Here is a 57,671-nt window from a genome sequence, read left to right on the forward strand (position 1 = left end):
CACAATAACATTGGGATTTACGATAAAGATCCCTACAAACGCTATCCCAATAACAGCACCTAACATGGCAATCCAGGCTCGTTTTGCAGCTGTTACTAAAACAACAACAATTAACACTATCATGAGCACATATCCTGCTTGTTCTTTAACCCAATTGAATACTTCTTCCAAACCCATTTGACTCACCCCATTGTCTTTTTCTTATTTACGCTTTTTTCTTCATCCACTTTTAAATCAGCAGCAGTCTCTATTTTACTGCTTGCCCTTTATGTTCATCCATTCCACTTACCACATATTTACCATTTTTCTGTACAGCTGTAAGTTGGTAATTTGTATCAAAAGCAATACTTGAATCGGGATCTATAAAAGTAACCTCCGTATAAATCACAAATTCTTTATTTTCACTGGCTTTAAATATTTCTGCACTCTCAACTTTCTCAAATATCATGGTTTTATTTAAGCCTTGAATGACATCATCTTCAGCTAAAAGATAGTTTAATTGATCCTGGGGATCTTCCGCATAACTACGGAAAAAGGTTGTCAAAAATCCTCTAACTTCTGTAATATCTTTTTCTTCAGCGCGTTTTAGTTTTGGATAAGTTACCTTATCTAGTGTTGTTCCTTCTTGTACATAAGTGAATTTTGGCAATTCATAAATACCAAACGAATGTCCATCATAAGCAACCGGAACTACGAAATATTTAACTCCTGCTTTTTCGTTCTTTACCGTTACACCATCTTCCTCAAATTGATAAAGCTTAAAGTTTACTTTCAATGTAATAGTAGAAATATTATTTCCTTTATCTTCCGTACCTTTTACTACTGCATCAACAAATTGGGAATTCCACGATAATTTGTCAATTCCAAGGCCTGCATGTTCATTTAAATTATTCCCCAAGTATTTAACCAATGCTTCTTGACGTTGTTTGATACCCTCTGTAGAATTCACCCATGTAAAATAATCTTGGGAGAAATCCTTTGCAAATTGTACAGCTTCTTGCGACATGGCCTTATTGGTTTTAATTTCGATTTTCTGATCAGCATTTACTTCATCAGAATTACCAAACACATTTACAAAAACAACGAGCAGCATAAACCCAAATAATGTCCAAAACGTGATTACTCCTACCATCCTTGCAACAAACCCTTTAGGTCTAATAGATCTGTTTTTTACCTTTTTCTTTTTGGTTTGTTGCTCGATTTTCTGATGGCCATCGTGTTGTTCCGTAGAAAAAAGTTTCTTCTTACTAAACATCCTATCGCTTCCCCCTTTCTTCTCTTATCCAATACGACTAGTACCAATCATCATAGCAACAGCAACGATAATCGCAATTGTAGCAATGGTTCCATATTTAACTTTTGATGATTCATAAAGTTCTGCTATGATTGCCTTAAATTCATTCCACAATGGCATTAATTGAGGAAATTGTTCCAACAAAACACTACCGAGTATTACAATAAGAAAAGTCATTAATACAACATATATCAATGTCTTAAACACTTTTTTAACTCCTTTCATCACGCATTGATAGATAAGCTTCCAGTTTTTCCTCCGTTAATAATTGTAAATGGCTTTTTATAATCTTTAGGAGATGGCTCTTTTGCGATTTCTGCTTTACATACCACTTCTAAAACCATTCCACGGTCTTCATTCCTGGACATTCGCCATTCCAATCGTATAATTTTTCGAATAAAAATTTTCTGAGGCTTGTTATCTTCGGCCCTGATGAAATAACCTACCTCTCCAATGTATGGAAATATATTTTTTCCTACAGGGACTTCATATTTAGCTATGATCAATCCATCATCTTGGATGTCCTCCCAATGAATTTGTTCCAAATGGATTATTTTTTCTCCCTCAATTTCTTTAGTCTCTTTTTCCACTTCACTTTTAAAAAATCTTTCGTTGTACTTTTGAAATTTTTCAAGCAAGGTCTGTTTTACTTTACGACTGAGACCCATTCTTTTGGACATATCTCTTCACACTCCATCTATCCAAATATGAATAATATGTGATTCTATTAATCGTATTCCAGATTACTCTCTTTCAAATCATCCTTTTCTTCCTCTTGCATTTAAGAATCTTCCTCAGCTTTCCCTAATATCTGCATGCTTTTAAGTAGCTCCAAGATTTCTTCCAATTTTTCATTAGTCTTTTTAATACTTTGCGTTTCATTTTGACGAGTATGGATGCCATCAATAATTAAATCTTTGATAATATGTGATTGATCAGCTACTGGATATTTTTTAAGATATTCTTTTATAAGAGTATCTTGTTTATTAAGTCGAATAGAGTAAACATCTTTTATATACATAATCACCAACCTTTATCAGAAATCTTCTCTACTTTGTTTTCACTTTCATTAAATTTAAAAGGATAGATCTAATCTCTTCGAATTGTTGATATTATGCATATGAATCTTTTTCTCTTAAAACAATTTACAAATAAATGTACAAAAAAATAGAAAGCCAAAAATGACACCCTTATTTCCTCTCTAATCTCTCACTTTAAAAGTTTGAAAATAGATATAGAAATGGTCATTCTGACTTTCTATTGGATTTCTATAAATAAACAAGCCAAATAATGATAATAAACATATTAGACCTGAATTACATTAAATAAACGCACTGATATTATAAAGGTCAAATCTGTTTAGGCCTCTTTATTACTATACGATCTCTAATTTCTAATTAATATATTCTTCACTCTCTTGTCCTAAGTTTTATCTTAAAAAAAGGTTTTAATCAAATTCACAAAAAAGTTTATCTCTTAGCATTAATATTATATATAAACCCAAGAGCATGGTAGATCTTAAAGCTACCATATATGCACTACTATTTTTCATTAAAATGTATACAATATTATTTTATATAATACTATACGACATTCTATTGAAAATATCAATAATTTTTGAAATTTTATAAAACATCGGTATAAAGCCTTTTTTAGACGATTTATATATATAAAAATACAAAAGGTAAGGTCATAAAATGAGTTAAAAAATTGTTATTGGTTGTAAACATTGTGAAGAAAACCTTACCAAAAAAATATGGCGGCAATACAACACAACAAAGAACTTCTACACCAGTTCCCCATTTACACTGCTTACAAGACGAAAATGCACAGATTTTCCGAGCAACAAAAATGGAGAATTAAAAGAAAAACATAAATGATAACGCTTTTCCTGGGAACAGTACCGCTCTCAATGACTTTGCTCTTCCTATATTTCCATGTAAAAATATTCCTATAAGCTATAGAAAGTAGGCTATTCAAATGAAAGCATTCCGTAACTTTTTTACAAAACTAATGGAGGATCGAAAATCTTTAATCAATTTTGGGATTCTTGTTTCTAAAAAGAAATGAAAACCTACGTACCATTGCGTAGTGTTGACTTCTGCTCACTTCAAGGCATCAACCCTCTCAACTTTACAAGGGATTTCGGAGCTCATTCCCTTCAACCATTAGCTAACTGTCTACACTTAAAGATAGCAGTTACTTGCTCCCCTCCAAGACTCGCTACGAGTGAATGACTAATTCTTTCTCGAGGTAATCCCACCCGTTATATGTTACGACCTTGCTCAGCCCTATAAACCGTCCCCCCTTCTAAAAAAACCAGCTTCTGTGTACATAATTTAGACAGCTTTGGTAAACATAGGTAATAATGCCTAACTTACAAAAACATGTATGAAATGAGGTGGAGTGAATGAATTATCGCCGTTTATGGATTACGTTAAGTTTAGTTATCATTATTTCGTTTGCTATTTTAGGATATTACGGCGGTCGTATTTATCAAGTTATGCCTCCTATTCCTGAACTGGTCGTTACAGAGGATGGAACTATCCTCTTTACAGGTCAGGATATAAAGGACGGTCAAAATGTCTGGCAGTCTATTGGAGGTCAAGAGGTTGGAAGTATATGGGGCCATGGAGCATACGTGGCACCTGACTGGAATGCAGATTGGCTCCATCGGGAATCATTGTATATTTTGAATAAATGGGGTAATGCAGAGTTTGGAAATGACTTTGAAGACCTTAACGTAGAACAGCAGGCACAACTCAAAGCACGTTTAAAACAAGAAATTCGAACAAATACATTTGATAAAAAAACAAAAACCCTTGTCATTTCAAATGACCGTGCTGAGGCCTTTCAACATTTGAATAATTATTATACCGGGTTATTTATGGATAACCCAAAATTTTCAGAGCTTCGAGATCATTATGCCATCCCGAAAAATACGGTTAAGGATTCTGAACGGATGAGCGCTATGAATACCTTTTTCTTTTGGAGTACATGGGCAACAGCAACAAACCGTCCAGGTAGCGATATAACCTATACCAATAACTGGCCGAATGAAGACTTAATTGACAATAAACCAACCGGAGAAATGGTGGTTTGGTCCGTTGTCAGCTTTGTGATGCTTCTGTCAGGTGTCGGTGCTTTAGCTTGGTATTTTGCTGCTCAGCGGCATAAAGAGCCGCATATTGAGGAAGTGTATCCGGAAAAAGATCCATTACTGGCTCTTTCACCTACGCCTTCTATGAAAGCTACGCTAAAATATTTCTGGGTTGTCGCCGCTTTATTTGTCGTCCAAATAGCACTTGGCGTCCTTTCTGCCCATTATGCAGTGGAAGGCTCTGGTTTATATGGTATTCCGATTCAAGAATGGATTCCTTATTCAGTGGTTCGAACATGGCACACACAATTAGGTATTTTATGGATTGCAACCGCTTGGCTGGCAACCGGTTTGTTTATGGCTCCTGCGGTTTCTGGACACGAACCAAAGTATCAACGTGCTTTAGTGAACTTCCTATTTGTTTGTCTTTTAATTATTGTAGTTGGCTCCATGGCAGGACAATGGATGGGTGTGTTTCAAAAATTCGATTATGCAACAAACTTTTGGTTCGGACATCAAGGCTATGAATATGTTGATTTAGGTCGTTTCTGGCAGATTTTCTTAACAGTCGGTTTGTTCCTTTGGTTATACTTAATGGGACGAGCTCTATTACCTGCTTTTAAAAAGTCTAAAAAGGATCGTCACCTCTTAATTATGTTTATCATTGCAACAACAGCCATACCATTATTCTATATTCCTGGTTTATTGTGGGGGCAACAAACTCATTTATCAATGGCTGAATATTGGCGCTGGTGGGTTGTGCACCTATGGGTAGAAGGATTTTTTGAAGTATTTGCTACAGTTGTTATGGCCTTTCTTTTTACCAGAATGGGACTTTTACGTACATCTACCGCAACGGCTTCCGTATTATTTTCAACTATCATTTTCTTATTTGGAGGTATTATTGGAACGTTCCATCACTTATACTTCAGCGGGACACCAATGGGAGTTATGGCATTTGGAGCTGTGTTTAGCGCGTTAGAAGTTGTGCCGCTTGTCTTAATTGGATTTGAAGCGTATGAAAATCTTACTCATAGCCGGGTTAAGCCCTGGGTCAAATCCTATAAGTGGCCTATATATTGTTTCGTAGCAGTTGCATTTTGGAATTTAGTGGGAGCCGGGCTCTTCGGGTTTTTTATCAACCCTCCCATTGCACTTTACTATATGCAAGGACTCAATACTACACCTGTACATGGACATACTGCCCTTTTTGGTGTTTATGGAGTACTCGGAATCGGACTTATGCTGTTCTGTTTAAAAGGTTTGACCGGCCAAAAAGTTTGGAAAACCAAAATACTCAGCTTTGCTTTTTGGTGTATTAATATCGGACTTGCTTTAATGATATTATTAAGTCTCCTTCCAGTTGGACTCCTACAAACATGGGCAAGCGTTGAGCATGGTATGTGGTATGCTCGGTCTGCTGAATTTCTGCAGCAGGATACAGTTCAAACCTTTATATGGCTTAGAATGATAGGAGATACAATTTTCGGAATCGGTGCTCTGGCACTTGGCTGGTTTATGTTAGGATTAAAAACAGGCTGGTCCATTAAGGATGAAGCAAATGAGATAAATCAAACAATCGAAAAAAATTAACATTTCATTAAAACGAACAATCATAAAAGTGATTGTTCGTTTTTTATGGACTACATATAAACATAAAACCCTATTTTATAGCAGCCCCCATCCTTTCCATTGTAGAATCAGCTCTTGATATCGCTGATACTTTAACAGATATTTACAGCTTAACTCTTTTCCTGACTTATTTAATCCTTCTATTCCTCAAATTGCATAAATATTAAAAAAATTCGCTGATAGTTCTTGTAATTTTTTTCTATCCTCAAAATCAATATATCCTTAACTCATTAAGTATACGGTGAATATCCTCCAGAAACTCCAAATCCTAACGCTCGCCCGTCTTATTAATCAGTGTGTAATTAACACAATGAACTAACTACACATATTCTTAAAACAACTAAACGAACACCTCTTATGTTTTTATAAATCTAAATAATCCATCCTCCCATATAACTAAATAAAAAGATACAAAACATCAGAATAAGACAGAACACAACCTAAGGAGAATATAGATATGTATTGGCAGACTGGCTTATTAATTTTCAACTAGTCATTCGATATGGTGGGGACGCTCCAGCCCGGTACAATAAATCTACTTCATGAAGTAGTAATTCCGCTTCTAAGAATGGAATCTCTAGTGTACGAAAAGATTCATTTAGCTCTGGTAACAGCTCGTCAAATGTTAATTGTGCTTGTTTAATCTGGTTCTTACGTAAAAGTAGCAACCTTTTAAATAGCATGGATCGACTAGCAACTTTCGTCACGGCTGCTCTCCCTCGACCAACAGTTCGTTTTATTATTTTATTGGAACGTTTTAAAACCTCTTTAAGCGTTGATACAGCCATTCCGAACTTTTCAGCAAGCATACTTAGAGAACCCTCTAAATAGGAATTTTCTTGGTTTGTATGCGCTGACAAATAGACAAGGATATCTTCTTCTCGTTCCTCATAATGAGAGCGTATTCTTTCTGTACGTGGTTTTTTAAATTTATACCAACCTTCTCTTCCTGAAAATTGAGCTTGTCCATCAGTCCAAATTTCTAATAATCCTTCAACATAAGAACGCTTTACTCCCTTATATTTACCGGAATAAGCACTTTTCAATGTTCTCTCAAACTCACTTTTACACAACGGATTAGCTAAATTACTATTGAATTGATCTAACTCATCATAAGCTTCTTCAATAGAGCGTCCACTTGCATAATTAGCAAGAGCCAATGTCATTAACGCATTATTTCGACTAGCACTATGATGACCTCTATCAATGTCTGTAGCACAAATAAGCGCACGATACCAATTTGATGACGTATGTTCGATCACTGCACTATCCTTATTGTAAACAACACGTAGAAAGGTTCTATTTTCTTGTTCTTCATAGTTCTTAGACCAAGACAGAAGCTCCCTAGTATTAGCCGGTTCATCATAAAAATCTAAAACATTATCCTCTCTTGGAATCCGGTAAAACCCGAATGGTGCACAATTTGTATCTACTGGGAGATATGTAGATAGCGCTTTACGAACGTTATCAGATAAACGTTCTGCAACTCTTAGAGACTTATAATCTTGATTTTTATGTATATAAAAAGGTATATCCAGGACAAAGAAAAACTGAAATCCTCTAGGAGTTTCCAACAATAAATTTGGACGAGGCAATCCCAATTCTTCGCAACCCAAATAAAGGCCATAAAGGTCGATTTCTTTTGTGTCAATATCAAATCCAATCACGTTAATCTGCTTTAAATTATCGCGCGTATGTCCTTTTATGATTCTTTTTTGAAAGTTATAGTATGTACCACCTCGAAAAGTATTTGGAGTCCAATGGGATAAAGATTGTCTCTTGTCATGAAGCGTTTCATAGGAGGTAACTACATACCCCTTCCCTTCAACAAGATCATCCTTAGAAGGTGTAACAAATACCACGCCCTTGCGGTATTGATTCTGTTTTTCTTTTGCTTCATATGCTATGAATCTTTCATGTGAGATACGAGATCCCTTTTTCTTGTATAAAAGTAAACTATTATGTGTCATAAACTGCATTATTTCAACTGCCGATACGACATTACGTGTTACATTTTGAACAACTGTCATTATCTAGTTCACCTTCTTTCGTAATAAAACTTCCTTTTTCGACCAATATTCATTAAAGGAAATTATATCGAACTCGATTTTTGCAAATTGATGCTCTTTAAGAGAAAATGCACCAAAAAAAAAAGACCCTTGAGGGCAAGTGCCTCAAGGGTTTGAAAGAAATTATAAAATTTTTTTATTGCACGGTTTAGACGGGAAAATGCACCAAAAAACATAAAAATGCACCAATTTTTCCGTGCTTGTTGATTTTAACCAAACACTCAAAAAGGTTGATTTCACTACACCTCTACGTATTATTTCTACTTTTTTTGAAACACGGTTTGGACGAGATGATTCGGGTAAACGGTGCATTTTTAACAAACTGTTTGGACGAAATGGTATAAAAATATGGTGCATTTTTAACGTTTATTTATTAACCCCCCTTTAAAATGTCGATATACCGGGATTATTCTGACATACGGTTCGGACGAGATTATTATCATAGTCATTTTAAATGATAACAGTAATGGTGCATTTCAGAGGAATTTGGTGCACGGTTTGGACGAATTGATTCAAATTTGGTGCATTTTTATATGAATTATTTTAAATATCATATCAAGCCGTTGATATTCTACGTTTTATTCTGTTACATGATTATATTTACAGCAATCACCTAACATTTTATTCTATGCATACTGGTCGTAAAGTTGGATAGTGGTGCATTTCTAAGAAATTTGGTACACAAGTTGGACGAAAATGTGCAGATTTGGTGCATTTTTTATATTAATTATTTTAAATTCATATCAAAACGTTGATATTTCACGTTTTGATTCTGTCACATGATTATATTTACATCGATCACTTAACATTTCTTTTTCCATACACACTGGGAATAAAGTTGGATAGTGGTGCATTTCTAAGAAATTTGGTACACAAGTTGGACGAAAATGTGCAGATTTGGTGCACTTTTTATATTAATTATTTTAAATTCATATCAAAACGTTGATATTTCACGTTTGATTCTGTCCAAGATTATATTTACAGCCATTTCGAGCGACTAACATTTCCTTTTCCCTATACATAATGGGAATAAAATTGTATAGTGGTGCATTTTAGAGGATTTGGTATACGAGCAGGACGAAACTGTGTAAATTTGTGGTGCATTTTCATTCTTAATAGATTACTATAAACTTATATAAGTTTATGTGCGTACTTTTTCTAGAGGAGTGATATAATGAGTGATTTAAAAACTAGAACAAGAATAGGAAATACATTAGATTCCAAATTACTAGAAAAGTTAAAAGAGCTTTCTACTATTACTCGTATACCTATGTCTCGCTTATTAGATGAAGCAGTAGAAGATTTAATTCAAAAACATAATACTATTACCCCTTCTAGCCATTAAGAAGAGCATAGTCAATAGTTAGAGGAGGGCTCTTTTTGATTATGACCAATTATTCGGAAATTAAAGATCAGTTAATTTTACCGTATCAACTAATAAAAATTTCTATATTTGAAGAAACAAAATATCTTTTTGAAGATCGGCCAAATATTTTAGAAAAATGGTACAAGGAAGCCTATCAAATGACTGAGGATGAAGTAAGAAATCAATATCCTCCTGTCGGTATGAGTCCGAGTTTTAAAGCTTTATATCTTTTTCTTACCGAAGGCTTATATTTTCAAAAGCATATTACAAAAAGCATGATTAAGGAAGCTGTTTTGAAACACTCGGACACCATTTACGCTACCGTATCGAGTTTTTTATATAGTGAATTCCTTGAAGATGTCACTCTCAGTTTGAACGAAAAAACGATTGACCATACCATGGAACAGGATTATCTATATACCAGTATGGATAATGACTACCATATGATACGGAATATTGTAGCTAAAAAGAAAGAATTTAAAGAAAGGGGTGCGGGGCAATTGGCTGCTGATCTAATTGATAACAAAGGCAACTTTAGAGGAATGGCCGAACTCCGCCCCACTCAAACAACGCAGATTGCATTGAAGGAAGATCAAGAAGATCTTTGGATGAGGTTGGTAGATTCAGCTTATAATTCTTTGGATGAATGGACAGCTGATTTATTTGATTTGATTACCTATCTATGGCTAGTAACACCTAAAAACAACGAAGGATATATTGAATTTCATAGTAATGATGCTTTGCGATTAAGGCAAATACAGGACTCTGAGAAAAATGCAAAAGAGTTGGTAATTAGAGAACGGGATCGTTTTAATATCATGAAAAGGGTTGTAGCTTTATCAAGCATGTGGGTGTCATTGAGTGAAGGGAAAGTTATCACTCAAGAGGATAAACAATATGATTTCCAAGATTTTAAGCGAATGTTTGATATTGGAGCTATACGTGTGGCCTATGACAAGAATACAGGTGAAGCACAAGGGGTCTATGCGTTACAAATTAAACCCACAGCCCTACTCACTCCTTTAATTAGTGCCTCAAGTCAAATGATTGGGTTATTACATCTTAAAGTTTTTCAATATAGCCATCAGACACAAAAAGAGCATAAACGGCTGCTACGATACATTGATCGACAATGGAAAATGCGAATTCGACTAAAATCAAAATTGACTCAACCGTTTAAAATATCAACTTTATTAAAAGAAATGGATATACCTGTACGATATAACTGGAGTGACAAAAAGGATAAATTAGAAAATGTATTGGATGACTTTAAAGCTGATGGAGTCATTAAGGATTGGGAGTATAAGGAGTCTTTTGATGAATCTATAGTTGGAAAAAAAGGCTGGTATAAGAGTTGGATCAACTGTAGTATTATTATTTTTCCAACGGATAATTTGGTTGAAGGGTACAAAAGGAATGTGGAGCTATCCTCTCAAGCCACGCTTGATCAAAGCATCTTAGAAAAGATGCACCAAATAATGCCAGAAAGTACCTTTTTGGGAACTAAAGAAAAAAGTAACAATTTAAAGGTAGCTATGATTGAATCAGCTGCAACAATAGAAGCTGATGTGATTGAAAAAACACACAAAAAAAGCATCCTTGAAAAAGATAAAACTACAAAAGTTGTAAAAGTTGAACAACAAATTTTTGACTTTGATGTAAAAGAAGTTAAATTATCGCCTGAGGCCATGGATGAAATGATTAATTATTTAAATATGAGTATTCGTAAGGCAGCTGAAGAAATTGGGATTGCCCATACTACTCTTTCTCGATACCTAAGGAAGGAAAATAAGCGTCAAAACAATAAAAATGATGAAAAAATGCTTAATTGGTTAAAAGGAAAAGCTCTAATTAACACATAAGGATCCCTTCCCTGCTAAACTATATTACACTTATTAGGTTTAGAAGAATCCATAGTGTTTTTCTAACTTTTCCGATATTAAACGATTGTAGCGGGGATAATTTGGGCTTTCTTATTCTCGCTGCTAACATATAATTCAGACATAAGAAATCAAACCCAGTTTGCATATTACTTTCTTTTATGGCTGAAGCCAACTGAAATTCATCCCCCCTACTGCAATAGCAAACCAAATATTTTCTACAACTAACACGCTAATCCTTTCACCAAAATATTGAAGCAGCTTATTGAAAACTGGAGATCTAGAAAGACAAATATAGTTAAATACAATTTCAATGAACATATTCCAAAACTAAAGAAATCTCCAAACAAATGTTTTTTATCATTTAATTTCCTACTGATTAGCCAGCTGATAATAATCCTGTCCTGTTACTACTTTTATCATTTTGAATCATGTTGAATGATGAAAGATGAATCTCAATCGATTGCGTTGAATATCGTTTGAGGTGCAGTAACGCTTGATATAATAGTGTTTTTGTTTTTGTGGTGAACTACTCCCCCTACTCAACACCCTTACGGATCGTTTGAAGTGGGGATTTCTTGTGAACACCAGAATATCCTTCCGTTTTTAACAATAGGTAAGAATTTTGATTGATTGTCATCTTTCCCCTGCTTCACACCTAAAGTGTGACTTTCACCGGATTAGGAGTCCATCTTATTCTTTTAGATTAAATCAACCTAATTTTAAACTGTATGAAATTGGTTTACCTTCATTAAGCGGAATCATCTCCATTCGAACGCTATTTATCGTTCGGAATACTTTCGGAATGGTATTTAACTCAATGCTCAACTAATCATGTTTATAAAGAGGAACTGTTCGGAACATATTCGGAAACTCTTCCTAACATAACATTTTGAATTCTTTTTGTTTCTGTTAAATACAAGAAGTTTTCTACTAGCTTTTTTAATCGTTGCTCTGAATTTATAAGATTTTAATGACTGATATTGTCTAAGCCTTTAACACTTCCTTCTTAATCACCCTTATGAGAAATGTTCCTTCTTAAACCTCACTCAGTTTAATCAAACATGACTATTTGCAAATAAAGTTCGTTTACTCCCGTTAAAAAAAATCATTTGCGTTATGGATTCAATTTCGTAATTGAATGTTGGAATCATCTCAAAAGTTCCGTTACGACTTTGATTTTATTTGAACGAACTTCAACGATAAATGAAAATTCACCTTTGGATATTCCTCATTAGTTTATGATAACTTAATGTAGTGACCTTAAATGGTGACCAAACCAGATATTTTTAAATCCTAATAAGCTATTTAACCTTCTAAAATACTTTTATATAAACTAATTTCAAATGGTGACCATTCATGGTTACCATTTGAAATTAGTTTATATATTACAGCAATTAAATATTAAAATTTATTGCAAAAACTAATTACAACTAAACTATAATAGTTAATTAATATGATTTCCAAAGGAATTGTATAGTTTAATTAGAAAAAACACAAAAAATAAGCCATTAATAAATAATGGTTAACTAATATGGTAACCATTATTAAAACTTATATTATAAAGGTTTATGTATATTTTACATTTAAAGTATGAATAAAATAATTGAAATACTTACCAAAATAGCTTACCATTATTGGTAAGCTAACCTAAGAAAAGGAGGGTGTGATGTGAGTTTAGATATAATCCAAGAATATAAGAATGTCCTTTTCCCAAAGGATATAGTAAGCATGTTTGCCGATATCGTAGAACAGGATAAAGTCATGCTAAACGTGTTTTCCTATATAACACAAAAAAGCCAAGGTGAAGGTAAAGATTTTAATGGAGTAACAGTTAATGATATTTCTAAGGAAGTTAAGATTGAACGCCCGGTTAAAATTGTAAAAGGGAAACAAGTTCATTTTGAAAACCAAGTAACATACATACATAGACAGGCAGCTGGAAGAATAGTAGATAAATTATTGACAATGTCATTACTTTCGTGCAAACCCCTTACACCCTATAAATATTATTTTATTACTAAACGAGGCATACAAATAATGCACGAAATTATTGAAAGACAAGGAAAATTAGGAGATGAAAAAAATGGCTAAAAGTTTTATCAAAAATAAACCAGCTATTGATATGACAGTTGTTGGATTTGGCCAGGCCGGTTCTAGAATTGCTGATAATTTCGCTGCTTATAAAGATGAAGCAGGAAATGGTGTTTATAACTGTTTAGCGTTAAATAGTAATGATGGAGATTTAAAAGGATTAAAATATATTCCTGTAGACAATCGTGTGTCATTAAATTTAGGCGGATTAGGAAAAAATCCGCAAAAAGCCATAAAAATTCTTGAAGAAAACGAAGAAGTTAATGATAAGTTAAAAAACTTTATCCAAAAAGAGGTTCGTCTTGTAGATGATTTAGTATTATTTTGTGCAGGATTAGGTGGAGGAACTGGTACATCAACTATAATTAAGGCTATTGAAGAGTTTTATGAGTTCAATACCAAGCCTTTGATTAGTGAGGAATTAAAAAAACTCCAAACAGAAATAGCTCCTGAAGAATTCAAAAAAAATTTAAAAACTAAGTATTTAAAAATGGCTGTTCTTAAAGCAAGAGAAAGAAGTGCAAAAATCGGCATAATCGTGACCCTTCCTCTAAGGGCTGATGGTCCTGACGTATTACGTCAAGTCAATGACTTCACTCAACGCATATGGAAATTAGCAAATGATCCAACTAAGGGAGTTGGTTTTGTGATATTTGCCGATAACCAATATTTCTATGATCAATTTAAGCAACTCCCTTCTCATAAGCGGGCCGAAACTGAAAATTATAGAGACTATGCTAACAAAGAAATAAGTGATCTGTTCCACGAATTAAATACTGCAACTACTGGCGGTGGTACAGAGGTAACATTTGACTCTCAAGATTTTAGAAGGATCATATTAGAACAACAAGGTTCATTGGTTATCAATAGACTCTCAAAACCTATGAACGAAATTCAAAATGGTTCAGATGTTAAAAATATGTTCTTAGAATCGATCAAAGGCAGCCTATTACACGAACCTATTGATCTTGCAAACTCTAATAACGGCGAAGTCGAATTAGCTGAAATCTATCATGTTGGATTATTGGCTATATTGGATAAAAAGAATAATTTAGGAAGTTCTTTTATTGATGATGCTAGAGTAGAAATTGCTGAAAACCCCTCCTTCTTTATGAAAGGCTCAATATTTACTGGGTATCTAGAAGGTTTTAACGATTTTTCAACTACTGTATATACATTTTTCAAAACAAAAGGCTTACCTAACAGATTATCTAAGGGATTAGTTAAAGAATATGAGGAATACCAAGAAAGACATAAAACCATTAAGACCAAAGAAACTACTATTGGTACTATAAATGTTGATGAAAATGAAATGGACTTTGATCTTGATTTAGACGGAATTGATTTAAGTGAATTCGGTTTAGATTCTGAAACAGATAATAAGAATCAAGATAATGCAGAAGATGACTTTGATATTAATCTTGATGATCTCGATTTAAGCAAACTAAAGTTTTAAAATAAAAACCCCTAATTTTAGGGGTTTTTATTTTGAGCTCTGATATAAGTGGACATTAATTTATCAAATCCACTATAGAAAGTTCATTCGTTTTCAATCATGTTCGCAGAACAACATTAAAATAACTTATAGCACTGGTATATCAAGCGTTATCAACCCTCAAACGATTCACAGCGCTTTCGTGTACAATCCCCCATTTATCATTCAACATGATTCAGAATGACGAAAGTTCATTAAAACACTTTCATGAACGAAACTATTTTAACACAAAAAACAAAAACACTATAATATCAAGCGTTACACCGTATCAAACGTTGTCCAACGCTATCGTGTAAGATTGATTATTTATCATTCAACATGATTCAGAATGATAAATAATGGAAAATATTGATTTTCAATTAAACAAACATTAATGATTGTTCAGTTATGAAATTGATTTAATCAGTTACGTTAATGATTTATACAGCTGCATATCGTTTGGGTACCATTAGCGGAAACGTTACGAATCGTTCGAAAGGTAATAACGCCTGATATATTAAGCTTTCTCTATTGATTTGCATATTTTTTCAGTGTAAGATTTAAAAAGAGACTGCGGAATTTCACAATAAATTATAGTAGGAGGTGCTGATTTTGGAAGAATTAAATATGAAAGAAATCCTAATAAACGAATTTGAAAATGATCCAATATACAGATTGGCTCTTCTAAATAAACTAGAGGATAGCATCTTTACTGAATCAATTTTAGCATTACATAAAGATACAACTTATAGTACGGTTGAAACCGGTAAAATTATAGATCGTTCAGATTCAACAATCCGAAATCATTTCCGTTCAGAACTAGTGGATTATATCGCTCCTGAAAAGTTCGGCAAATTCTATAGACTTAATTATAAGAGTATTTTTAAGTTACATTTAGTCTTCCTTTTAATAGACCAGGCAGGAAAAACTACTATAGATATTCTTTCTGAATTAGGTATAGAGCCTGGAGTAACGGTTTCAAGTAATTTTAAAAGACTGCCTCCTCGTAACGAAAGAAATGATCTTCAAAGTGAAAATGACGGTCAAGATTATTTTCTAATCGAAACAAAAGTACAGGAGTTTGAACAAAAGCTTGATTTACAAAGGATTATGATAAATATCTTAAAATATGAAAAAGAAATATCTGATTTAGAACGTAAAATCACTCATAATCATTCAAAAATCAATGAAATTCTTATTCTTTCAAGACTGAAGTATGAAAAAGAAATATCTGAAATAGAACAAAAAATCACTCATAATCATTCAAAAATCAATGAAATTCTAATGCGTTCACTAATGGAGTATGAAAAGGAAATATCTGAATTAGAGCAAGAAATAACTAATAATCAGTCTAAAATCAGTGAAGCTCAAGACCAATCAAGAATGAAATTCCTAGAAGAAAAACAATCCTTGCTGATAACTAATTCTTTAAAAAACTCTTTTAAGAAATCTTCATTCTTAGGGTTCTTAAAAAAGAGTGAAGTTGATGTTCATCAACTTGCAAATGATATTAATTCTAATTTAAGAGTAAAATATGATAATGAAGCTCAAGAAAACATAAAAGAATTTAAGTCTATTATTAAAGATTTACAAGGTAAAAAAGTAACGATTGAAGGTAAATTAAAACCAATAAAAAATCAATTACATTCTTTTTCATTATATAGCGATCTATCAGATGAATTTGATGTTAAGGTTCAAGATGAAATTAAAGAGTATATAACTAATATTAAAGAATTAAAAAAAGAGAAAGAAACCATTGAAAGCAAATTGGACGCAATAATAAATCAATTTTATTCTTCATCAATAAACATCGATCTAATCGATGTACTTGATATTAATTTCAAAAAAAATATTAAAGAATTTATAATGAGTATTGAAGAATTAGAAAATAAGAAACAGATTCTTGAAAGCAGCCGGGAAAAAGAAAATAAAAAATTGAACTTATCTCAACTATCTGATAGAAAAATAGAAGTGCTTAGTATTCTAGAAGATTAATGATTGAAAGGGAGTACCCAATATGTTAATCTTCTAGAATTAGAAAACAGAAGCATTATTAAGTAATATAATGGTACTTTAACATCTAGCTATAACTGCAGTTGTATTACTATAATTGAACGGTTGTAAAACCAGTTTATACAACAGTATAGACTGGTTTTACATTTACTTTTATTAATTCCGTTTGTGTAATTTTAAAAACAAGTAACACAATTTAAAGTTAGGGCAGCTTCAGTAAAATTCAAAAATTAAAGAAAAACTGCTAGTAAACATTACCATTATCACGAGCCACTTATGCCATCTTTTTAAGCCACATCTTACGCTGACGTTTGTAAAAATAGAATGTTGTTCTCCTTCTCCAAGAATCGAGCCAGCGTAGTTTCCGTATTCGAAAAACATACCGCCATAAGCAGGATTTTTAAGCGCCAAATACAAAATACTATCCATCAGAAAAAAACTAACAGCAGCAAGTCAATAAAGTATATATCACACTCAACTCCTTGAGAACGAGTATAATCGTAAAATTTGAGAACCTCATGAATAGCTTTCCAAATAAATCTGTCAAAAAAAAGAGTGGTTAATCAATAATGCCCAAGTTATATAGAGGGGAGAGCTACAACAAGAGGTACAAAAGTGTAAAAATCACAATTATGTCACATTAAGGGATGTTTTTGAAAGACGAAAGACATTGCAAGTCACTATATTAGCAAGAGAATTGCGAATGTCTTCATATTAGGTATTCCGCTTTTTCCGAGTTCTATTTACCGATATAAAAATCTATTCTTTTATGGAAGATGGTTTTTACCCATTGAATTTAGGAAAGAACAATTACAAATTATCTCCACGACCAGAAGAACCTTTAATGTGATCTCCACGATCTCTTTTTTGAACAATCATACTTTACACCCCTAAATAAAGAATTCATTTATTACTTAAAGTTTGTCCAAACTAGGAGGGAATATACTTGATAACTGATCGAGATTCAAGAATACCTATAACGATTTATTTAAAACCTTCAACGGTAGAACAACTGAAAAAAATCAGTCATTATCTTGCAGTTAGAGAACAACAGGAAGTTCCTCTTGAAAGAATAATTAGAGCTGCCATTGCTGACTATATGGATATAATGGCGCCACTTTCTGACGCTGATACTACTGCTCTTAAAAGCATACTTTTTGAGCCTAATAATGAAAAACCTTATGCCATTAAAAATCGATTCAAAGAAATCATGAAGCAAAAAGGAATTAAGGCTGTTCAAATCCATCGAGATACTGGCATCAGTGAAAGTAATTTATCACAGTTACTAAATAATAAAAATTTAAATATGACCCTAGACTCTTTTCTTCGCATTTGGTTAGCGTTAGATTGTCCGCCGATTGCAGACTGTTTATATAGAGAAAATCTTGAAAAATAATAAGTGACTTATTTCTATCCCTAACACTAGAGATAGGATATTTTTTTGTGCTTTCTTCCATTCAAACAAAGATTTTCTTTTTTTTGAATGGAATAAGACAAGCCAATCCATTCATAAGTTTAGTCAAACGTAATAAAAGGGGGAAATTCAATGGTAGGTTTTGTCGTGATTCAAACAGTTTGCTTCATAACTGCTACTAGTGTATTAGGTTATACCCTTATCAAAAGGGGGGTAACCCATGTTTCGAAAACAAGAAACCTTCACCATTACTGAATTTTTACACCGGACTGAACACAAAGAACAAAAAAGATTAGTGAATAATATAGATTTTTTTCTCCAGTCCCTTCTGAAAGAGGTGAAGACAGCAAAACCCAAACAAAAAAAGAAATACAAAACACTTCTTCTGAAAACTTTATCCGTATCGTTATCGGTTCTCGTATATTCTACACCAGTATTCGCACAAACAGAGCAACCGACCATTCTTCCAGAAGTAGACTCTCTACTGAAAACTATTCAACTAATATGCCTAGGACTAGTCGCAGCTGTAGCGACAATTTGCCTCATGTTAGCAGGCGGGTTGAGGATAGTAGGTATGGGAGAAAAAGCGAAAGCGTGGTCCAAAGAGATAATAAAGGGATTGATCCAAGTAATATCAGCACCAGTTTTAATATGGCTAATAATCACGGTGGCAAAAGGACTACTCAGCCCGCTGCCAGGGTATCAAAATTTCTAGAACATATCCATTTGAATCAGGGGAAGCTTCTTCCATTAGCTGTCCTAATAATTCCTAGTGCCTTTTTAACAGGATGTTCCATGGAAGCATCAGCATCTACTCTTTCAGCTATATCTGATACCTTACAACATGCCGGAAATTGGTTCGAAGCACTAAATGCTGCAGCAAAAGAAGATGTTCTAAATCCTAAGAGTCAAATGAAAGAATTTATGATATGGCTTTACAAGATAATCAGCATGATGATCTATACTCCAATATTCCTTTTTGATAATGAGTTTTTTCGCGATATGATTCGTATTTTTTCCGGTCTATCTATTGCAGTAGTATCTGTTGCAAGTATGTTGGAAGGATTTAAAAAGGTATTAGGGTGGAGTTGTACTCCGTTAAGACAGATTGTTATTCGGCTGCCAATCTTAATAGCTGTTTGCGGATTTGCTCCATTTGGTTTTGTCAAAGCAATCGAAGTAATGAATGGGATTACAAATTTTCTTATTGGAGTGGGCACTAAATATCTCAGCAGCCCAACGTACACTACTAATGGGGAATTTAGTCTTATAAATGATGCATTTGAAGTAATAGGATTTTTCTTATTTATTTTGCTCTATATCGCTCTGCTCATTCCTATGTTGCTGAATCATGGGAGAAGATGGTTTAATATGATCGCTTTAGGAATCTTAACTCCCTTTGCCATGCTAGGATACATCTTTGATTCATTTAAAAATCTACATCATAGTTGGTGGAATTCTTTAAAAGGGCTGTTTTTAGTTCAAATAGTTTATTCGATATATGTTACAATCCTTTCCTTATTGATGTTTGCTGTTCCGTTCCCCACTTCAATAGAAGGCTTCTTTGCAAAATTATTGGTGATTTTGGGTGGACTCTATATGATGGCAATTCCACCTGCATCAATTAAGAAATACTTTGACCATGGACCAACCCCAAAACAATCCTATGCAGTAGTCGCCCAAAAACTGGGGAAACTTGTGTTAAGAAGGGTGTAAACGATGGAAACGATTCTATTGATTAATACAGGTTTTATTATGTTAAACACTGTCACGTTGATTTGGATTTATCTGAAAAATATTACTGCAGATTGAGGCTGGTAATAATGAACATCATTAAGAAGATGGCTGAAATCGGTCCGTTTCGAAAGCCTACCTTTATGTATAGTTATCCATCTTATTTGTCCAGAGAAGATGCTACAAGATGGTTAAAAAAGCTCTTAGATGGATCTGTAGCTGGATTAGAAGTTTTTCTCAATGAAAAGGAAGTAAAAATCCAACTAGTGAATACGATTCCTTCTTTTAGTTCAGCACATGAACAGAAAGAACCATTATTATTAACTGATTCTCCGTTATCCCAAATAACAGATATAGAAAGTTTCGAGTTTTATTTAAAAAAGCCTTCTATCTATTCAATCACTCAAGATAATATGGGAAGTTGGTTAAACTCGGTTGAGTCTATCAATGGAGAAGCTTGGATTCAAGTGTTATTTCAAAAAGAGAGAAATGCTAAATGGAAAGGCCTTTTAAGGCAACAATACGACGATTATTTGAAGGGAATTTCTTATCCAAGTATGCTTGCTCCTGTGCGCTCTTTACAGCTCAAAATAGCCGAAATAAGTCATAACATTACTATTACTATTCCTACTATCCCTTCTTTTGAAGAACGTAAGAATCAGACCGTATACCGCTTTTTAATAAGGGGGTACGTAAGAGGGGAAGAAATAGATAGAAAAATTTTTATTGAGGACTTATTAGAAAGTTTAAATAGACAATGTAAAGAAAATGAGTGGGGAGTTAGCTGTAAAAAAGAGGTAAATAAAGAGCGAATAGAAAAGTGGAGCTCATTAAAAGCACCTTATTTAAGGCATATTCATCCGTTTATTGTTGAAAGTGAGCTAGTTTCTCTATTGCCATGCACATCAAAAATCAAAACAACTCAAGTCATCCAACAAGACAAAAGGGTTACTAACAAAGCGAATATTATACCGATATTTCAATTTCTACCTTTCAATACATTACAACAAGAGCCTCTATTACTGGATCATTTCGAACAAGAGTTAAATGGCTCCTTAGAAAAGCTAGGAGTAATTAAAGAAGAAGGATTAAAAATCATTGGATTCGAACAAGGACCCACATTAATTCGATTAAATATCATGCTGCCAAAAGGGATTCGATTGTCCGATCTTCAAAAAGCGATAATCGATTGGCAAACAGAATTAGGTATTACTGATTTATTAGTGTTACAAGGGAAAGAGAAAGGATCAGGTACGCTTACCCTCCCTCGCAAAAACCGACAAGCGGTATATCTACGGAATTTAGTTGATACAAAGGAATTTAAGGACTTTTCCAAAGATAAAGTTCTGCCATTCGTCGTAGGAGCAACCGAAACGGGAGAACCATATTATGACGATATAACGAGAGTAAAACATTTACTTGTGGCCGGTACAACTGGTTCTGGGAAGAGTATTTGGCTCTTGCAATTTATTTTAACATTATTGATATGGGTTCCACCCGAACAGCTGATGATGTATTTAATAGATCCTAAACGAGTAGAATTCCCAGGGTTTTCGAAATTTAAAAACGTTAAAGTATATACCGAAGTAGAAGAAGCGAAGCAGTTATTAGTAAAACTAATTGATCTAATGGAAAAACGATATGAACTATTTGGGAAGGAGGGAGTTCGAAATATAGCCCAATACAATCGAAAAGTAAAAGATGCTCCTATTCCTTATGTGATAGCAGTTATAGACGAATTTAGCGATTTTTTGATGCAGGATAAGGAAAATGGAACTGTCGAAGATTCCATTATCCGTTTAGCACAAAAAGCACGAGCATGCGGAATTCATTTAATTATAACTACACAACGTCCTAGTGTAGATGTAGTAACAGGCTTAATTAAAGCGAATTTGCCAAGTAGAGTCGTATTTAAATGCAGTGGTCGTAATGATTACAGTACTGTATTAGATCAAAAGCCTTCATTTAATTTATTAGGAAATGGGGATGGTGCTTGTCTTTTAGAGGGAAAAGTTTTAACAAGATTTCAAGGACCTTTAATAGCAGGCACCGAAGAAGAGATGGATTCCATTATCGAGACTTATGGAAAAAGTCAATCGGGTTCAGCTCCACTATTGTTAGATATTCATTCACAATCAAATGAAGTGAATACGTCAGTTCCTCTTGATGAATTAAAACGATATATTGCCTTTACAGGAGAAACAAGAATTACTCACCTTCGTAAACACATGAAAATGAGAATGAATGATGTCAAAGATTTAATGCAGGTATTGGTCGAGGAAGGATGGTTAGAGGCGCCAAAGAATAGGAACTCTGGCTACAAACTAATAATAAGCGACCAAGAGAGAGAATCCTTTTTATCTGCAAATTCGAAGGAGGATGAAAAATGAACTATCAAAGCTTAGAGAGAGTAAAATCGTTGATTGGTGAAGAAAATTATTCTCTATTGCTAAAAAATGGTTTTTTTCCAATAGAGATTGATGCTTTTAAAAAATTGGTAGTCTCTAAATACAAAAATAATCATAACCAATCTTCTAAATGTAATGATTTTATTCACTAAAGACATAGGCTTATAAGGGGTTCAGGTTAATGAAACGACTTTCTCCCGAAGTGAAAAAACGTTATTCTTTTAGAAAGTACTTGAAAAGAATAACGTTTTTTCAGAATTCTTCGATTTCTGAAAAATACCATCTCTTCTCACAAGAATTGTAACAATTTCAATCTCCCAACTCCCTCAAAAAAATTGCTAAACAAGTTGGTTCTGTGTAGCGATTTAGTAAATATCAGACAGAAAAACTCATCGCTCTTTGCGCTTTGCTTAGTCAAAAAGTCGCGAATACATCACTCATGCAACAATGCAGTCGATTAGAGGCATCGACGTGTGTACTAATGAACCCATAGGGACTGAATCAACACTCTTAGATGCACAGGCTGTCGCCTTCCTTCTAAAAGTCTTTATTTCCCCCTAAAAAACAAAACTTGTGCGACACCATCACAATCACTATCTTCACATATGATTTCTGTTTTTGAATGTATTCAGGTTTTGGATGCAACGGCATTTCAACTGCCAGGACTTAACAAGTGATTTTCAAGGTTCTGATAAGAGTAGTAATACAAGTGGTGTGAAGGTTAAACCTGAATAGACTTACTGGGTGTTCAATTTCTCAACGTACGGGTTGGTCCAGAAAAAATAATAATATAAAATACGGTACTGCCTGCCTTGAAACCGTTGCAAAAGGAATTTGTCTTTACGTGATCTCGGCTATTTCGATTTACGTGATTTACAAACTAACCATCATTAATCGAGTAAATTATGGCTATATTATTACTAAACTGGTATATAAGCTAAGATATTTACATTAGAATTAAATTTTGATAAAATTAAATATTAAAAGTATATCAAACTAGGTGCCCTTTCTAATACAAGGGTTAATAGGAAATCGGGTGAAAATCCCGAGCGGTCCCGCCACTGTAATTGAGGAGTTCTCTATCATTTATGTCACTCAACTTTCTAATTGGGGAAGACGATAGAGCGCAATGATTCAAAAGCCAGGAGACCTGCCTAGTTTGTAACACCACAACAGCCTTCGCGGAAAGGAGCGGTGTACGAAGATAAGCGACAATTGTTATCTACCATTTTATTGTCAATTAAACACGTACCCATAAATCCTCGATCTTTAAAGGTTGAGGATTATTTTGTTTTGCTTTGTTTATAAATGGAGGAATTCGTACATGGAATCTATATCACTTATTTTATTTGTTTTTGTGTTAGGACTTAGACATGGATTAGATGCTGATCATCTTGCTTTTATTGATGGACAAACCCGTTATAACTGGCGAATGGGCAGTCCATTCGCACGTTGGGTTGGTACATTATTTTCATTTGGTCACGGAGGAATGGTAGCTGTTATAGCTTGTATTTTAGGAATGGTAATGACAAATTTTTCACTCCCGGCTTATTTTGATAATATTGCATCATGGGTATCTATCATATCTTTATTTCTTATTGGTACGTTAAATACTTATAATTTGTTACGCACTAAAAATAACAACAAAGAGTTTCAACTTAGCGGATTAAAAGGAAAGTTAATTCCAAAGGTTGCTAAAGGGACAACAAACCCCTTTCTAATTATTTTAGTAGGTTCACTGTTTGCTTTAGCTGCTGAGACTGTAAGTCAAACGGCTGTCTGGTCTTTGGCAGCAGGAAATTCAGATAAATATACACCCTTATTGTTGGGACTTGTATTTATGTTAGGTATAATGATTACAGATACAATTGACTCATTGATTGTTTATAAAATGGTAAATGAGTCAAGTAAAATCGGCCAATCTGCATCAAGAATAATGGGTTGGGTGATTGTTGTCTTAGCATACGGAATTTCCTTTTATCTCGTATTTACCTTCTTTAACCCTTGGGCCGAACTCAATTTCGAAATCGTGGGAATCATTCTTTTTATTTTCTTAGTCGCCACTTTTATATTTGTGAGTGCTCGATCTAAGAGAAAAAACGTTGAAATATTAAAAAAAATAATTTAAAAGGCTCTGACATTTTCATATACCTCCCCGTAAGGTAGACAGGTTAAAAAATAAAACTTGTCTATCTTAGGGGATTTTTTGTGTCTAGGAGTTCATTTACCAAAGTTGAAAGAATAGATATTTTAAAATTTCTTAATGAAGATTTTTATTCAATCAATCATCTTGCATCTATGTATAACGTTGATTGGGCAACTATTAGGTCTTGGAAATATAAGTATGAAACTCATGTTGTAGTTGGACTTGAAGAAGTAAAATCGTGAAGATCCTATTCTAAAGAATTAAAAATAGTTGCTGTACATGATTACTATTGATTCTTCTCGAGGAAGTGGATTAGTGAGTATACTAGTCATAAAGATATAAAGGATACGTCGAAGGGAAGGACGAGCTTTGTGACACAAGGAAGAAAATCACTTGGGAAGAACGAATTCAAATCATACTTGATGGCTTGGAGAACGGAAAAGATTAGCAGAATATAGCTATGATTTATGAAGTCTTTTATCAAAACGATTAAACGGCCTTAGCCCTATGGAACATAGAGTTAAAGCCGCTTAGGTCATTTTCATTATTTCCACTGTCTACTTGACAGGGGGCAGTTCGTTCAACTTTGAGCGTTAAATTTATATCTCCTATTTCAAATTCTAATTAAAATACAAGTAAATACCTACTTTTTATAACTAACTAAACTGCATATCTGTAATACAAGTGTTGTCACCTTCAAACGTAGATATCTCTGACTTAACTGTTTTTTCACCCTGCTTTATCGTTACACTATAAGTTTTATCCCGTGGTAGCCACAAATCAATAAATCCGTTAGATTGAGATTTCACAGTTTTGTCTAGAATCTCGTTACCCTCTTTGTCTTCAATGTAAACATCAAACTCTTTGTCCGCCATTTCACCTTGACAACCTGTCAAGTTATGGAATTGTCAAGGATGAGTTTCGTTAATGTACGGAGCGATAGAAACAAAAAATTCTTCTTTAGATATGTCATACACTTCTTGACTCTCATCGCTATTTGTAACAAGTAGTTCATTTGATGTAATTGAAGCTAATTGATCTGTTATCTTGCCCGTACTGAAATCACTGATTAATTCCTTAATATTGGTCGTTTCCTTTTTTGTCACAGTCTTTTCATCGTTCGACCCGCAAGCTGCCAATAGTGATACGACTATTAATAAAATAACCGTTAATAGAGTTCTTTTCATATAATATTCACCTCTTTATCTCTTAAATATATTTAATTTTCTTTGTTAATTGCTATTTCCCTTTGGATACTTATTTAATCACACCTTGGTAATTCGAATTTGCAATATTCACTATCATACAAAATAAGTATGGAGAATTATTGCAGATAATAAATTCATTTCATTTTTATATGAAATACTTTTGTGAAAGATAATAGATGACAAGTTTAATTTAACTAGTAATATACTTAATAGATTGATCTACTTCATTCTAACTTTTGCATAGTTAAAAAATGTGTTTTATGGACAAAATCTGCATATTTTTTAGATATACTCTTAATGTTCAAAAAGGGAGGAAACAAAAAATTTTATTCACCTTACTTGCTTCTCTATTGCTATTATTGGGCGCAAGTGCAAATAAAAATGATGATATTTAACTTGTAAATGAGCATGACAACAAATTATTTCAAAGAAATTATAGGAGTAATTGATAAGCAGGCTTAAAAGAGGAGAAAGAATTGACTCATATCTTGCAATTCTTACGGCAGTCTCCTTTTACAACTTTATTGAGAAACAATCGAAGGAGCTGTCAGATGAAGAGACTATGAAACAATTCATCATTAGGATAGATTTTAGTTAAGCAAGGGATTTACAGATTAGAATAAGCCTTGCCAAAAAGCACACAAGCAGAAACTTTATTAGAAAAGAAAAATAGAAGGGGAATGCCAAATGACTGTGAAAATCTATGGGCTTGATTGTGGATCTACAAAGAAAGCAAGACAGTGGTTGAATAAGAATGGGATCCCTTTTGTAGCACGGAATATTTTAAAAGAACCACTGACGGTAAGTGAACTTCAAGGTATTCTGCGTTTGACAGTAGACGGTACAGAAGGAATTATAGCTACAAGATCAAAAACGTTTAAAGATCTAAACTTGGATATGGATGAACTTTCCTTACAAGAATTACTTAAGTTAGTACATCAGCACCCAAGATTACTTAGAAGCCCCATTATTGTGGATGAAAGGAGGCTTCAAGCAGGTTTTCATGAGGGTGAGATTCGTCAGTTTCTACCAAGGAAAACCCGTAAAACTCAGTGGTTAAAATTGCAGATGAATAACATGTATTGGGTTGAAAGCTAGTCGATTGATAAATTGTTATCGGCTTACAAGTGAACTACAGCTGGATAATACTCAGGCTATCAAGTATGTAAAGGTGTATTATAAAAGAAGTTAGGCCATCAAACAAGCCAGTCAAAATTGAATCTAATCTTTTAAGAATCTGTTTCCAGGTCAGCACTGAAAAAACGTCAAAAATACTCTATGCCAATTGTAGATCAATTCCTTAAGTAGGTTGAAAAATCACCTTTCTTCAGAAAATATGCCCTTGCGAAAGTAGCGGAATATACGTTGAACAGAGCCGATGGATTAAAGGCATTCTTGTGTGATGGCCGCATTGAAATAGATAATAATCCTGCAGAAAACGCTATCTGCCCCAACACATAGGAAGGAAAAACTGGCTATTTTCCGGCTGCGAAGCCGGTGCAAAGGCAAATGACATTTGTTTGAACATTGCAGAAACTGCCAAAAGCAATGGCATTGATTTCGCCGAATACATGAAGAAACTTATGCCGGATATACCAAATCTCAATATCTATCCAAAATCCTGCCACTCTAGATCAATACATGCCTTGGTCCAAAAAAATCCAAGCAGAATGTTGCAGAAAGTAACAAAAGCTGTGTTTTCAACTAAAGAACGCGATATACGGCTATTTGTGATACAAATTCACTCTCTTAACCCATATTAATTTAGATTATTTACTTTGTTAAAAGTTCTTCTCAATTTGAAGGAAATCAAATAAAGGAAAAGTCTATGTAATCCACGTATTCTGAGATAAGCGCTGCTAAATCATTGATAAATCTGTTACCTTCCGTTTTATTTAATAACCTTTGAATAATATAAACGGCAGCAAATATATTGCATATGTGCATTACCATCACTATATCCCAAAACAACTTGGTGGATTGATAAATTTAATAATTTACGCATTCTCCAAATAGACGTACACCGATTAATCCATCTACAGGACAAAAATACGATTGACTTACTCATAATAAAACTTGATATTACTTCAACAATGGTTCAAAAGATTAATTAATCCGTGAAAAAATTCAGATAGGAATCAAATAAACTTAATTCTATGATTAACATGGAACTTAAATCTAGTACATAAAGTTAGATGGAATGCGGGATGATGGAGACTATCACGTTCAGTGCGTAGTATTGAAAAGCTGGAGATCACTTCAAATGCTTATTTATCTATTACTAAATTGCAGAATAACAAAACACAAAATGATCAAACCTTTTATGAAAATTCCGGTTATAATCAGAACTTTAGAATTCATTTTGATTTTTTTCAAAATGGATTTTTTAATTATAGGGGTTTACTGAGTATCTTTGATGAAACTTTTTATACAGCAACAGTTTGTCCGGTTTTTCTTATATCTTTATCCTTTTTCCTTAAAAGTTTGTTCATAAATTATTCATTTATCACTGATATCATGGAATTAAGATTTCAATATTATATTTTTTACAACTTAATATAGGAGGAAATAAACATGACGGAGTTTAATGACCTATTACCTAATCCAAGTGAGGAAATAAAAAGAGAACAAAAAACAAAAAAATCTAAGTTTAAAGGTTTAATAAATACCGTTACTGGGGGAGTAATTGGATCACTACTCACTTTAACAGTTGTTTCTTATATTGATTTTTTCCCTATTAGTAATGAAAATAGCGGAATGCAGGTTACGGAAAATTCGGGAAATAGCAAGGTATCAGGAGATGAAATAACCGTGCAAAAAACAGTTGCAAACAACTCGAGTCCAGACTCAATGTTGATTGCAGATATGGTGGAGAAAGCTTCAAAATCAATAGTAGGGATAGTAAGCATGCAAACACAGACCTACGATCAAAGGAATTTTAATCAAAATGCAAACAGTTCTGAAAAGGTTGAAAGGGGTTCTGGGACCGGAGTTGTATTTAAGATTGATGATAAAGATGCCTATATTGTAACGAATAATCATGTAATTGAAGGAGCTCAAGAAATTGAGGTAACGGTTCATGGAGGAGAGAAAACGACAGCAGAATTAATTGGTTCAGATTCTTTGACCGATTTAGCTGTTATTAAAATTGATGCAAAATATGCTACAGACACTTTGAAATTTGGAGATTCGAGTACATTGAGGGCAGGAGACACAGTGCTCGCAATTGGAAATCCACTCGGACTAGATTTATCCAACACTGTTACACAAGGAATTGTAAGTGCGGTTAACCGTACTATAGAGGTCGCAACATCTGCAGGTAATTGGGGTCTTAATGTCATTCAAACAGACGCTGCCATCAATCCTGGAAATAGCGGTGGTGCTTTAGTAAATACATCTGGTCAAGTAATGGGAATTAATAGTTTAAAAATTTCAGAGGATGGTGTTGAGGGTTTAGGTTTTGCTATTCCAAGTAACGACCTTGTTCCAATCATTAATGAGATTATGGAAAAAGGGGAAGTGGAAAGACCTTATATTGGAGTTGGATTAGCAGATATGAATCAAATACCGGAAATGTATTTACAAGATCTCCCCAATGATGTAGAGGGTGGAATAATTGTAACAAATGTAGATTCTAATTCAGCAGCAGCAAAAGCAGGGCTTCAAGTACAAGACGTAATTATATCTATAAATGATACTAAAGTAAAAGGTTCCGATGAATTAAGGAAGTATTTATATACAGAACTTGAAGTGGGAGATAAGGCGAGTTTTAAAGTGTACCGTGGTAGTGAATTAATGACGATTGAACTAACATTAACAAGCAGTAGTTCAAATTAGTAAATGTAGATTTCGAAACACTTCTCACGGATAGCTTTTCTTTCTTTGAACTTCTCACCCCTTAACGACCTTACGGTCTGTTTGAAGGGGGAGATTATACTATCAAGATTCCAACCTCCAATTTTGATGAAATTGGTGAATTGGCTCGAGACTTTAATGAAATGGTGCAAAAACTGAATGATTCAAATGAAAAAATTAAAAGTCTAGAGAATAGACGTCTTCAATTTATGGCAGATGTATCTCATGAACTTCGTACACCATTAACAACCATAAATGATGTTATTCAAGGGATACTGAATAACATCATCCCTTGAAGATACTTCAACAAGAATATCTAATTGATCTTTTATTATTTCTAGTACTACTTCCACAAGTCCAATTTCAGTTTACGTTAATTTAACTTGATTGGAACGGATTTTTTCATAATCCAGGTTTTCATTCACAAGTCGGATTAAGTGGTTAGTTTCTTTACTAACTCCAACCCATTTTCATTTAATTTTCAAAATACAGATGCAACAAATAATATTTAGAATCTACTTTAGAACAGCTAAAATAATGAAATATATTATTCCTCTTTTACTAAAAGTGCCTTAAAAAGATTATTCTTTTGGAGTATTTTGTGGTTGGTAATTAATTAAAAGAAATCTGAACTAGCAATATCAATTTTTTAAATAATAAAAAGTAGGAGTAGGAGGTGTTCCTAACGCCTCATATTTCTTATCAATGTTCTCACGAATTGTTTTTAGATCTGTACCTTTTTCATACTCTTGTTTCGCCTCACGGGCAATATCAACACAGACACCTAAGCCAAAGCCCATAGTATCCAGCATAGATATATTGTCGTTTACGGAGTCTACAAAGCAATCTGTGTTACTTGTATGCCCGTCTTCTTCGTAGCAGCCACAATAACAGGGCATACAATCTAATACTTCCGGATGTTCAACAGCAAATTGATAGGCTTCAAGGGTCTTAGGAATATTTGTCGCAGAAGTAACTGCAGACCAATCATTGCTGCCTAATTTATATTCCATTTTGATGGCTGTTGTGAAGGTGCTTCCTGTAAATCCTGTGTTTCATTAGAGGCACATCCAGTAATAAAAATCGAACTTAGTAGAATGGATACAATAAACTTATTCACTATAATATGTTTCACCTTACCTTCTATTGAATACTACTAATAATAGATAAATAGCTTGAAACTACAAATAGAACACTAAAGAAAAATGATAGCAAAGGTGAGACTTTCTTAACAAATGACATGATTAATAATAATAACAAAGCTATTACAATTAGGATAAGACTATTGGATTTTAATATAAACTGAACAGTCATTTCTGGCTGAAACTGTCCTTGATAAAAGAGAGTAAACATTTTAGAAACTCCTACACCTGTAACGGTAGTTTCATGCGGTGGTGATTGTTGTCCTAATGCAGCTGTTGCTGAAAAAATAAGCAGAATGATAATACTTTCCATTCTTGCCCATGGTTTGGGATTAAAATGTATCTCACTTATTAATTTCTTCTTAATAAAAAGACTGTTAATCATTGCATATACCAGTAAAGGAATAATCAATAGGTGTTTAATCAATAAGGATTGTCCATAAGGAAGCATCCAAGAATTAGGGTAATCTTTAAAACCAACCACAAAGGCCATGAGAATAAGTCCTGTTATAATGGTACTCACAAAGCAAACAATTGCAACTGGTGTAAACCATATTAAGAAATTCAACCAATTTGAATGATTTTTTGAAAACCAACTAACAACAAAAAGAATTCCTACCCATACACTAACAGCGGTAAAATGAGCTGAGTGACAGATAAAGCCCCATACCTAATTATAGGAACTGGCATGACTGGGCCAACCTAATGCAAGAATCAAATTGAATATGAAGGCAATTCCAATGTAAGCGTATAATGCCCTTTTCCGATAATCAAACCAAATGACAAAAATAAATAGTATGTTAGACAGAATGCAAGTAAAAATCCACGCTTTTCCCACTTCGAACGTAAAAAGAACAGATTGCAAAGTTTGAGCAAATCCAATATCAGGAGATAGGTATAAAATTAATTGCAAAACGGGAAAAAATGAGAAGATAGATATTACACCTGTAGCCATCATTAAAACACCCTTTGGTACGTTAATACATGGTCGGTTAGTATCAGGTAAAAGATATAGGAGGAAACTTCCTATTAGAATCGCGAAGCAAAGATATAATAAAGCCTGACTAATGGTTCCGATTAAAAGCATCTTTTATTTCTTCCTTTTCATAATTAATAAGAAGCTCCCAATAACTATTACAATACCAATAATAGTTGGAATAACATAAGATGGTGCTTTGCTTTGTTGAGCTTCAACATCTTTTATTTCATTTACAGGAACTACTTCATTTTCCTCAACCTTTGGTTGTGGTTGTGTTTCTTCGAGTGTTTCAACTTGCTCTTCGTCAGGCTTCTTCTGTAATAGGCAAATCTACCGTGAAAGAAGTTTTTCCTTCAATTGGATGACCATCAGCTCCGATGATTTTCCAATTAACTTGGTATTCCCCATTCTAGAGGTTTGAAAAATTTCCTACTATTTGATTTTCGGAAAGAAAAATAATTTCAATAGATATAGACCCTCCAACTGAATAAGTTTTCTAACCCAGTGTGTGTCAAGGCACTATTTACAAATGTAAGGAAGATGATAAATGTAATAAAAAATAATTTTTTATCATATAAAACCTCCAAATGGTATTAATAGATTTATTAAATTATATTCAAAAAATATTTAAATAATTCCGCAAACTCTGTACAAGTTCAATTATTTATATGGACATTTAGGTTTTCAATGATTCCAAAAGGGATCGCTGTTTTTCTTGTTCTTCTAATTACTTAATTAGTCCGATTCAAGGTACGTATATAGTATAGGATTTCTAAAATAAAAAGGATAATACAAAACGGCAGCGGCTTCACTGTGGTTTTTGTATTATCCTTTTGGCATAGATGTAGGAGTAGGGGGGTTTTCAACACCTCATATTTCTTAGCTTTTGTTTTACTTATTATTATAGTAAGCTAAGATTCCATTATAAATTGCATCTGCGTATAATCCCCGTTGATCAGCAAGTTTATTAGCATCTTCTGAATTTGTAACAAATCCGAGTTCAACGAGAACGCTTGGAATTTTCGTGTAGGTAATTACTTTGAATTCCTCATTTTTTATACCACGTTCTTTCATGCCCAAAAGCGAAACAATTTGTTTTTGAATTTCGGTAGCTAATTTTTTACTTTCACTTTGCGGATTTTGTGAAGTATCGTAATATGTTTCCGTTCCATATGCAGTTGAAGGACCGGAATTCACATGAACACTGACAAAAATATCTGCCCCATTTTGATTTGCAATCTTTACTCTATCATCAAGAGTTGGATAGGTATCTGAATTTCGTGTCAAAATTACATTAGCGCCAGTAGACTTAATTTTTTTCTCTAGAAGTTCTATAACATCAAGTGTAATATCCTTTTCAAACATATTATTTCCTGTTGTTCCTGGATCTTTCCCTCCATGTCCTGCATCAAGAACAAAGACTTGACTCTCAAGTACATTACTTTGGAACAAGTTCAAATATAAAATACTATTAACTATGCATCGGAGGAAAATCTAATGAAAAAAATTCTTCTCTTTTTAAGTTGTGGACTTTTAGTGTTATCAGGTTGTTCAAAAGATGAAAAATCAGATGAACTCCCATCATTAGTAGAAATAGTAATTCAAACCCCTGAAACAATAAATGTGAAGAAGTGGTAATTGAAGCACTTGTCACTCAAGGCGATGAAAAAGTAGAAGATGCTAAAAAAGTTGAATTTGAAATAAGTAAATCTGGTCAAGAAAACAGTGAGAAAATCATTGGAAAACACCAAGGCAATGGAATTTATTCTATAACAGAATCTTTCCAAGAAGCGGGGGATTATTCTGTTATCGCCCATGTCACGTCAAGGGATATGCACACTATGCCTAAAAAAGAATTTACGGTGTTACCATCGGAATAAGTGATACCTTAAAAAAGGCGGTTCTTCTTCTAACAACGAGAAACCATCTTTTTTGATGTATTTATTTTTCTTTTTCTTTCTCTTTTTTATTATCGTGATCATCATCCATTATTTCTTTTGTTGATTGTTTAAATTCTCTTAGTGTTGAGCCGAATGCTCTTCCGATTTCTGGTAACTTGGATGGACCGAAAATAATAAGGGCGAGCATTACAATTAGTATTAAACCTGGTATTCCGATATTTTGAAGCATAGTTTCCCTCCTAATATATTTTTTGTAATTCCTTTTTGAATCACCATTTCTACAATAGATTCAGAAAAAAAACTCGTTAATATCAATTTCCTTGCCAAGTATTTTTAATCCCTGATTAATCTTAAATATTGTGGAAAATCTCGGACGATAATCCTGATTGTAACATAATTTTAAGATTGTACTTTTACTAAGATTCGATACTCTTTCTAACTCAAATATATTAACGCCTTTTTGTTCATCCATCCATTTACCAAACTTACTTTTTTTTCATAGCTCATTACCATTCACGCTTTCATTTAATTATTTTTGCAGAATAGCCAAGATGAAATGTGTTCATATGTGCCAATAGAATCCTTTCTTTTATTAATTTGACATAGATTAGAGCTTAAAATTTAACAAAAAAAGCTGTAAAATACATGATTAATATTCCAATTGTAAATCCAGCAAAATTCATCCATGAAACAGCCGGTTCATTATTCTTTTTATGATCTTCTATCAGCATTTTGGAAATAACAAATATAACTTGTAAAATGGCACCAGCACCTATTCCTAAAAATACTGCACCCCAAATTGGAGAAAAGACAAAACCACCGAACCAGGTTCCTAAAATGGCAGGCGCACCTGCGATTGTACCTAATAAAACAAATTGGCTAATCTTTGGATTTGTTTTTAATAATGGAGCAGCAATCCCAATCCCTTCCGTGATATTATGAAGCGTAAAACCAATTATTAAAAACGTACCTAATGCTGCTTCACCTAGAGCAAATGAAGATCCAATAGCCAGCCCTTCACCAAAATTATGAAGTCCAATACCAGTTGCCATTAATAAGGCAATTCCAATTGGTGTACCTTTACTTTTTTGTCTTTGTTGTTGGTATTGATCAAATCCAATTAAAAGAAGACAAGTAAGAACTGTACTAATAATTACTACCATGTTTCCTTGGAACACAGATGGTACATCAGCTCCAATTTCAAATCCATCAAATAGGGTCCCAAAAAATAAGAATAAGAGGAGCCCAACTGTGAGAGCAAGAATGGCATTAACCCAGCTTCTCTTCAAACGCTTCATAAATGGATACCACAATAATCCTAATGTAATGGGAACAATCCCTACATAAAAGCCAATAAATCCGTAATTCAATACATTATCCCATGAAAATTCAGGAGTTAAACTGGCAGCATCAATGACTGCTTCAGTAATGATTCCATTTTCAGAGATTAATAGAATTGTATGTGGGTCACCTTTCACCCATGGATAATTAATTGTTATCTTTCCATCTTCAAACCGATTGAGTATTGAATCTGGGGTCATAGAAAAATTCCATACAGAATCATCAACAATCACTTGAGAAATAGTTAATGCTTCTGGTCCGGTATTGTTCACATCCAGTTCAAATCCGTTTGGTTTAATTTTAATTTGTTCAACATTAAGTACTTCAATTGGAGCAGCAGGTTCTCGTTCTACCCCAGCCCCATTTTTTAACACCCATCCCAATACCATCAGCAAAAGAACTAGTGGTATAAGAAAGGTAATCATCCATTTTGATTTCATCATTTACACTCCTTTCTATTCAACCTCAAAAAATCCCATCCATCCAAGCTCGGCAAATTCACTTACATGAGCATGAAACATATATTTTCCCTTATAGGGAAAACGAACTTCAAGGATCCCGCGTTCTCCTTGGCATTGCATGATGGTGTCGGTAAATTGAGATGGATTTTCATTTCTTCCAGTTGGAATATAGGTAAAATAGTTAGCGTGTAAGTGGAAAGAGTTTAATAAGTCAAATTCAGTTAAATTGCTTAAATAGATTCGTACAAGCTCTTCTTTTTTGATTTTAATGGGATGATTCATAAAGGCAAATGCATATCCATTCACTGTATAGAATTCATTTGCACCGTCCAAATCTAAATCAAATGCATTCATGACCATATTTAATTCGAGTGCGGGTTCCCTTGGCGTTTTTGGATCAATTATAAAATTTCCGTATAACCCTTTATGAATATGCCGAGCTAAAGGTAAAACGTGGCAATGATAAATTTGTAATCCATATGGTTTTGCCTCAAATTCATACGTGAATGATTGACCCGGAGCAATAGGTGCTATTCCATCCATTTCCGGTGGGTGAATTCCATGAAAATGGATTGAATGTGGATGACTCCCTTGGTTAGTAAAATGAAATTTTAATAAATCTCCTTCGGTACACCGAAATGTTGGACCTGGAATCGTTCCATTATAGGTCCACCCAGGAAACTTAATTCCCTTTGCAATTTCTATTTCCTTATCAACTGCTACTACTTCATATTCCCGTAAAGTTCGACCATCCGGAAGTTTTGTTACTTTACCATAATCAAATTCAGTTAAAAGACGTTTCGCCATCTTATAACCTTCTGTTTTCGTTGTATCATTCATATTTGTGTGATTTACAGAATGATTATTGTGACTTGATGTTTGATTTTCTGCATGAACGACTCTGGAAAATGGTGCCATTTTATTTAAATAAATACTGCCAGCTATCCCTAGTGCCCCAGTGGTTCCGATTTTTAGAATATCCCGCCGAGAAATTTTATTATCCGACATTATTTGACCTCCTCTTAAAAAAGTTTCCCTTATGCAAATTTATTTGCTTTTTCCAATACTTTATTACATGTACAATCTTTTTGTCAATTACCAAATGATAAATTTTATTAAAACATTCAAATAATTGTTTGATCATTGGAATCGTCATTGTATATACTAATAAACAAATGAACGTTTGAATAAGGAGGAACAATCTTTTGAAACAGGATGATGTCTGTGAAGTTACCTGCGTGGATGAGGATAAAGTAAATCGGGTAAAAAGTTCTATTTCATAACAAGATAGTTTGTCTGTCGCTCAAATATTTAAAGCGTTGTCGGATAACACTAGAATTAAAATTGCTTTAGCCCTAAGTGAGGAAGATGAATTGTGTGTATGTGATGTAGCTAATATTGTGGGCAGTACCACAGCTACTGCATCCCATCATCTACGACTCCTTCGTAATTTAGGCTTAGCGAAGTATCGTAAGGAAGGTAAATTAGTATTTTATTCATTGGATGATGATCATGTAAAACAACTTATACAAATCGCCTTTGCACATCAAAATGGTTTAGAGAAATCAAATGAAAAATCCGTTTATCGGGTTCAGGGATTCACCTGAGCTGGCTGCACGACAAAGTTCGAAAAGAATGTAAAACACCTGGATGGTGTTTCTGACGCAAGTGTAAACTTTGGTGCTTCAAAACTTACGGTTTATGGTGAAACAACAATTGAGGAACTAGAAAAAGCAGGAGCTTTTGAAAATTTAAAACTCATTCCTGAAAAACAAAAATTTGAAGAGAAAAAAAAGCCGTTTTTACAAAAGCATTCAACCGTCATTGCTTCACTTGTTTTCTTGCTCATTGGGTGGATTTCTGCAGAAATGAATGGTGAAGAGAGTGTTTCATCCATTTTAGCGTATGCTGTATCTATTTTAGTTGGCGGTTATAGACTCTTTAAAACGGGTTTAAAGAATTTAAGCAGTTTACAGTTTGATATGAAAACATTGATGACGATTGCCGTCATTGGTGCAGCTATTATCGGTGAATGGGGCGAGGGTGCAACAGTAGTAATCCTGTTTGCTATAAGTGAAGCTCTTGAAACTTACTCGATGGTTAAAGCCCGACAATCCATTCGGTCATTAATGGATATTGCTCCGAAGGAAGCATTAATAAGAAGGGGTAATAAAGAATTCACAGTTGATGTGGACGATATTCAAATTGGCGACATTATGATTGTGAAACCTGGGCAAAAAATTGCCATGGATGGCATCGTAGTAAAAGGCTTATCAGCTGTTAATCAAGCTTCCATTACAGGTGAATCTGTTCCGGTTTTTAAGATGGTGATTCCATAAGAGGGTGCACTTCAGGAGTAAGAAGATAGAGCCAGAAAAAAATGGGTAGGTGTGAGGCGATAGTTAAAAGGTTGATAATTGAAGATGGGTTATTACTTACCGATATGGAATTAACATATAGAGGACAATCAATATTGTTTTAAGAGTGTTTTGGTTGACACAGGTTCAGGAGGAACAATTATTTCAACTGACTTAGCTGAGAAGATAGGGATCACTTGAAGAAGATGATATGATATATCGTATTAGTGGTGTTAGTTGTTCAGAATTTGTCTTTTCTAAAAGGGTTGATTCAATCAAAATTGGAGAAGATAAGAGATTTACCGTTAGAAGTCGGGGCAATGACAATTAAAAGATAAGAATAGACGATTATTCTGTACTTGCCTTTTAGTTTTACATGTACCAGTTATACAACGGCTAAGATTTTGGTCTTATCTGTACAGAGTTGTTTTTGTCGTGTACAAACAAAGGTGAGGGAGTGCTGATTATATACAATCAACTATTCGTATAATACCTATTTTACGAATAGTAGAAAAGTTAATTAGATCTCTGTTATAATAAAAGAAAATATTTGGAGGTTTTTAGCCATTGAGTAAAAATACGGAAGAGATTATTACTGATGTTTTAACTGAAAAATTATCTCCATTTTTAGTCATCTTATTTGGTTCAACTGTTAAAGGGAACGCTCATCAAAGTAGTGATATTGATGTTGCTTTTCTTAGTGATAATAAGGTTCCTGACCAATATGAGATATTCTTAATTGCTCAGGAACTTGCCTCCATACTTCATAAGGATGTTGATCTGATTGATCTAAATCAGGCAAGCACAGTATTCCAAGCTCAAATAGTAAGTACCGGAAAAGAAATTTATTGTACTGATGAATATAAAAAAGCTCAATTTGAGATGAAAGCCTTAAAGTTATACGCTAAATTAAATGAAGAACGTTCTCCCATACTAAAAAATATAGAGGAAAGTGGGACAATATATGAAAAATGACGTAATTCTCAATAAAATCAGCATTATTGAACGCTGTATTAAACGGATTCATGAGGAATACGCTAATAACCCTGAACATCTGAAAAATTTCACTAAACAAGATTCGATCATATTAAATCTTCAACGAGCTTGTGAAGCTAGTATTGATCTAGCTATGCATATTGTTGCTGAGAAAAGATTAGGACTGCCTCAAACTAGTCGTGATGCATTTACCTTATTGGAAACAGAAGAAATCATTCCATCATCCCTTTCCAAAAAGATGCAAGCAATGGTTGGGTTTAGAAATATCGCTGTACATGATTATCAAGAAATCAACTTACTCATTTTACAAAAAATTATAGAAACCCACTTGGTAGACTTTATGCAGTTTACTAAAACAATTCTTATATATTAAAAGTATAATTATGTATAGTGGATAGAACCAATCAATAAAGCTAAAAAAGGAATTAATTTTGAGTTACTTTCTGATTCGAAAACACAAGCAAGGCAGCTAGCTCCAATTTTCAATCATGGTTTATGCTCGTTATTGGATATCAAGTATGCACTAAGTGTTGATCTTCAAATTTTAAAACGTAAAGTAAAGCAAAACCGTTTAATAATACCTTTAAGAAACAGCTCTCCTTATACGATGGTCTACCCTTTATTAATGTGGCCACGTTACAACAACTCTTAGCCTCTTCTCCATACACACTTGGTCGGGATTGGATGTGATTAAAGCCCAATTAAACGATCTAGTTTATGATAAATTGCTTATTGGAGGTGAAGATGTATGATCGATTATTTTAAATTTGATGTGATGTTGATGGATGGTGTTATCTCGAGTGTTGATTTAAAACCTAACGGGTACGATAAACCATATGTTATTAACTAGATTAAAGGCTTTAATAAACAATTTTCACCTAATCCAGAGGGCAAAATTACAAAAGCAGAGTTGGAAACATGGCTGAAATGGCGTGTGTTTCCTAAAACAAGGGTAAATGCCGATGAATTACTTGCTGCACTTGGTCTAAATTGATACAATCGCTGGGCCATTGTCCGTAAAACACATGGTGTTTTGGCTGATGATGAGATTTGGCTGCGCTTTAAAGGTGAGATTCTTAGACATAAGGATGTTTGTTTACGTAAATACCTTTATTATCCTTTTGAGCAATAAAAATAAGCGAAAATCATATTCCTTGAAAAGTGAAAGTTTACGATAATTATATTATGGTAAACTATTCGTAAAAATTGTATTATACGAATAGTTGTTCTTATTTTTATAATTATTATGTCAATGGCTTCCCTTTTTAGAAGGTATTCAGTGAGGTGTTAAAATGGCAATAACAAAGCAACATGAGTATTACGAAAAACGTCTAGAAGCATTGCTGAAAGACATGCCCTTCTTTGTGGAGAAATATGTCGATGATAAGTTAGATATCCGTTCCCCACTTACGTTATTTAATTATGTTAGGGATTATAAGGAATTCTTCCAGTGGTTAATGGCTGAAGGTATCGTAAAGTGTGAGTCTACGAAGCTATTTCCAGTAGAATTATTAGAAACGCTCTCTCTTGATGATGCGAATAATTACTTTAAATATATAGCTAGGAAAAAATACAAAATATCAAAAAAAGATGATGAAACTAAGCAAATTGATGCAAAAACAGTTAATCGTCATAAGTCCTCTCTCCGCTCTCTCTTTAAATATCTAACTGTTGAGTCGGAGATTAGCGAGGGAAAGCCTTACTTTGAAAGAAATGTAATGGCCAAGATACCGATAAAAAAAGTATCTGAGACTTTTAATGAACGAGCCAGTAAAATTACGGAAAAAATATTTATAGATGATGCGGATATTGAATTTTTAGATTACATTCAAAATGAGTATGAAGCCTCCCTCTCCCCTACTCAAATGAAGTATTTTAAACGGGATAAAGAGCGTGACTTCGCAATCCTTTCCCTTTTCTTAGGAACAGGTATTAGGGTCAATGAGCTATCCAATTTACGACTTAAGGACATTGATTTTACTTCTAAAGAAATAAGGGTTATTCGTAAAGGAGGGAAAAAGGATACTGTTTCTATAACACCCTCTTCCCTTCAAGATTTGAACAATTACTTAACTGTTAGAAATGAAAGATACAAAGCAAGTGACAGTGAAAATGAATATATTTTTGTAAAGTTTTATAAAGGTGAATCCAAACATCTCACAAATCGAGCAATAGAGGATATTGTTTATAAATATACTAGATCATTTGATAAACGAATGTCGCCTCATAAGCTTCGTCATACTTATGCTACCAACTTAGCAGAACAAACCGGGGGGGATATCCCCTTAATTATGAACCAGCTGGGACATACGCAGTCGGATATTTCTCTTCTTTATATTAATACCACTAGGGAGAAACAACGTAAAGCAGCGGAGTTATTAGACCAACGTAGAAATAGGAAGACAGAGTAATTCATAAATAGTAAGAAACTGTTATCCTTTTTGGATGACAGTTTAACTTTGACTATAAAATATTACCTCATTTTTGCTATTTCAACTCCAACTTATTATATAGATTATACATAACATGACTGTAACTACTCTTAAGTTTTTTGAAAATTAGTTAGCTTCTTCCCCATTACTACAGGGTGCGAACGAGTTTGATTTGAAAAGATGGTAGATCACTATAAAACTTCTCATCTTTATGCTATCGTACCAGGAGATGCAGATCGTTTAAATGCGTTGTTTGAATACGGGCTACCTGTAAACAAAGTGCCCCTTCACCGGCTAATAATACAGCTGGTGTTTTATATGTGCGACGGGCTGTCTTACCTTTTGCAGTATACCTGTACTGATGAGTTGTTAAAGGCGGGGGTACAATATTTTGATATACACGAATCCCCAAACCCAATAGACTCGCTTCAAGAAGGTAAAAGTCATTCCACTTACAACTATAGTGAAGACTAGTCTAGGTATCAATACTAAAAAGGAAAGAACCCTCTTAAATGCAGTGGGATCCATATTGAGTGTCATTATAGAAGAGTATATTTAAACTAAATAGAGATATATCAAAATGAAAAGTCATTCTAAAAATGAGATATCCTTTTTTCTATATAATTAAGTTCATATTCTTAAATTATTTTAGGTAAAAAGTTTCATCAACATGATCATCATACCCATAAAAGAACCGATAATCCCAAAGAAATAACTAAATCCCTTTATGTCCTCTTTTTTTTGTAGTTGGTTATATTCTTTATACGAAATTTCTCCTTTTGCAAACCTTAACCCATTATAATCAGGTTTTACAGCATAAAGGAAACCGTTTTTATCTTCTAGAATTACTTTAGTAATAAAATCTTTTCCATTCCAATGGTCATTTTGCTTTTGAAATTCTAAACTGTTGCCACCTGAAATTTCAGCCCTTAACACATTATATGTGGAACTCTTACGTATTGCTTCAGTTATTTCATAAGCCTGTTGCTCAATAAAATTATTAGATATACACACCTTTATCACCTCATTTCCTTTTGATTACCATCATTTTATTATTTCTAATGATTATTTTATGCAGGACTCCCGTTAACTTCTTCGGCTTTCCAATAATATTCACTAAACACCTCGGCAAAGGCTTCAATGGAACGATTAAGTTCTTCCATATTATTTTCTACGCCACCGAACTCTAGCAACATAGACTGATTCGTTAAATCTTGATTATAAACACCATTTCCTTCATTTTTACCTTTTACAAATACTCCTCTACTTATTCCTGGGTATTTTTTCTCCAAATTTTGGTGTAATTCCTTTGCAAGATGTAAATTTTCTTCATAATTTTTATTTTCCTTTCCTACTACAAAAAACAATCTAGCAAAAGATTCTCCATTAATCGTAGTTGTTGTTTCCTTTTTAGGCTGTGAGTCTCTATGAATATCTATTAAATAGTTAATCTTATCTTCCGTTGCTAGTGCTTCTTGCACTAATCCCCTTGAAAGTTGATAGGAATTGTTATAATTCCAATTCTTTTTCTTTAACTCCTCTGATACATTTGCTGTACTTTGACTTGTCCCTATCCCTTTCTTAATTAATTCCTCTTGCAGCCTCTTACCAACTGCAATTATATTTTTCTCTGGATTAATACTAACTGCTTCATTTGGATTATTTACACCATTTAATAACGGTATAAATGATTCCCAACTATGAGATTGATAAATAAATACTACATTTTCTCCTGTTGTTGGTGCAGGTGCAGAGTCCTGGCCACTATTTGAGTCTGGTTTAGAACTTAGATTTTTGTCTGACTCCTCTATCTCTTTTAACAATACCTCTAGAGGTGGCGCAGATTCTACAGGTAAGTTAGTGAGATTTGTCCCATTTCCTGCCACTGCTATTTCTGTATTATATGATACATAACCAGGCAATTCACTTCCAAGAAACGTTCGAATATCGTTAGGCCAAATATTAGTCGTCGAAGTAAAAAGAATACGCGGAATAGAAATTGATGAGGTATTCTCTTCATCAATCGCAGCTTTAAGTTGTCCGATTTCACTAGACATCAGATAAAGAAAAAAATTTGAAGGCATCTTATCACTTGTATTATGAATAAAACTTGAAGTAAATTTATACTTAAAATCCATAAAGTTAACAGTGAACGTTATACCAAACATTAAAATAAATAGAGCTAGGATAATCGTATTAAGCCGAATAAATAGTATAAGTTTTCCATTATTTTCTCTCATATTTTTACACCTCTTAAATTTGTATGTCTAGTATTTTATGAGAGATACATAAAAATCAGTCTACTTTATTTCAATTAATTTTTAGATTGATAGAAAAATTTATAGTTATAAAATCATACAAACCTTATTTTGTTCAGTATTCCTCATAGGTTGGCACTTTTTTCTTAATATTTTTAAACATGTGCTATCACTAATTTGTAAATGATATGGCATGTATAAGGCAGGTATTTAATAGATAACTTTATTCTATTACTTTGTCATATTTACTCTTACTTTCCTATTCATGATGGCTGCCGTTATGTCCCGTAACTATATAAGCAGATTAAGAGATATATCGGGTATAATCATTTCAATGGCTATTGGAACGATCATAAAATTAACTGAGGGAGACTTCAAATGGCTTTTTGACCACTACCTCCATCGGACTGAAAGGTTTGTCACATAATCTCGGTTCAATAAAAATTTGATCAATTAAAACTTCTACAGCTGATTTTGCAGCCAGCATAATGTTAGAAATATTCCTATCCTTTCTAATATACCTGCTTACCTCTTCTCCAGAGATTCCGTAAGCATGAGAATGAGATCTAAAAATAATTCTATCAGGCGTATGCTTTTGCTTTTATATGTAACAATTCCATTTACCTCCCAGTCCTCTTTTTAAGAATAAGACTGTAAATAATTCTAAGATGACTTCTTTATCATTAACCTTATGATTATCGTCAAATAATTAATCATTTTATGTATTTTAGCATCTTTAAAATTCAAAGACGTAGGAATCTTCACAAATTCCCCATAAGTTCTCCATAAGAACTCCATTTATTAAAGCTATTATAAAATCAAGAAAGGAGATGTTTGAAAATGAAAAAAAAATTAGCAGCGGGGATATTAACAGGAGCGTTAATTTTAGGAGCAGGAACATTAACTTTTGCTGCATCAAACGGTGAAGGGGAAGGATTACTTAACTTCGGACAAATGAAACCTTATATTGAGGAAATGCATCCTGATTTAACTACACAAGAGCAAAAAGAAATGTTTAATGCCTGTCATAGTGAAGGCGGCATGATGGATAATTACAATTCGGAAAATGCAAATTCAATGATGACCCCTGAAAATACAAGCACTATGATGAATAATTTCTAATCAAAAGATGATTGCCATAGTTGAAGGATTTGTCCTCCAAATCCTTCTTTTTCTTTATGTATTGAGCCTTTTGTCTAAATCTGATAATCCATGTAGCTGAACCATTTTAAGAATAATATACCATTTATGATCTGTCACTTTTCTTCATATGTAACTTGAGAATATCCTATTTGATTCTTAACTTTACTACCATCACTAATGACTTCTGTCGCCTTCCACAATCTCCCAATAATACTCACTAAACTCTTGGTAAAGGCTTCAACTAATAAAAAACACCCTTTCAAAAATATTTTTCTTTAATAAATTTGTTTATACTACTATAAGATCCCTCATTAAACTTTCTACTTTTCATCACCATTTCTGCACAAAATCTTCAAATCTTTAAAGTAAGATAATCATACTTAATTGAAAATAGGTGAATAGAAATGAAAAAACTTTCAGTAAAACTTGGAGTTCTATTTTTCATTATTATATTTGGTTTAATAACATTCATGTTTTTCTTTCTGCATAATGAAATAGCTGATTCGAGAATAGAAGAGGAACTCCAAAATCTTCAATCAAGAGGGAATTCCCATAGAGCCATCCTTGAAAAAAATTTCAATGACGAAATGATTGATCATGTCGTTTTAATGGAATCTGAATCAAATACTGATGTTGTCATAACGAATAACTCTGGGGAAGTACTTGATTCATCGGCCCCATTTGACACCTTTAAGAAATATATTGAAGTTCCCCTTTCATCAATTCCAAGGGATGGACAGGTTGTAGAGGAAAAATGGAATCAAGAACCTTATGTCGCTACAGTTAGCCCTATTCAAATTAATCATGAGGTTACAGGTTACGTCTATATGTTCCAAGACACTGTATCTTTTCGCTCCTTAATCCAAAAATTGAATGAACACTTTCTCATATCAGGATGGATTTCAGTTGTTTTTACAATGGTAATCATTATTTTTCTATCAAAAGGAATTACAAAACCGCTAATTAAAATGAAAGAAGCCACGTCACAGATTAGCAAGGGTAACTTTTCTGTTTCTCTTCCCAAAACATCAGATGATGAACTAGGGGATTTGGCGAACTCAATTGAATTATTAGCAAATGATTTAAACTATTTAAAACAAGAGCGAAATGAGTTCCTTGCCAGCATTTCCCATGAACTTCGAACACCTTTAACCTATATAAAAGGATATGCAGATATTGTAAGAAAACGAAATTTGCCTAAAGAAGAAAGTAATAAATACTTAACGATTATTGTTGAGGAAACAAATCGATTAGCTACTTTAATAAAAGAATTATTTGAACTGGCAAAGCTTGATCAAAATTCTTTTATCATTGAAAAAGAGATGATTGATTTAAATAAGTTTTTCACTAAAATAGATCAAAGATTTTCTCCAATTTTTAACGAGAAACAAATGGAGTTCACCATGAACTGCCAACAAAACCTTTTTTTAAAAGCCGACCCATTAAGACTTGAACAAATTATTTTTAACCTATTAGATAATTCCATGAAATACTCTGCAAATGGTGCAAAAATTTCATTAATGACTTGGAAAAATAAAAATGAAATTCATATAGCTATTAAAGATAATGGAAAGGGAATTCCAGAAAAAGACCTTCCCTATATATTTAATCGATTTTATCGAGTTGATAAATCTCGAACTCGGTCGCTTGGTGGAACTGGACTTGGTCTTGCTATTGTTAAAGAACTTATTAACGCCCACGGAGCGGAAATCGTTGTTAAAAGTAAAGAAAATATCGGAACAGAATTCGAATTGATATTCAAGGAGGAAAAAAAATGAACACTATGTTATTAGTAGACGATGAACCGATGATGCTTGATTTGCTAACGCTATACTTATCCCCTCTCGGATATAGCTGCATTAAAAAGGAATCTGCATTAGATGCTATTGACTATTTAGAATCGCATACGGTCGATCTCATTTTATTAGATATCATGATGCCAAAAATGGATGGTTTAGAAGCATGCCAAGAGATACGTAAACGGTGGGATACTCCCATCATCCTGCTTACTGCAATGAGTGAAAAAACAGATATTGTAAAAGGATTAAATAAAGGTGCCGATGATTATATAACAAAACCTTTTGATGAGGAAGAACTAGTTGCTAGAATTGAAGCTGTTTTACGAAGAGGGACAAAAAATACAGATAATATTTCGTTTAAAGGACTCATTCTTGACCAATCATCCTATCAACTTTTTTATCAAGGTCAACCCATTTTACTTACACCGAAAGAATTTGGGTTAATTAATCTTTTCCTAAATAATCCAAATAAAGTGTTTACAAGGGATCACTTAATTAACTCGATTTGGGGGTATAATGTTTCACCAGAAGACAGGACGATTGATTCCCATGTTAGAAATTTACGAGAAAAGCTTAGAAAAGCATTGTTCCCTGCTGATGATCACTTACTTACTGTCTGGGGAATAGGATATAAATGGGATGGACAACAATAAAAAATAATAACAATCTAGTAACATACAGTACTACAAATATTTAATTTATTATATTGCTACATTTACATCGTGTAGTTAAGGAGAGCTCCCAAATTGAAGACTGCATTTCAAATGATCAAACCGTGGGATATTATCATAACAGTCTCATTTGTTTTACTTTCCTTTATTCCAGTTGCTATTTTTAGCTACCAACAATCTAAAGTTGAGGCTCAATCAGATAAAATTGAGTACGTCGCAGTGATTTCAAGTAAAAATCAGGTAGTGGATCGGATAACGCTGACAGGACATAAAGGAACAGAAATACTAGATATACCAGAAATTGAATGTAATCCTAATACAGTAGAAGTGAAAGATGAGGAAATTCGCATTCAATCATCTACTTGTCCTGAACAAATCTGTGTGAATACAGGCTATATTTCAGAACCAGGTCTAGCCATAGTCTGTTTACCTCATAAGGTCATTATTAATATTGAAGCTGTTGGTGGACAAACTGATGATCTCATCATCAGTACCTAACCACATCTAAAAGTGGCTATATAATCGGTACAATCTTAACAAATTTCTCATAATTTCTGCACGGGTTCTGCAAATAAATTAGTTATCATTGAAACATGAAAGGAGAAATAAAATAATGAAGATGAAATTTGCAATCGGAATTTTAACAGGAGCCATTCTTTTAGGTGGTGCAGGAACCTTCGCTTTTGCACAAGTGAACGAAGATACAAAAGGTAACGAGCAATTAAATTTTGAACAAATGAAACCACATATGGAAGAAGTGCATCCTGACTTATCAACTCAAGAATTGGAACAGATGTATAATTCATGCCATACAGAAGGTGAAGGAGGTATGATGGACGGAGATACAAAAAACACAGAAAATATGATGAATAATATATAGACTAATATTGCTTAATAACATAAGGCTTTACAAATTAATAAAATTTTATATTGCTTTTACTCACCCCTTTGAATATAAATAAAAAGGATTGGATTCTCCTCCAATCCTTTACTTTCCTATATAATTACTCCATAATAAACTTCTTTTTATTAATTATTTAATGTTCCCTTTTTCATTAATGTCTCCCAGTTTTCCCCATCTATACTGAACAAAAAATTACTTTCAAAAGTTAGAGCAACTATTTTTTCAGTCTGTTTTGGATGGATAGAAAAATAGATATTCCTTATATAAACAAAGTTTGTATATAGTATGCATTTCAGAAAACTATAACAAACCTGTCCACTAATAGTGAAAACAGGTTTGTTTTTTTAGTTGTTTGTTTGTTCTATTAATGAATATATTTTACAGCAACTTTCATCTAAGCATGATTCTGCACATTTTTGGTATTCTTACGATGAGCATATTTTATACCCTTCCGCATGCCTCACATATTTCACCTGAGGAAAGACTGACTCTATCTAACTCTCTTCCTTTACATTATTTTTATTTGGACTAACTGCTAAGTCCCTAAAAATAGATCCCATTAAACTTGAATCTCTTTCAATCACGAGTCCTGAATATTGAATCGTTTTAATCGTTTCTCTATTGATATTTGCTCCCCAAAGACTTACTGTTAAGGGGTTCAGGACATCCATTACAGCACCAACAAACTTATTGTCACTTCTCATATGTTCCAACATAAATATATGACCAGTTGGTTTACATACCCTTCTTAATTCCTTCAAACCAACCAACGGATCCGGAACAGAACAAAATACACAAGTTGATACGACAGAATCAAACGTATTGTCTGGGAATGGTAAAGCCTGAATATCTGCTTCCATTAATTCAATTGGAAATAGGAAATTTCCTTTTGATACTTTATCATTTGCATGTTTTAACATTCCTTTACTAAAATCAACACCCGTTAATGACTGAGTTTTGGTAGGATAAAACGGTAAATTGGCCCCAGTACCTATCCCTACTTCAAGCACCTTCCCAGATACTTTAGATAGTAAATTTAATCTCCATTCTTCTTTAATCATTTTATCCATTGCTTCATATATTCCAGATATTCGATTATAACGTCTTTTAATTTTTTCATTTATATCCATTCGAATTCACCTAGCTTTTTATTTTAATTTCCTAAAGTTTCTCATTTAATTATGAAGAAACAATGCATTTTTTATGTCATCATAATTATTTTTCAATAAAAAATGGCCTCTATTTAGATCAGAGACCATTCTTCTTATTTTAAAATCTATTCGTTATGTTGTTCAGTATTGGAATGTTGCATATCCTCTGGGGGAGGAGTGGTAATCGCGGTGTATGCATAATAGGAACCAACGACAACAACTAAATAAGCAAGACCTGATAATACCCATTTTTTCATTAAATTACACTCCCTACAGTTTTACTTTTTGCAAACGAAGTGCATTTAGTACTACAGATACAGAGCTAAATGCCATTGCTGCACCAGCAAGCCACGGAGCTAAGAATCCAAGTGCAGCAATTGGGATTCCTAATGTATTATAAGCAAGAGCCCAGAATAGATTTTGTTTAATATTCCTCATTGTTTTATGACTCATTAAGATGGAATCAGGAATACTATTCAAATCTCCACGGATAAGTGTAATATCTGCTGCTTCCATTGCAACATCTGTACCAGTTCCAATTGCCATACCGATATCAGCTGTAGCTAGAGCTGGCGCATCATTAATTCCGTCTCCGACCATGGCTACCTTCTTACCTTGAGTCTGAAGTTTCTTCACTTCTTCTGCTTTTCCCTCTGGCAAAACTTCTGCAATGACACGATCAACCCCAGCTTGTTTTGCAATTGCGTTGGCAGTCTGTTTGTTGTCACCAGTAATCATAATGACTTCAAGCCCCATATCCTTCATACGCTTGATCGCTTGAGTGGATGTTTCCTTAATAGTATCTGCAACTGCTACAAGACCTACATAGGCTCCATCAACAGCAGCTAACATAGCTGTTTTCCCTTGTTTCTCAAGGCCTACCATCTCTTCTAAAACGTGATCAATTTCTACGTTGTACTTTTTCATCAGCCGACGTGTACCTACAAGAACTTCGTTTCCATCTACATTCGCTCTAATCCCATATCCAGGAATATTCTCAAAATCAGAAACTTCTTTAACCGCAATAGATTTCTCCTTAATCCCTTCTACTATTGCTTGTGCTAGCGGATGCTCAGATTGTTTTTCAGCTGATCCTACAAGGGATAAGAACTCTGTCTCGTCCAAATCCGTTAACACATCTGTCAAAACAGGGGCACCATTTGTAATCGTACCTGTTTTATCTAAAATGACCGTATTTACTTTATGTGTCATTTCAAGATGTTCTCCGCCTTTAAATAGGATTCCGTACTCAGCAGAACGTCCGGAGCCAGCCATAATTGACGTAGGTGTTGCAAGACCAAGAGCACATGGGCATGCAATCACAAGAACGGCGATTAATTTTTCAAGAGCAGATGCAAAATTTCCTGGATCTACCCATATATACCAAATTAAAAATGTAATAACAGCAATACCTACAACAATTGGTACAAATATCCCTGAAATAGAATCAGCCATACGTTGAATAGGTGCTTTTGAGCCTTGAGCTTCTTCAACAATTTTAATAATTTGTGATAATGCTGTTTCTTTTCCTACTCGTGTTGCTTTTATTTTAATAAATCCGTTCTTATTAATTGTAGCTCCAATAACCGTATCTCCAACTGTTTTATCAATAGGAACACTTTCCCCAGTTATCATTGATTCATCTAATGCAGAAGTACCTTCAAGTACTTCCCCATCAACAGGAATTTTTTCACCCGGCTTAACTAGTAAAACATCTCCAGTTGCTACATCTTCCAACGGAATTACTATTTCCTCACCATTACGAATAACAGTTGCTGTTTTTGCTTGTAGCCCCATTAATTTCTTAATTGCTTCAGATGAACGACCTTTTGCTTTTGCTTCAAATAATTTACCAAGAATAATTAAAGTAATTAAAATAGCACTTGTTTCAAAGTAAAGACCTACCGAATGAGAATTATTTCCAAGTGTTTGTATAGCCAAGTAGACGCTATAAAAATAGGCAGCCGATGTACCAAGGGCGACTAAAACATCCATGTTTGCACTCTTATTTTTGAGTGCTTTGTACGCACCTACATAAAATTGTTTACCAATGATAAATTGTACAGGAGTTGCTAGGGCCATTTGCACCCAAGGATTCATAAGAGCTTCTGGAACATAGAGACCTGATGTAAAGCTAAAGTGTCCAAACATCGCCCAAAGTAGAGGAACAGAAAGAATAGCAGAGAAAAGAAACTTTCCTTGCTGTTTTTCAATTTCTTTTTGACGATAATCTACAGCCTCTTTTTCATTCTCATCACTCTTTACAATAGCTCCATAGCCTAAATTTTCAACCCTTTGAATTAGATCTTTCACTGAAACAGCTGCCGGATTAAATTCTACAGATGCTTTCTCAAGTGCTAAATTGACATTTGCTTGAAGAACTCCGTCAATTTTAATTAAACCTTTTTCAATTCTTGTAGCACAGGCTGCACAGGTCATCCCGGTAATGACTAATTCTTTTTTATCAGTTACTACATCGTATCCCAGGTCTCTTACTTTTTTTTGTATATCAGAAGGGTTCATCACATCAGGGTCAAATTTAACCATGGCTTTTTCAAGGGCCAAATTAACATTTGCTTCCTTAACCCCTTCCATCTTATTTAACCCTTTTTCAATTCTTGTTGCACAGGCTGCACAAGTCATCCCAGTAATTTGAAATTGATTTTCCAGTACTTTTTCACTCATCCCATCACCTCATACCTATACAGGGTATAATTTTATTAAAAAAGAGAGAGCGTGCTTACATAAGCACTGCCCTTCCTCAATTACTTCACTTCATAGCCTTGATCATCAATTGTTTCTTTAATTGTTTCTAACGTTACTTCGTCATTATTATATTCAATGTCAACTTTTTTATTTGTAAGATCTACTTTTACACTTGAAACACCGTTAAGAGCACCAACGCTTCCCTCTACTGCTTTCACGCAATGTCCACAAGACATACCTTCTACATTTAAAGTAACTTTTTCCATAGTTTATTCCTCTCCCTTTACTTTTTCATTAATTTTTGGATCGTAACAAGCACTTCATCAAGAACTTCCATGTCGCCTTCCTGTATACGATTGACTACACATTCTTTCATATGTGCTTCAAGAAGTATTTTTGCAACACCATTTAAAGCTGCTTGGGATGCAGCAATTTGAGTGATTACATCATCACAGTAAGTATCCGTTTCAATTAATCTTTTTATGCCCCGAATTTGTCCTTCAATCCTGTTCAGACGGGTCACAAGGTTTTTTTTCGTTTTTTCAGAATGATGGCTCATTCGTCCATGTGGATGAGAACAGCAGCTATCCTCTGAAATTATCTCATTTTCTAATTCGGGATCCATCTCACTTCCCCTCCTTGATTATTATTATAGTATACCCTAGTACCCTATGTAAAGTGGTAATTTATTAATTTTTTTTTAATTTTTAATAAAAAAATAAGGGACGTACTCCCCTGTTCATTTTTTGAATTAAACAGGAGACTGTCCCAATATTATTTACTATACTTTATTATTTTACAGGAGATAATTCACTTTCTGTTACCCATTTATGGTTTTTAACTTCTTTCCCGCCAGTTGTTGTTTTGAAATCAACCATATATACAGTCGTTTGTTCGGCTGAATCAATTTCGAGCGTTGCACCTGCCATCCCTTCCATATGTGCTGCGTCCGTTTTAGCTTCTGCACCAGGCTCTAACGGTGATTCGCCTGGGTCGACTAACTCTTCATGAATGACCCATTTATGATTCTCAACTCTTTCTCCACCAGTTGTTGGAGTATATGAAACTGTATAAACAGTTGTATCATATGCACCTACAATTGTAGCTTCGGCACCCTTCATTCCTTCCATGTGATCGGATTGAATAATTGCTTTACTTCCTACCGGATAGGTTGGATTTTCCGCTGTTTTCAAACCTTCAGGAACTTCACCTGAACTAGACATGTCCATATTACTATGGTCCATTCCTTCCATGTCCTCTTTCATATCCATATTTTTTTCCGTGTCCATGTTTCCGTCCATATTTTCTTGACTCGTATCTGTTTCTTCATTTGCCGATTCTTGTGGTTCATCATTATTAGCACAAGCACCTAATACTAATAGTAATGAAGTAAGAATGGATACTAATATTAATTTTCTACTTTTTCTCTGCATTTCCTCATTCCTCCTTTTCTGTTTAGAGTATAACCAAAAAGTTTGCAGATTTTGTGCATTATTATATTTACACTATAAAAAGGTTGTAAATACTTTTAATAAATACTGTCCTTTGAGAAATGGATATGATGTACCCAAACTTAAATAATTTACGCAGACATCTCAAATGTACGGCACTCCTGTACAAACTCGTAAGCAATGTTGTTGTGAGTTGCTAACTTCTAATTGTGTTTGTCATCTATTATTTTTTTATAAAAAATATTTTATATTAAAATGCAGTTATTTAATTTCTGCAATGTTTCTACATACTTTCCTTGTATGATAGTTTATATTACAAGTTCGTATTAATGGAGATGGAATGTATGAAACAGATCTTAATTATTGGAAAAGAAGAAAATACATCAAAATTGCTTACTTTCTTTAAATCCCGGAGGTTTTTCTTTTTTAAAGCAAGTTCCATGCAAGAAACCCTTTCCTTTCTAGAAAAAAATTGGATAGACCTTGTTTTAATTTCAAATCCTTTCCCGGGCTTTAAGAATAAATCTATCATTGAGAAAATCAGAAAGTTATCTCAAGTGCCTATTATGATTATCTTAAATAGTAGAAAGAAATCTGACTTAATCCAGTCTTTAAGAAACGGAGCAGATGTCTGTTTAACCCAGCCCATTAATAAGGATGAGTTGTTAGCAAGAGTAAATGCTGTACTTAGAAACAACAGGAAATTTATTCATAATATTATACAATTTAACGGTTTAATTTGGAGGGAAGATTCATTTGATCTCAAATACTTTGATTGCCATATTCCTCTAGCACCTAAAGAGTTTAAGATTCTCGGATTCTTTTTAAATCATCCTGACAAGGTGATTACACATTGTGAATTAGTTAAAGCCATCTGGGGGGAAAAGGCAGCCATTAGTGAGCGTACTGTACATTCATACATTAGAAATATTAGATATAAATTGAAGCTTGCAGGATTCCCAATAGAATTACACCTAATGACAGTCTGGGGTATTGGATACCGTTGGGATAATCAAGGGTTAACAACAGTTGATCCTTTTCGTAGAAAAAAAGTAGAAATAGGCAGAAGTTAATATTTGGGCCAATGCAAGAAGCAAAAGAATTACTGGAAGTATAAACTAAAACCACACCGCAGAACCTAGCAGGTATTGGATTACCCCATCAAAGCAGTCGTACTGGTCCTCGAATGTTGTTAGATATCTGTGCTATGTAGCTTTACACCTTCGGTGTGAGAGTATACTTCTCTCATGCAAACCGTAAGGGGTTTATCGTTCTTGCCCTTGCGTTAAGTGGACTTACACCTATTCCACTTATTTTCGAACGGTCTAAATAACACGCTTAATCATTGTCTGCTCCCCACAAAAGAAAGAAGCAATTCACCCTATTCGATAACTAGCTCGATCAGCAAAGTAGTTTACAAGTCAAAGGGGGAATGCAAAATGAGAAGAAATCTCTTTACAATTTTTTTAATGATAATTGTTTCCCTATTGGTGGCTTGCGGGTCAAACACTAAAAAAATTGTGACAGAAAAAGAATCGACCAATATTAAGGGTTTGGTCAATGATTTTAATACGGATAAATTTAAAGATCAAACCGCCGCAATCACATCGAACGAACTAATTATTATGAGTAGTGATGAAAGTCAAGACGTGTATGACATATCTAAAGAGGATTTTTTTGTGTCTATAGCTCCTTATATCAATGAAACTCATCCTTGGCTATTCCATAACTTAACAGGTTGTCAAGGTGAAATGACCAACCAAGAGTTTGAGGTATATATTGAAGACAAAAAAGGCAATGTTATTATAGATGAAATAATAACTTCTCAATCTAACGGTTTTATCAATTTGTGGCTACCACGGGACAACATTTATCGTGTAATAATAAAGCAGGGCGAAAAATCGGTTGAGTCAATGTTATCTACTTTTGAGAGTGACGGAACTTGTATTACAGACATGCAGTTAAGTAATAATAAAAATGATATAGTAGTTTTTTGATTAGTATATGAGTTAATAATAAAAAAAACGCTCAGCCTGAGCGTTTTTTTTAAGAAATGCTTGTATTATATATCTAATATAACGAAGAATTTAGGGTAAAAAATAGCCAGCAGGTACTATTAAACTCCTGCTGGCTGTTTTTTTTGTTAAGAATCTATTTTAAAACTCTATATTAATATAATCTTTTAATGCTATTAAAATGTGACTTCCAATAAGAATTATCTAAACTTTTAATGGAAACACCTTTGTCTGATGCAGAAATGAATTGATTATTTCCAAGGTAAATCCCTACATCGGAAACACCTGATTTATAAGTACCTTCAAAGAAAACTAAATCACCAGCTTGAGGGCTGTCCACATTCTTTGAACGATTATAAAAACCTACGGCATCTAGACGGCTGATATCCATTCCAGCTTGTTTAAATACATAGTAAACAAAACCGCTGCAATCAAAGCCAGCTGGCGTAGTACCTCCCCATTTGTAAGGAGTACCGATTAAACTTTTGGCAACATTAACTAATTTATTCACATCGTAGCCGGCATTCGCTGCTGGTGCTATATTGGTTGCAATAGTAGAAGTATTACTAACAGGGCTATTAATGGAAGCAGATGCTCCGCTTACGTTCAAGGTGTCCCCTACGTATATTAAAGCTGAATTTAAGTTATTCCAAGCCATTAGGTCCGCTACAGTCACATTGAATTGTCGAGATATTGAAAACAATGTATCACCAGCTTTAATCGTATATGAAGTTGAAGTTACTGAGCTAGAAGAGATTGGCGATGAAGAACCTACTTCAATTATTTGATTTGGATAAATAATAGTATTGGTTAAATTATTTGCTTTTTTTATATCATTAACAGACGTACCATACTTTTGAGAGATAGACCACAAAGAATCCCCTTTTTGTACTGTGTACGAAGCGGCTTCCGTATTGCCGGCCCCTAACATTAACGATGCAATTGAAAAACCTGCTACAATTGAAAAAAACTTTTTCTTCCTATTCAAAATATGTCCCCCTCATATAATATGTGATTATTGTTAAATTAATAGTTTATTAGATTAGTAGTAATTCCTTAAGCTTCTTCTTTTACTTTTACCTTATTAGAATAACGTCGAAATATGGAGAAACATTGCGCTTTTTATTTCAGTTATATTACAAAAACTTTTTATTTGTAATTATTTTGATAAAAAGCCGATCAATACAATTGCCTTTAAATGAATATTAAATTCTTCCTAATGTTAATTCTATAGATCATTCCTTGAAATTAAGTTTGCTATTAAAAAAGTCCGATTTCTCAATTTACTTATTGAGGAACCGGACTTTGTAATCAATATAATACAGTTCAAAATATCAAGTGTTATAAGGATAATGCTAGATTATATACTTCTGTAATCACTACAAACAGATGCTATTCTACCAATACGTAGAAAATTGTATAATCACTAATTTCATTGGCTTCTAAGTTAACAGTAATTTCCGTAAAGCCATCAATACATCTAAAAGTTTAGTAACTGTTTTAACTCATCCATTACATTACAGACCTTCAAAGAATAGTTTTTTCTTCATGAATCTACCTTTCAGGATATTACATTTTTTTCCACTAGATAGTAGACGCCTTAAATCGTTTTAATCGCAATGCATTTAGCAATACTGATACAGAGCTAAAACTCATGGCTGCTGCAGCAATGACCGGACTTAATAATGGTCCGCCAAGGAGATAAACTATTCCCATTGCAAAAGGAATACCTGCCGTATTATAAGCAAATGCCCAGAATAAGTTTTGTTTTATATTACGAATCGTGGATCTGCTTAATTCAACAGCTGTTGGAACATCCATCAAATCACTTCTCATTAATACAATATCAGCTGATTCCATCGCAACATCGGTACCAGATCCAATCGCTATTCCAACATCAGCTTGCGCAAGAGCTGGCGCATCGTTAATTCCATCTCCGACCATTGCAACCTTCTTACCTTCCTCTTGAAGCTTTTTCACTTCTTTGGCTTTATCTTCTGGCAGTACTTCACTTAATACACGATCGATGCCAACTTGTTTTGCAATTGCCTCAGCGGTACGCTTGTTGTCACCTGTAATCATGGCCACTTCAATTCCCATTTTGTGCAGTTTTTCAATCGCTTTTAAACTGTTTTCTTTAACTGTATCTGCCACAGCAATAATACCCGCGATTTTACCATTCTTTGTTATATACATTGGTGTTTTTCCTTGGCTGGCTAACTCATCTGATATCTTATCTAGAGAAACTAATGATATCTTACGGTCGTCCATTAATTT

General features: G+C 33.7%; 51 protein-coding genes, 6 pseudogenes and 1 riboswitch (2 of these 58 cut by a window edge). Of the genes and pseudogenes, 31 read left to right on the plus strand and 26 right to left on the minus strand.

The window, feature by feature from the left end:
- The 5 genes from ACHUFV_RS20775 to ACHUFV_RS20795 form a co-directional block, all read right to left on the minus strand.
- Positions 1–177, minus strand: the 5' portion of a protein-coding gene (locus tag ACHUFV_RS20775; RefSeq protein ID WP_394237476.1) for a hypothetical protein. 45 nt of this gene lie to the left of the window's left edge; the window shows 177 of its 222 coding nt (coding positions 1–177); the start codon lies at positions 175–177; its stop codon lies off the left edge, out of view.
- A 70-nt stretch (positions 178–247) separates the two neighbouring features.
- Positions 248–1,255 (minus strand): conjugal transfer protein, encoded by a 1,008-nt coding sequence (locus tag ACHUFV_RS20780; RefSeq protein ID WP_394237478.1) that lies wholly within the window; start codon positions 1,253–1,255, stop codon positions 248–250.
- 24 nt (positions 1,256–1,279) lie between these two features.
- Complete coding sequence (locus ACHUFV_RS20785) at positions 1,280–1,519, minus strand: hypothetical protein (protein ID WP_394237479.1); 240 nt, start codon at positions 1,517–1,519, stop codon at positions 1,280–1,282.
- Positions 1,519–1,932 (minus strand): hypothetical protein, encoded by a 414-nt coding sequence (locus ACHUFV_RS20790; RefSeq protein WP_394237480.1) that lies wholly within the window; start codon positions 1,930–1,932, stop codon positions 1,519–1,521. The genes ACHUFV_RS20785 and ACHUFV_RS20790 overlap by 1 nt, the downstream gene beginning before the upstream one ends.
- A gap of 143 nt (positions 1,933–2,075) precedes the next feature.
- Entirely contained in the window at positions 2,076–2,315 is a 240-nt protein-coding gene (locus ACHUFV_RS20795; RefSeq protein WP_394237482.1) for a hypothetical protein, read from the minus strand.
- Between the two features lie 1,389 nt (positions 2,316–3,704).
- On the opposite strand from ACHUFV_RS20795, the gene ACHUFV_RS20800 reads away from it, so the two are divergent.
- Positions 3,705–5,987 (plus strand): nitric-oxide reductase large subunit, encoded by a 2,283-nt coding sequence (locus ACHUFV_RS20800; RefSeq protein ID WP_394237484.1) that lies wholly within the window; start codon positions 3,705–3,707, stop codon positions 5,985–5,987.
- 524 nt (positions 5,988–6,511) lie between these two features.
- Here the strand turns inward: ACHUFV_RS20800 and ACHUFV_RS20805 are convergent.
- Positions 6,512–8,056, minus strand: a complete 1,545-nt coding sequence (locus tag ACHUFV_RS20805; protein WP_394237486.1) for a primase C-terminal domain-containing protein — start codon at positions 8,054–8,056, stop codon at positions 6,512–6,514.
- Between the two features lie 1,213 nt (positions 8,057–9,269).
- Here ACHUFV_RS20805 and ACHUFV_RS20810 point away from each other — a divergent pair.
- From ACHUFV_RS20810 to ACHUFV_RS20865, 12 genes and pseudogenes are all read left to right on the plus strand, one after another.
- Positions 9,270–9,440, plus strand: a complete 171-nt coding sequence (locus tag ACHUFV_RS20810) for a ribbon-helix-helix domain-containing protein (protein ID WP_394237488.1) — start codon at positions 9,270–9,272, stop codon at positions 9,438–9,440.
- A gap of 35 nt (positions 9,441–9,475) precedes the next feature.
- Complete coding sequence (locus tag ACHUFV_RS20815; protein ID WP_463516457.1) at positions 9,476–11,323, plus strand: helix-turn-helix domain-containing protein; 1,848 nt, start codon at positions 9,476–9,478, stop codon at positions 11,321–11,323.
- 1,689 nt (positions 11,324–13,012) lie between these two features.
- Positions 13,013–13,435 (plus strand): hypothetical protein, encoded by a 423-nt coding sequence (locus ACHUFV_RS20820; protein ID WP_394237490.1) that lies wholly within the window; start codon positions 13,013–13,015, stop codon positions 13,433–13,435.
- Entirely contained in the window at positions 13,428–14,891 is a 1,464-nt protein-coding gene (locus ACHUFV_RS20825; protein WP_394237492.1) for an FtsZ/tubulin family protein, read from the plus strand. Before ACHUFV_RS20820 ends, ACHUFV_RS20825 begins: the two co-directional genes overlap by 8 nt.
- Positions 14,892–15,521: 630 nt before the next feature.
- Positions 15,522–16,904, plus strand: a complete 1,383-nt coding sequence (locus tag ACHUFV_RS20830) for a hypothetical protein (protein ID WP_394237494.1) — start codon at positions 15,522–15,524, stop codon at positions 16,902–16,904.
- Positions 16,905–17,868: 964 nt separating this feature from the next.
- Positions 17,869–18,318 carry a helix-turn-helix domain-containing protein gene (locus ACHUFV_RS20835; RefSeq protein ID WP_394237496.1) on the plus strand — a complete coding sequence of 150 codons (450 nt, stop codon included), beginning with the start codon at positions 17,869–17,871 and terminating at the stop codon, positions 18,316–18,318.
- 238 nt (positions 18,319–18,556) lie between these two features.
- Positions 18,557–19,051, plus strand: coding sequence for a hypothetical protein (locus ACHUFV_RS20840; protein WP_394237498.1), 495 nt, complete (start codon positions 18,557–18,559; stop codon positions 19,049–19,051).
- A gap of 80 nt (positions 19,052–19,131) precedes the next feature.
- On the plus strand, positions 19,132–20,052 hold the full coding sequence (locus tag ACHUFV_RS20845) for a hypothetical protein (RefSeq protein WP_394237500.1): 921 nt from the start codon (positions 19,132–19,134) through the stop codon (positions 20,050–20,052).
- A gap of 107 nt (positions 20,053–20,159) precedes the next feature.
- Positions 20,160–22,460, plus strand: a complete 2,301-nt coding sequence (locus tag ACHUFV_RS20850) for an FtsK/SpoIIIE domain-containing protein (RefSeq protein WP_394237502.1) — start codon at positions 20,160–20,162, stop codon at positions 22,458–22,460.
- Positions 22,457–22,630 carry a hypothetical protein gene (locus ACHUFV_RS20855; RefSeq protein WP_394237504.1) on the plus strand — a complete coding sequence of 58 codons (174 nt, stop codon included), beginning with the start codon at positions 22,457–22,459 and terminating at the stop codon, positions 22,628–22,630. Before ACHUFV_RS20850 ends, ACHUFV_RS20855 begins: the two co-directional genes overlap by 4 nt.
- Positions 22,631–22,743: 113 nt before the next feature.
- Positions 22,744–23,366, plus strand: a pseudogene (locus ACHUFV_RS20860) (transposase); the annotation flags it as partial.
- Positions 23,367–23,459: 93 nt separating this feature from the next.
- Positions 23,460–23,650: riboswitch (cobalamin riboswitch) on the plus strand.
- Between the two features lie 152 nt (positions 23,651–23,802).
- Complete coding sequence (locus ACHUFV_RS20865; RefSeq protein ID WP_394237506.1) at positions 23,803–24,606, plus strand: HoxN/HupN/NixA family nickel/cobalt transporter; 804 nt, start codon at positions 23,803–23,805, stop codon at positions 24,604–24,606.
- Between the two features lie 674 nt (positions 24,607–25,280).
- Here ACHUFV_RS20865 and ACHUFV_RS20870 read toward each other — a convergent pair.
- Entirely contained in the window at positions 25,281–25,811 is a 531-nt protein-coding gene (locus ACHUFV_RS20870; RefSeq protein WP_394237508.1) for a CueP family metal-binding protein, read from the minus strand.
- Between the two features lie 708 nt (positions 25,812–26,519).
- Here ACHUFV_RS20870 and ACHUFV_RS20875 point away from each other — a divergent pair.
- From ACHUFV_RS20875 to ACHUFV_RS20890, 4 genes and pseudogenes are all read left to right on the plus strand, one after another.
- Positions 26,520–26,930, plus strand: coding sequence for a Spx/MgsR family RNA polymerase-binding regulatory protein (locus tag ACHUFV_RS20875; RefSeq protein WP_394237510.1), 411 nt, complete (start codon positions 26,520–26,522; stop codon positions 26,928–26,930).
- A 159-nt stretch (positions 26,931–27,089) separates the two neighbouring features.
- A pseudogene (locus ACHUFV_RS27445) lies at positions 27,090–27,518 on the plus strand (IS66 family transposase); the annotation flags it as partial.
- Between the two features lie 888 nt (positions 27,519–28,406).
- Entirely contained in the window at positions 28,407–29,669 is a 1,263-nt protein-coding gene (locus ACHUFV_RS20885) for a S1C family serine protease (RefSeq protein ID WP_394237514.1), read from the plus strand.
- A gap of 89 nt (positions 29,670–29,758) precedes the next feature.
- Positions 29,759–29,980: pseudogene (locus ACHUFV_RS20890) on the plus strand (histidine kinase dimerization/phospho-acceptor domain-containing protein); the annotation flags it as partial.
- A gap of 348 nt (positions 29,981–30,328) precedes the next feature.
- On the opposite strand, the pseudogene ACHUFV_RS20895 reads toward ACHUFV_RS20890, so the two are convergent.
- The 4 genes and pseudogenes from ACHUFV_RS20895 to ACHUFV_RS20910 all read right to left on the minus strand — a co-directional run bounded on the left by ACHUFV_RS20895 (position 30,329) and on the right by ACHUFV_RS20910 (position 33,260).
- Positions 30,329–30,807, minus strand: a pseudogene (locus tag ACHUFV_RS20895) (PCYCGC motif-containing (lipo)protein).
- A gap of 23 nt (positions 30,808–30,830) precedes the next feature.
- Entirely contained in the window at positions 30,831–31,397 is a 567-nt protein-coding gene (locus ACHUFV_RS20900) for a copper resistance D family protein (RefSeq protein WP_394237520.1), read from the minus strand.
- 715 nt (positions 31,398–32,112) lie between these two features.
- On the minus strand, positions 32,113–32,190 hold the full coding sequence (locus ACHUFV_RS20905) for a hypothetical protein (RefSeq protein ID WP_394237624.1): 78 nt from the start codon (positions 32,188–32,190) through the stop codon (positions 32,113–32,115).
- A gap of 509 nt (positions 32,191–32,699) precedes the next feature.
- Entirely contained in the window at positions 32,700–33,260 is a 561-nt protein-coding gene (locus tag ACHUFV_RS20910; protein ID WP_394237522.1) for an N-acetylmuramoyl-L-alanine amidase family protein, read from the minus strand.
- Between the two features lie 45 nt (positions 33,261–33,305).
- Here ACHUFV_RS20910 and ACHUFV_RS20915 point away from each other — a divergent pair, with 45 nt between their 5' ends.
- The gene (locus ACHUFV_RS20915; protein WP_394237524.1) at positions 33,306–33,446 is read left to right on the plus strand and encodes a hypothetical protein; all 141 of its coding nucleotides are present in this window, start codon (positions 33,306–33,308) and stop codon (positions 33,444–33,446) included.
- Positions 33,440–33,688 (plus strand): FixH family protein, encoded by a 249-nt coding sequence (locus tag ACHUFV_RS20920; RefSeq protein WP_394237526.1) that lies wholly within the window; start codon positions 33,440–33,442, stop codon positions 33,686–33,688. Before ACHUFV_RS20915 ends, ACHUFV_RS20920 begins: the two co-directional genes overlap by 7 nt.
- A 61-nt stretch (positions 33,689–33,749) precedes the next feature.
- On the opposite strand, the gene ACHUFV_RS20925 is transcribed toward ACHUFV_RS20920, so the two are convergent.
- The 3 genes from ACHUFV_RS20925 to ACHUFV_RS20935 form a co-directional block, all read right to left on the minus strand.
- Positions 33,750–33,938 carry a twin-arginine translocase TatA/TatE family subunit gene (locus tag ACHUFV_RS20925; RefSeq protein WP_394237528.1) on the minus strand — a complete coding sequence of 63 codons (189 nt, stop codon included), beginning with the start codon at positions 33,936–33,938 and terminating at the stop codon, positions 33,750–33,752.
- 385 nt (positions 33,939–34,323) lie between these two features.
- Positions 34,324–35,490 carry a ZIP family metal transporter gene (locus ACHUFV_RS20930; protein WP_394237530.1) on the minus strand — a complete coding sequence of 389 codons (1,167 nt, stop codon included), beginning with the start codon at positions 35,488–35,490 and terminating at the stop codon, positions 34,324–34,326.
- Positions 35,491–35,505: 15 nt separating this feature from the next.
- Complete coding sequence (locus tag ACHUFV_RS20935) at positions 35,506–36,519, minus strand: multicopper oxidase domain-containing protein (protein WP_394237532.1); 1,014 nt, start codon at positions 36,517–36,519, stop codon at positions 35,506–35,508.
- Between the two features lie 197 nt (positions 36,520–36,716).
- Here ACHUFV_RS20935 and ACHUFV_RS20940 point away from each other — a divergent pair.
- The 5 genes and pseudogenes from ACHUFV_RS20940 to xerS form a co-directional block, all read left to right on the plus strand.
- Positions 36,717–37,061: pseudogene (locus ACHUFV_RS20940) on the plus strand (ArsR/SmtB family transcription factor); the annotation flags it as partial.
- Positions 37,044–37,841 (plus strand): annotated as a pseudogene (locus ACHUFV_RS20945) (heavy-metal-associated domain-containing protein); the annotation flags it as partial. The pseudogenes ACHUFV_RS20940 and ACHUFV_RS20945, both read left to right, overlap by 18 nt.
- Positions 37,842–38,435: 594 nt before the next feature.
- Positions 38,436–38,843, plus strand: coding sequence for a type VII toxin-antitoxin system MntA family adenylyltransferase antitoxin (gene mntA, locus ACHUFV_RS20950; protein ID WP_394237534.1), 408 nt, complete (start codon positions 38,436–38,438; stop codon positions 38,841–38,843).
- Complete coding sequence (gene hepT, locus ACHUFV_RS20955; protein ID WP_394237536.1) at positions 38,833–39,237, plus strand: type VII toxin-antitoxin system HepT family RNase toxin; 405 nt, start codon at positions 38,833–38,835, stop codon at positions 39,235–39,237. The genes mntA and hepT overlap by 11 nt, the downstream gene beginning before the upstream one ends.
- A gap of 919 nt (positions 39,238–40,156) precedes the next feature.
- The gene (xerS, locus tag ACHUFV_RS20960) at positions 40,157–41,275 is read left to right on the plus strand and encodes a tyrosine recombinase XerS (RefSeq protein ID WP_394237538.1); all 1,119 of its coding nucleotides are present in this window, start codon (positions 40,157–40,159) and stop codon (positions 41,273–41,275) included.
- 235 nt (positions 41,276–41,510) lie between these two features.
- Here xerS and ACHUFV_RS20965 read toward each other — a convergent pair whose 3' ends face one another.
- From ACHUFV_RS20965 to ACHUFV_RS20980, 4 genes are all read right to left on the minus strand, one after another.
- Entirely contained in the window at positions 41,511–41,708 is a 198-nt protein-coding gene (locus ACHUFV_RS20965) for a hypothetical protein (RefSeq protein ID WP_394237539.1), read from the minus strand.
- Positions 41,709–41,944: 236 nt separating this feature from the next.
- Positions 41,945–42,310, minus strand: coding sequence for a hypothetical protein (locus ACHUFV_RS20970; RefSeq protein WP_394237541.1), 366 nt, complete (start codon positions 42,308–42,310; stop codon positions 41,945–41,947).
- 56 nt (positions 42,311–42,366) lie between these two features.
- Positions 42,367–43,536, minus strand: coding sequence for a stage II sporulation protein P (spoIIP, locus tag ACHUFV_RS20975; protein WP_394237543.1), 1,170 nt, complete (start codon positions 43,534–43,536; stop codon positions 42,367–42,369).
- Between the two features lie 376 nt (positions 43,537–43,912).
- Positions 43,913–44,041, minus strand: a complete 129-nt coding sequence (locus ACHUFV_RS20980; protein ID WP_394237545.1) for a hypothetical protein — start codon at positions 44,039–44,041, stop codon at positions 43,913–43,915.
- A 353-nt stretch (positions 44,042–44,394) separates the two neighbouring features.
- Between ACHUFV_RS20980 and ACHUFV_RS20985 the strand changes: the two genes are divergently transcribed.
- The 5 genes from ACHUFV_RS20985 (at position 44,395) to ACHUFV_RS21005 (ending at position 48,047) form a co-directional block, all read left to right on the plus strand.
- A complete protein-coding gene (locus ACHUFV_RS20985) occupies positions 44,395–44,676 on the plus strand; it encodes a hypothetical protein (RefSeq protein WP_394237546.1) in 282 nt (93 codons plus the stop codon).
- A gap of 425 nt (positions 44,677–45,101) precedes the next feature.
- The gene (locus ACHUFV_RS20990) at positions 45,102–46,475 is read left to right on the plus strand and encodes a sensor histidine kinase (protein WP_394237548.1); all 1,374 of its coding nucleotides are present in this window, start codon (positions 45,102–45,104) and stop codon (positions 46,473–46,475) included.
- Positions 46,472–47,149, plus strand: a complete 678-nt coding sequence (locus ACHUFV_RS20995) for a response regulator transcription factor (protein ID WP_394237550.1) — start codon at positions 46,472–46,474, stop codon at positions 47,147–47,149. The genes ACHUFV_RS20990 and ACHUFV_RS20995 overlap by 4 nt, the downstream gene beginning before the upstream one ends.
- 93 nt (positions 47,150–47,242) lie before the next feature.
- The gene (locus ACHUFV_RS21000; protein WP_394237552.1) at positions 47,243–47,665 is read left to right on the plus strand and encodes a NusG domain II-containing protein; all 423 of its coding nucleotides are present in this window, start codon (positions 47,243–47,245) and stop codon (positions 47,663–47,665) included.
- 115 nt (positions 47,666–47,780) lie between these two features.
- Positions 47,781–48,047, plus strand: a complete 267-nt coding sequence (locus ACHUFV_RS21005) for a hypothetical protein (RefSeq protein ID WP_394237554.1) — start codon at positions 47,781–47,783, stop codon at positions 48,045–48,047.
- Positions 48,048–48,565: 518 nt separating this feature from the next.
- Here ACHUFV_RS21005 and ACHUFV_RS21010 read toward each other — a convergent pair.
- The 6 genes from ACHUFV_RS21010 to ACHUFV_RS21035 form a co-directional block, all read right to left on the minus strand.
- On the minus strand, positions 48,566–49,201 hold the full coding sequence (locus ACHUFV_RS21010; RefSeq protein WP_394237556.1) for a class I SAM-dependent methyltransferase: 636 nt from the start codon (positions 49,199–49,201) through the stop codon (positions 48,566–48,568).
- A gap of 146 nt (positions 49,202–49,347) precedes the next feature.
- Positions 49,348–49,479, minus strand: a complete 132-nt coding sequence (locus ACHUFV_RS21015; RefSeq protein ID WP_394237558.1) for a hypothetical protein — start codon at positions 49,477–49,479, stop codon at positions 49,348–49,350.
- Between the two features lie 13 nt (positions 49,480–49,492).
- On the minus strand, positions 49,493–51,907 hold the full coding sequence (locus ACHUFV_RS21020; protein ID WP_394237560.1) for a heavy metal translocating P-type ATPase: 2,415 nt from the start codon (positions 51,905–51,907) through the stop codon (positions 49,493–49,495).
- A gap of 80 nt (positions 51,908–51,987) precedes the next feature.
- Positions 51,988–52,194, minus strand: coding sequence for a copper chaperone CopZ (gene copZ, locus ACHUFV_RS21025; protein WP_394237562.1), 207 nt, complete (start codon positions 52,192–52,194; stop codon positions 51,988–51,990).
- A 17-nt stretch (positions 52,195–52,211) separates the two neighbouring features.
- The gene (locus ACHUFV_RS21030) at positions 52,212–52,553 is read right to left on the minus strand and encodes a metal-sensitive transcriptional regulator (RefSeq protein WP_394237564.1); all 342 of its coding nucleotides are present in this window, start codon (positions 52,551–52,553) and stop codon (positions 52,212–52,214) included.
- A gap of 166 nt (positions 52,554–52,719) precedes the next feature.
- Positions 52,720–53,361, minus strand: a complete 642-nt coding sequence (locus ACHUFV_RS21035; RefSeq protein ID WP_394237566.1) for a YdhK family protein — start codon at positions 53,359–53,361, stop codon at positions 52,720–52,722.
- A 362-nt stretch (positions 53,362–53,723) separates the two neighbouring features.
- Between ACHUFV_RS21035 and ACHUFV_RS21040 the strand changes: the two genes are divergently transcribed.
- Both ACHUFV_RS21040 and ACHUFV_RS21045 read left to right on the plus strand, forming a co-directional pair.
- On the plus strand, positions 53,724–54,452 hold the full coding sequence (locus ACHUFV_RS21040) for a response regulator transcription factor (protein WP_394237568.1): 729 nt from the start codon (positions 53,724–53,726) through the stop codon (positions 54,450–54,452).
- A 366-nt stretch (positions 54,453–54,818) separates the two neighbouring features.
- Positions 54,819–55,376: a CueP family metal-binding protein gene (locus ACHUFV_RS21045; protein WP_394237570.1), complete on the plus strand. Its 558-nt coding sequence runs from the start codon at positions 54,819–54,821 to the stop codon at positions 55,374–55,376.
- A gap of 172 nt (positions 55,377–55,548) precedes the next feature.
- On the opposite strand, the gene ACHUFV_RS21050 is transcribed toward ACHUFV_RS21045, so the two are convergent.
- Both ACHUFV_RS21050 and ACHUFV_RS21055 read right to left on the minus strand, forming a co-directional pair.
- Positions 55,549–56,382, minus strand: coding sequence for a C40 family peptidase (locus ACHUFV_RS21050; RefSeq protein WP_394237572.1), 834 nt, complete (start codon positions 56,380–56,382; stop codon positions 55,549–55,551).
- Between the two features lie 596 nt (positions 56,383–56,978).
- Positions 56,979–57,671: the 3' end of a heavy metal translocating P-type ATPase gene (locus ACHUFV_RS21055; protein WP_394237574.1), read on the minus strand. Its footprint extends 1,764 nt past the window's final position; only the last 693 of its 2,457 coding nucleotides appear in the window; its start codon lies beyond the right edge, outside the window — the gene reads right to left on this strand; its stop codon occupies positions 56,979–56,981.

It is taken from the genome of Niallia oryzisoli, from assembly GCF_043641075.1.
In the GTDB taxonomy this organism is placed as follows: Bacteria; Bacillota; Bacilli; order Bacillales; family Cytobacillaceae; genus Bacillus_BD; species Bacillus_BD oryzisoli_A.

Excerpts from the sequence above, each read along its gene's own strand:
- ACHUFV_RS20855 (WP_394237504.1), top strand. The coding sequence starts at position 22,457 with ATGAACTATCAAAGCTTAGAGAGAGTAAAATCGTTGATTGGTGAAGAA.
- ACHUFV_RS20840 (WP_394237498.1), top strand. The coding sequence starts at position 18,557 with ATGTTTCGAAAACAAGAAACCTTCACCATTACTGAATTTTTACACCGG.
- ACHUFV_RS20845 (WP_394237500.1), top strand. The coding sequence starts at position 19,132 with ATGGAAGCATCAGCATCTACTCTTTCAGCTATATCTGATACCTTACAA.
- ACHUFV_RS20885 (WP_394237514.1), top strand. The coding sequence starts at position 28,407 with ATGACGGAGTTTAATGACCTATTACCTAATCCAAGTGAGGAAATAAAA.
- ACHUFV_RS20865 (WP_394237506.1), top strand. The coding sequence starts at position 23,803 with ATGGAATCTATATCACTTATTTTATTTGTTTTTGTGTTAGGACTTAGA.
- spoIIP (WP_394237543.1), bottom strand. The coding sequence starts at position 43,536 with ATGAGAGAAAATAATGGAAAACTTATACTATTTATTCGGCTTAATACG.
- ACHUFV_RS21035 (WP_394237566.1), bottom strand. The coding sequence starts at position 53,361 with ATGCAGAGAAAAAGTAGAAAATTAATATTAGTATCCATTCTTACTTCA.
- ACHUFV_RS20915 (WP_394237524.1), top strand. The coding sequence starts at position 33,306 with ATGAAAAAAATTCTTCTCTTTTTAAGTTGTGGACTTTTAGTGTTATCA.
- ACHUFV_RS21030 (WP_394237564.1), bottom strand. The coding sequence starts at position 52,553 with ATGGATCCCGAATTAGAAAATGAGATAATTTCAGAGGATAGCTGCTGT.
- ACHUFV_RS20995 (WP_394237550.1), top strand. The coding sequence starts at position 46,472 with ATGAACACTATGTTATTAGTAGACGATGAACCGATGATGCTTGATTTG.
- ACHUFV_RS21005 (WP_394237554.1), top strand. The coding sequence starts at position 47,781 with ATGAAGATGAAATTTGCAATCGGAATTTTAACAGGAGCCATTCTTTTA.
- ACHUFV_RS20800 (WP_394237484.1), top strand. The coding sequence starts at position 3,705 with ATGAATTATCGCCGTTTATGGATTACGTTAAGTTTAGTTATCATTATT.
- copZ (WP_394237562.1), bottom strand. The coding sequence starts at position 52,194 with ATGGAAAAAGTTACTTTAAATGTAGAAGGTATGTCTTGTGGACATTGC.
- ACHUFV_RS20875 (WP_394237510.1), top strand. The coding sequence starts at position 26,520 with ATGACTGTGAAAATCTATGGGCTTGATTGTGGATCTACAAAGAAAGCA.
- ACHUFV_RS20990 (WP_394237548.1), top strand. The coding sequence starts at position 45,102 with ATGAAAAAACTTTCAGTAAAACTTGGAGTTCTATTTTTCATTATTATA.
- ACHUFV_RS21020 (WP_394237560.1), bottom strand. The coding sequence starts at position 51,907 with ATGAGTGAAAAAGTACTGGAAAATCAATTTCAAATTACTGGGATGACT.
- ACHUFV_RS20935 (WP_394237532.1), bottom strand. The coding sequence starts at position 36,519 with ATGTCGGATAATAAAATTTCTCGGCGGGATATTCTAAAAATCGGAACC.
- ACHUFV_RS20980 (WP_394237545.1), bottom strand. The coding sequence starts at position 44,041 with ATGCTGGCTGCAAAATCAGCTGTAGAAGTTTTAATTGATCAAATTTTT.
- ACHUFV_RS20795 (WP_394237482.1), bottom strand. The coding sequence starts at position 2,315 with ATGTATATAAAAGATGTTTACTCTATTCGACTTAATAAACAAGATACT.
- ACHUFV_RS20930 (WP_394237530.1), bottom strand. The coding sequence starts at position 35,490 with ATGAAATCAAAATGGATGATTACCTTTCTTATACCACTAGTTCTTTTG.
- ACHUFV_RS20785 (WP_394237479.1), bottom strand. The coding sequence starts at position 1,519 with ATGAAAGGAGTTAAAAAAGTGTTTAAGACATTGATATATGTTGTATTA.
- ACHUFV_RS21040 (WP_394237568.1), top strand. The coding sequence starts at position 53,724 with ATGAAACAGATCTTAATTATTGGAAAAGAAGAAAATACATCAAAATTG.
- ACHUFV_RS21010 (WP_394237556.1), bottom strand. The coding sequence starts at position 49,201 with ATGGATATAAATGAAAAAATTAAAAGACGTTATAATCGAATATCTGGA.
- xerS (WP_394237538.1), top strand. The coding sequence starts at position 40,157 with ATGGCAATAACAAAGCAACATGAGTATTACGAAAAACGTCTAGAAGCA.
- ACHUFV_RS20985 (WP_394237546.1), top strand. The coding sequence starts at position 44,395 with ATGAAAAAAAAATTAGCAGCGGGGATATTAACAGGAGCGTTAATTTTA.
- ACHUFV_RS20850 (WP_394237502.1), top strand. The coding sequence starts at position 20,160 with ATGAACATCATTAAGAAGATGGCTGAAATCGGTCCGTTTCGAAAGCCT.
- ACHUFV_RS21015 (WP_394237558.1), bottom strand. The coding sequence starts at position 49,479 with ATGAAAAAATGGGTATTATCAGGTCTTGCTTATTTAGTTGTTGTCGTT.
- ACHUFV_RS20780 (WP_394237478.1), bottom strand. The coding sequence starts at position 1,255 with ATGTTTAGTAAGAAGAAACTTTTTTCTACGGAACAACACGATGGCCAT.
- ACHUFV_RS20925 (WP_394237528.1), bottom strand. The coding sequence starts at position 33,938 with ATGCTTCAAAATATCGGAATACCAGGTTTAATACTAATTGTAATGCTC.
- ACHUFV_RS20810 (WP_394237488.1), top strand. The coding sequence starts at position 9,270 with ATGAGTGATTTAAAAACTAGAACAAGAATAGGAAATACATTAGATTCC.
- ACHUFV_RS21045 (WP_394237570.1), top strand. The coding sequence starts at position 54,819 with ATGAGAAGAAATCTCTTTACAATTTTTTTAATGATAATTGTTTCCCTA.
- ACHUFV_RS20825 (WP_394237492.1), top strand. The coding sequence starts at position 13,428 with ATGGCTAAAAGTTTTATCAAAAATAAACCAGCTATTGATATGACAGTT.
- ACHUFV_RS20805 (WP_394237486.1), bottom strand. The coding sequence starts at position 8,056 with ATGACAGTTGTTCAAAATGTAACACGTAATGTCGTATCGGCAGTTGAA.
- hepT (WP_394237536.1), top strand. The coding sequence starts at position 38,833 with ATGAAAAATGACGTAATTCTCAATAAAATCAGCATTATTGAACGCTGT.